Source organism: Candidatus Hinthialibacter antarcticus, from assembly GCA_030765645.1.
GTDB classification, from domain to species: domain Bacteria; phylum Hinthialibacterota; class Hinthialibacteria; order Hinthialibacterales; family Hinthialibacteraceae; genus Hinthialibacter; species Hinthialibacter antarcticus.
In genome coordinates this window covers 1-57671 of the sequence record JAVCCE010000008.1, presented here as the reverse complement: position 1 = coordinate 57671, position 57671 = coordinate 1, and the positions used below count along the sequence as shown (strand labels likewise).

Sequence of the window (57671 nt, the reverse complement as noted above, 5' to 3'; positions counted from 1 at the left end):
AACCAAGCGTCCAACAAATAATAAGGTAGGTTTCGCGTGCTCCGGCTGGGTTTCTGAAAAAGCGATAGCATTGCTCAGTTTGTTGTGACCGCAAGGCGGCAAACTCAATGGAATAGATACGCATCGGTCTTTCACTGGGCGCAATGCACGGGAAAATTCAATCAATCGCGGCGAAGTCGCAACGATCTGGTTGCAACGCTTTAGAAATCCTAATTCAAATGGACGCAGCAGCGGCATGATCGCTTTTTGCCGGACAATGTCGCTATGCCAAGTGCAGATGACGGGCGTTGATTTCGGGACACGCCTGACCATCAGCCACGCCAGCGGAAACGGCGTATGAGCATGGACGATATCCGGTTTCAGGCGCTTTAGCCAGTGCGCATACCGAGTCGTTAACGGCTGCGATAACACGCTTCCCCATCGCGGGACGCGAATGACCCGAACGCCGCCGCGCCATTCGCGGGTTTCAAACCGCGCGTCATTACAGACGAGCGCAGTTACGCGCCACCCGCGTTCAACCAACGCCTCGCTCACATCGCGAATATGCCGCTCCACGCCGCCCACCCACGGGGGATACGCTTTGTGAAGCATCACGATATGCGGCGCCGGTTCGCATTTAGTCATCATCATTCCAATATGCGTATTTTCATTATTCCTGCTTCAATTCGATCTTACTCAACTAATACAAGATAAATATGTATACGCAATATACCACTAAAAAAATAGCGCCTTCCCAGCGGCTGATTTTCCATCCGGTAAACATGAACGAACATAACAAAAGCGCGACGCTGAGCATCACCCAATTATCAAAGGTAGCAATTTGAGAAGAGACTGCAATAGGCGCTATGATGGACGCAACGCCGAGTATTCCCAATATATTGAAAATATTACTGCCGATGATGTTACCGACGGCGACATCGCTTTGACCGCGAAATGCAGCAAGAACTGATGTTGCAAGTTCAGGAAGCGAAGTTCCGACTGCGACCAGAGTAAGCCCGATGATCGCTTCGGGAACGCCCCACTGGCGCGACAAACCGACTGCGCCGCCGACAAAAAAACGTGAACCTGCAATTAACAACCCAAGGCCGATCACGATTAACGTCATGCTGAAAATGATGTTGTATTCTTGCGGCGCCAAATCAGCGGTTTGCGTTCGGAGTTCGGCTGAAGGGGCGTTCCACTTTGCTTCTGACCAATAGGTGTAAAAAATAAACGCCGCCAATGACGCCAACATGAATACGCCGGTCGCAGCCCCGATCGTTCCCCAAAACGATATGGTAACAAAGAAAATAGTGGCGGCAACCATGATGCTAGAGTCGCGGTACAACAAAGCAGGTTTGCATTTCAGAGGGGATATGATCGCAGTGACGCCCAGTATTAATAGAATATTGGCGATGTTGCTTCCAACCACGTTTCCGACGGAGATATCAGGTTGTTTTACAAGCGACGCCTGAACGCTCACCACCATTTCCGGCATTGACGTACCAAAGCCCACTACAGTTAAACCGATCACCAATGGAGAAACGCCGATGCGTTTTGCTAACGATGCGGCGCCGCGAATTAATGCTTCACCGCCAAAAAACAACATAAGAAATCCAGCAGCAAGCATAACGTAGAGCATCGTTAGATTTTCCGAATGACAATTCGCAAAATGGTTTGAGTGTTGTGGTCAACGCAAAATGATTGAGAGAGGCAACATCCCGGCGCCCAGGCCGTTTCATTGTTCATAAATACCAGCGGGAGGCGTTCACGTTCTTCTTGAGGAATTTGTTTTTCTTGCAATATTTTTTTGATCTTTTTGGTTCCACTCATGCCGAGCGGACGAATCACGTCGCCGTCCCTACGTGTACGGACCGTGATGGGGCGCATGACTTTGCCTGCGTCAAATTCTCCGACCCAGGCGCCCTGCGGGGGCAGGTGCTTCACCTCAGCGGGAAATTCCTGAACAACGGCTTCGATGCGCAAGTCAGAAATCACCGTCACACCCGGCGCCTTCAACACAATCTCAGTCATTGGCTCGGCTGGCAGAGATGGCCCCGCAAAATAGAAGCGGTCATAACGCCGATACAAGCGGACTTCGCTGCTGATATGAATTTCGCCTTGCGGTTTTTCTCCCATCAGCAATTCGATTGAATCGTCAACATTCACGAATGAGAGATCGACGTTATACGTTTGAATATATCGCCGCAGCAATCGGCGCTGCTCGGCCCGGCTTAGACGCAAAAAGCGCTCCCGGTCGGCCGGCGAGTCTTCTTCCGCCTCGCCAATCTGCTGATGTACGCCGTCTATCCACTGGTTCCAAAAGGTTTCTTCTTCTTGCGCGACGCACGCGAGCCGGCCAAGCGCTTCTTCAATGTTCGGGTTTAATGTATCTCGAATCAGCGGTAGTAATTCCTTACGAATTCGCACTCGCGTAAACGCCAGTTCCTCATTCATCTGGTCGCGGCAATATTCGAGTTTTTCTTCTTGAATATACTGCATGATCTCGTCGCGGGTATGCGAAATCAAAGGACGCACAACCGGAGGCTCGACATCATTTCGCATAGGAGCAATCGCGCTCAAACCGGTTATGCCGCTGGAACGAACAATCCGGTGTAATACGGTTTCCGCCTGGTCGCTCAAAGTATGGCCCGTCACGATGGGCGACAGGTTGAGTTCTTCTGCGGTATGGATGAGTTTTTGATAGCGCAAATTGCGCGCTTCTTCTTCCAGATTGCCTGCGCGGATTGTTTCAATTTCATCCGGCTCAAACCGGCGTACGGTGAGTGGAAGAATATAACGCCCCGTCAGTTGGACAACGAAGCGTTCGTCTTCAAAAGATGCTGAGCCGCGCAATCCATGATTGACATGGCAAACGTGAATATCCAGGTTGAGTTCATCTTGTAAGCGGGAGAACACATCCAGCAGCGCGACAGAATCAGGGCCGCCGGATACAGCCAACAGCGGACGCGCGCCTTTCTTCAACATGCCGTATCGTTGAATGGCGTTCAGCGCTCGTTCACGAAAGGTATAGGCGTAAGTCGTCATAAGCGCCTTGTGTTTGAATTATTCAAGCGAGAATCAATAACGCCGCCGAAAACAATATGACAACGCCCAGTGCGTCAACCAACGTCGCGACAAGCGGCGTTGAAGCCAACGCCGGATCAACGCCCCATGCGGATAAAAGAAATGGAAGCATAGAGCCAATCACCGCGCCCGCCGTCACCACGCCAACAACAGCGCAACTAATGGTGAATCCGAACATAATATAATTGGCGCCGAATAAGGTCTCCGCGCCGGGCCACAAAACAACGAGAAGCATCGCAATGATTCCCAAAAAAGCGCCAAGCAACAGACCTGTTAGTAGTTCGCGGCCAAACACAACCAGCCAATCTTTTAACTCAACATCCTGAACAGACAGTGCGCGGATAATCAGCGTCGCCGCTTGAGAGCCGGAGTTTCCGCCGCTGCTGATAATCATTGGAAGAAATAAAACTACCGCCGTACTGACATTGTCGATGGTGGTTTCAAACTGCTTCATAATTGCGACCGTAATCGTGCTGCCAAGAAACAGAATAAACAGCCAAGTACCCCGCTTGCGCGCCATCGTAAAAAACGACACGTCGTCATACGGCTCTTCCAACGCCTGCACGCCGCCCATGAGATGGATATCTTCGGTCGTCTCTTCAATCACGACGTCCAAAACATCATCAGCGGTCACGATGCCCACCAGAGTTCCATCTGAATCAATAACGGGAAGAATATTCAAGTCATAGTGCAACATGGCGTCAGAGGCGGTTTCCTGGTCGTCAAAAGCGCGCAACGCCACGATGTTCGGCAGCATGATGTCGCGAACCAATGAATCGGGGGCGACAAAAATTAACATCTTTAATGGAACATACGCAAGCAAATGGTCTTTTTGGTCGGTGACGTAAAGTGAGTTGACTGTTTCTTTTTCTTTGCCGATCTGGCGCAGTTTATTTAGCGTCTCTTGCACGGTCCATTCTTCATTGATGGACACATATTCCGGCGTCATCAATCGACCGACAGACTCTTCCGGGTAGCCTAACAGCTGCCTTGCGACAGAGCGTTCCTCTGGCGAAAGCGAGGCGATCAGACGTTTGGTAATCTGTCCCGGCAGTTCCTCTAACAGCGCCGTCCGGTCATCCGGCTCCATCTCATTCAAAATGCCCGTGACGTGTTCATTGCCAAGGCTATGAATCAGTTCTTCTTCTTCCGCAAACGGGAGATAGGCGAATACTTCAGCGCCTAGCTGGCGGGGGAGAATTCGAAAGACAATCGCGCGCTCATCCGGCGTTAGAACCAAAAGCGCTTCGGCAATATCCGGCGCTTCGAGTTCCGCTAACGCAGACCGGAGCGATTTGAAATCTTTCGCCTGAAGAAATTCCTTAATCTCAGGCTCAATTAATCGCCCCCAGTAATTGATTTCGCTTGCGCTTGTCGTCATACGTTTGCCTTCCAAATTTCATCCAACCATTGAAAAAAACGCCCCAGAGGAAAACAGTCCCCTGGGCGCGCATTATAATTCAATTGCAGAAAACTACAGTGTTTTGATTTTTAAATCTTTAAACTCGATCCACGGATCATGGCTGTGCATTTGCAGTGAAATATGGCCCTTGCGGACAGTGGGAAATTCATCTGTTTCAACCACGGTTTCACCGTTCACACGGACAACTAAACGCGAGCCGACAATTTTAATCTGGATGAGAAACCACTCTTCATTCTCATAATGGAACATCGGCGCACGGATGATATTGTACAGGCTTCCAGTGGGAAAATTTGAATCCGGCGTGTTTTCAACTTGAATTTCATTGCCCCGGTCGCCGCCTTCCAGTTGCTTCCATCGGACGAATATTCCCCCGTTGGCATTCGCACTGGTGCGAACATAAGACTGAAATTCAAAATTTTCATACTCGCCATTGGTGACCATATAACTGGTCCCGCCTGCGGTGTGCATCGCGCCGTCGATGACTTTCCATACGGCGCCCTTACCTTCTTGATACCAGCCGTCGAAGTTCTCGCCGTTAAATAAGGATTGCCATTTTTCTTTTGAAGGCAGTTCTTTGATGCGGATATTCTGATACCAGACTTTGTAGCCCATATCCTGCAAGCCAAGGTAGCCTTTGCGCAATCGGTGCTTGAGTTCAGGGTGCTCTTCAACATTCAGCTCTTGTACGACTCGGTCGTTGATCCAGCAGGTCAGGCGCGGCCAGTCCATCAAAATACGTCCCTGGTTCCAACTTTTATCCGGCCCAATCGCCATGACTTTCGGCGGGAGCACATCGAACAAGGCGCCCGCAGATTTTTTCAGTAATCCTTCTTCGCTTTTATGGTCGATCTGAAATTCAAAGCCGACTTTTGAATTGCGGCCATGCAGCGGCGCGTGGAAGAAGACGCCGCTGTTGCACCAGCCGTCCATACGAAACTCAAAGCGCAGATCAAAATTCTCGTATACTTTTTCGCTGCGAAGCCAGGCGGGATAGCCTGTCACGCCAGGACAATAGAGAACGTCTTTTTGAACGGAAAACGTCCCGGCTTCACCATGTTCGACAGTCCATCCGGTTAAATTTTTCCCGTTGAAGAGCGAGTCGAATCCCTCTTCAACCGCGCCAGCCAAGCCAGCGGTTCCCAGAAATACGCACAAGGCAAAAGCGATGCGAAGTCTCATGCTACTTTCCTCCATTAAATCAGCCGCATTCGATAAATTCTAAATCGACGGGATTTGGAATGATTCCTTCTTTATAACCGCGATCTAAAAACAATTTATAGGATTCCTTGCCTTGATCGCTCACATGCAAGGTCAATTCATTGACATACATCCCGACGAACTTGTCGGCTTGTTCTTGCTTCAAATCACGGGCGTATTGCATGGCGTGGGCCAAGGCGCCCTCGCGGTTGTCCAGGCTGTATTGAATGGTCTTGCGCATGAACGGCGCGATGCGCTGGATCATTTCTTCGCCGAGGTCTTTGCGAATCGCATTGGCGCCCAAAGGCAACGGCAGCCCGCCGGTTTCTTCGCTCCACCATTCGCCTAGTTCGACCAGTTTGTGCAAACCGTGATCGCCATACATCAACTGGCCTTCATGGATAATCAGGCCTGCGTCGACGCGCCCGTCTTCCACAGCGGGGATGATCTGGTCAAATGGGACGACGTCAAAATCAAATTCGCCAATGCAAAGCCGCAGGGCAAGATAGGCGGAGGTCATCTTACCGGGAATCGCGATTTTCTTGGTCTTGAGCGTTTTGATATCCCAGTTTTCTTTCGCGACCACCATCGGCCCATAACCCAGCCCTAAACTGCCGCCCGCCGTCAAGATGGCGTAGTTGTGGTTGACGTACGCATAGGCGTGGACGGAAATCGCGGTGATGTCGAGCTCGCCCACCGCCGCGCGATGGTTCAAGGTTTCAATGTCTTGCAAGATGTGCTTGAACTGCAAGTCGCCGGTATCAATTTTATCCTGGGCGAGGCCGTAAAACATAAATGCGTCATCGGAGTCTGGGCTATGCCCCAAAGTGATTACTCGTTTGGTCATTTCTTTTTCCTTCTTTAATAATTAAACGCCCGTTGGATTTGAAACGGGCTGGGACCGAACATATTCCGCAAATGCGACCCACTGTTCAACCGGCCACTGTTCGGCGCGGTCATCAAAGTTGAATTGGGCTTCTGCTTCACGTAAAAAATCAAGCGAGAAAATTTGCTTTTGTACAGTCGCGCCTTTTAGCGACGTACGCAATTTTTTACGGCGGTGCAAAAAACCGACATGCACAACCTTCTCTAAAAATTGCTGCGCAAACTCTGCGTCAACATCAGTCTTAGGCGCAAATTTTAACACCAGCGAATCGACCTTGGGCGCCGGGAAAAACGCATAAGGCGGAATCACCTCGCTGGCGGTAATGTCAAACAGATATTGTAGAACCACCGACAGCCGACCGTAGGCTTTGCAGCCCGATTTCGACATAATTCGCTCGCCGACTTCTTTCTGCACCATGGTGCATATACATTCCAGCGGCGCCTGAGAATACGCGAGATGAAATAGAATCGGCGTCGCGGCGTTGTATGGCAGGTTGCCGATGACGCATCTCGCGCCCGTTTCTTCTTGCAGCGCTTTGAAGTCCGTCTTCAGCGCGTCGCCTTCAATGATGCGCAAGCGGTCTTTGTAGGTAGGCTCTAACGCCGCCAGTTCTTGAATCATTCCGGCAAAGCGGCGGTCTTTTTCGATGGCGACGACGTTTAAACCGCGCTCCAACAGCAACCATGTGAGGTGCCCCACTCCCGGGCCAATTTCGATAACGCAACCTTCGCGGGGAATCTCAGACCGGTTGAGCACAGCCGCCATCCATTCGCGCTGGATCAAAAAATGCTGCCCCAGCGCCTTGGTCAAGCGCAAGCCGTAGCGCTTGGTATAGGCGATCAAACCTTGCTTGCTATAGAGTGATTCCAGTAATACGTTCATAAAGAATTTTGATCAATCTGTGCAGCTCAGGATAAACGGTTGCCGGACAAACGGTTCGATGCTACCGTTTCTCCCATTGCAAACCAATATGTAAGGATACAAGCCATGCCGTTCGATACCATAGCCGTCGTGGATGGACAAGTCAAAATCATCGACCAAACGCTGCTGCCCACGCAGACGTTATATATTACCATCGAGACCATTGAAGATATGTGGGAAGCCATCAAAATGCTGCGCGTACGCGGCGCCCCTGCGATTGGCGTTTCCGCTGCATTTGGCGTCTATATCGGCGTCAAGCACTCGACTGCCGCTGATTTTACCGCGTTCCAAGCCGATGTGGAGAAAGCCGCCGATTACCTGGCGACCTCGCGTCCGACGGCTGTAAACCTGTTTTGGGCGCTTGACCGCATTAAACGGGTCGCGAGCGAAAATAGCGGCAAATCTGTCGATGAATTAAAAACAATCGTTTTCGACGAAGCGCAACGAATGCTCGAAGAAGACGCCGCCGTCTGTCGCGCCATTGGTGAATTCGGAGCGACGCTTTTCAATGAAGGCGACGGCGTATTAACTCACTGCAACGCCGGCGGTCTCGCCACCGCCCGCTATGGCACCGCGCTGGCGCCGATGTTCATCGCCAAAGAAAATGGCGTCACGCTCAACGTGTTCGCCGACGAAACCCGCCCGCTGCTACAAGGCGCGCGCCTCACCGCCTGGGAACTGCAGCAAGCCGATATTCCCGTCACTGTGATTTGCGACAACATGGCAGCATCAGTGATGGCGAAGGGTTGGATCAAGGCCGTCATCGTTGGGACCGACCGCGTCGCCGCTAACGGAGACGTCGCCAATAAGATTGGAACCTACGGCGTCGCGGTTCTCGCCAAGCATCATGGCATCCCCTTTTACGTCGCGTTGCCGACCTCAACCATTGACATGAACCTTGCCGAAGGCGCGTTGATTCCGATTGAAGAACGCAACTCCGAAGAAATCACCCACGGCTTTGGCAAACAAACCGCGCCGGATGGAATCAAAGTCTACAACCCAGCTTTCGACGTAACTCCAAATGAATTGGTCACCGCCTTCGTCACCGAAAAAGGCATTATCTATCCACCGTATAAAGAGAATTTAGCGCAGTTATTTCAATAACGCTTATTTGGTATATAGACATCGGAATCAAGGCGTGGGTACATCTCTCTTCGCTTCAGTGCAGGCTTTCAGGCCTTTATGCACAGGCGCTCACAGAGTTGCACCCACGCCTTGAATTAAAGATTTCTAATCGGTGTTATCACGGGCGCGGCACGCTGCGCCCCTACTCCAGTACGTAAAAAACTTCTATCGCTTTTGCAGCCAAACAAAATCGACGCCGATCTCGCCAGCGGCGCCGTCGGGCGCACCCTCATATTTTAAAACCAGCGTTTGCTCTCCGGCTTTTAATTCAAACTCCGGCAGAAAGCGGTTTCTCAAATACTTCCGGTGCGCAACATTCAATTCAACGATTTCGTCGATGTCTTCTCCGTTAAATAGAATAGAAAACGTCCCCGAATTTTCTGTGTGGGCGCAGGTCATACGCAAGCCGTACTTGCCCGCTTCTTGTAACGACAGTTTTAACTCAACCGTTTCTCCGATTGCTTTTGGCTGCCAGACCCAACATGAGCCGTTTGAAAACAGATTGTCATTGTCCATACGGCTTGTTGCGCTCTTTGTCGCAACGGCTTCGGTTTCATAAAACGTCGAATTCTGAGCACCAAATTCCGCTACAGGGCTCCAAACCTGATCGCGAACGGGCTTACGCAAATCGTCCATGCTGATACGCGATACATCGTCGTAGATTCCCGGCGAGCCATAGTGGTAACTGATACGCGCATAGGTTAATTTGGGCGTCAACTGATGAGTGAAGAGTTCCATATAGAAGGCAATCTGTTCGTTAAACGGCAGCGCATCTATCACATGCCAGCGAAAATTGGTCACGAACCCGCGATTGCCGGGACCATCGTTGAGAGGTTGTCCGCAATAGGGAAACAAGAATATATCCGGCGCCGACCAGGCGTAGTTGTAGTAATCTTCTGAGCCAGTACCGAATGTCGTAGGAAATTCATCCTCATCGACAAATATTTTTTCGTCGCCTTCGCCCCACCAGTTGCCATACGGCGTAGGGATCAAATTCGGGTTCCATAAATAACTGGTGGTACCAACGTAAACGCCTTTTCCATTGGCGAGCAAAAACGGCAAGTCGCGTTCCGGTTTGCTAATCAGGTCATGTTCGACGCGCCAACGCGCCCGAAAATGCTGGAAGCGCTCCGGCTCGACTTCAAACGCGCACGGCAAAACGGAACCAATAATTTCAACCGTCTGTTCGCCCCGGTTTTCAAAGGTGATATTCACGCTCTCGCGAAACGGCATCACATAGCGGCAGGTCATTTCGCCCTCTGGCGTCACGGTAAATGGAAGCGAAGTATAGGGATTCACGCCCGGCGCCGCGCCAAAAAAATCACCGACGGGCGAAATGATCTGTTCAGTCTGGAAGCCGTCGAATGAAATTTTCATCACCGTCTGGCGCAGCGCCGCGTTGAGATCATCGGCTTTGAGTTGAAGCGTCAGCCGTTCAATCGCGCCTGAGCCTTTATGCTTAATCGAAGAAACCGTTTCACCCGCTTTCAACATAGCATTCAAAGGCAGCGCTTCTTTTTCGGATTTGTACTGCCATTCGCCGTCGATATCGCCCAGAATTTTTGCAACGGATTCAATCTTTTCCTGAAAGACTTTTACGTCGCTTGGCTCAAACGTCGCGACTTCGGCGTGTGGCTCATACAAGCGAATCTGCACTTCATAAAAATGTAGTTCCTTCAAATTGCCGCGCCATTCAATGCGACAGCGCCGCGCAAATGGAATCGGAAAGTAACACGCATTTCTTTGTTGAAACGTGCGGTCGATCAGTTTTGAATCAATGCCGCTATCCGCTAAAAAATGCTGCGCCGTATATTGAAAGAACTGCTGTGCGGAGCCTTCATACACCGCATCTTTCGAGCCGTCTAAATACACGCGAACATCGCCTTTGATCGCCGCCGTCCAGGTTCGCACAATCGCGCCGGGGCCTTTTACGTCGCAAACGAGATATTCACCAATGTTGTCCGCACCCGGCTCTTTCAATACTTCTTCAAAATTGGGAATGGGTTCGCTGCCAAAGCCGTCGGAATTTGCATACCAGTCCGGCCCGCCCGGCGTCTTGCTGCGCCGGTCATACGATGAAAACTGGACGGTCTTATACACAGGTTCAGGGAACTTCGCCAAGCGGTGCATGTCGGTCATCTCATCAACCAGCGAGCCGAAGGTAATCGTCTCGCATTGCGGAGACGGAAGGAGCAGCGTTAATACGCACAATGCCATACAAGCGCGTAGAATGTTCATTTTCATTTCTCCTCACTAATAAAAAGGGGACGGATCACCGCCCCCTTTTTCGCTTCATCGAATTGGAATTACTCCACTAAGCCCAATGGCTTGAGTTTGGCATCAATCGCATCATCGTTTCGTTCGATCGGGCCAGTTTTGAACAAGCGCCAGCGCTCCTGGTGCGACATACCTTCGCCCGGTTTCAAGTTAAACTCCGGGCCGAGCGACTCGATTTCCATGATGGCGTTGTTGGTAAACAATTCAACTGAACTTCCCATGTCAGGATAAGATTTCCCTGGAATGCGGTCCATATATTTGACGAACAATTCACCATTTAATGAATAACCCGCCCAACCTTGCGTATCGGAGAAGCCCAGTTTAAACGGCTTGGTTGCCTTCGGGTCCTGCTGCACAGTGAAATAGCGGTCGCCGAACTGGATGCGGTAATCATTCATGAAGGTATAACTCCACAACACCAATTGCCGTTCAGGAAGAAAATGGCCGGGGCCGTGGGGCGCATAAGGTTCATTGGGAATAATTGCAAGACCTTCTTTACTCATGACGGTCAATACCCAGGGCGAAATATCCAAGGTTTGAGTACCAACATTGGTCGCGGTATGATCGACAGTCACTTCGCCTTCTTCTGACATAGTGACTTTCATAACCTTTTGTACGGTCAACTTAGACTTAAACGCCGGGTCATTCACTTTTTCATACAACTCGTCATTGTCCATTGCTGCGCGGTTGCTGAAGTCAACCAATTCCGGCGATGAAGTAAACGTGATCGAATTGCCTTGAACCTCCGCTTTGACGGGGAAGTTATCAGGGTGATAGGTGTAATCCATTTCAGGAGCGATCCAGAAGCGGTGTCCGCCGTAGCCGTTCCATTCGTTGCCGCCAGTTTTTCCCTTACTGCCTTCACTTACGCTAAAGAAATTCTGCCCGCCGACAAACCCGACGCGCAGAATACGCGGGCCGATGTCCGCCACTGCGATTAATTCAACTTCACCGTTTGACATCCGGTAACAATCATTCCAGCCTTCGAAAGTCGTTTTCTCAATTTTCACAGCGCCTGCTCCTACATTCATTGTTGTTATTGCCATTGTTCCACACAGAATAAATAAGGCCAAGCAGCGCAATGTCCACGTCTTGTTATTTCGTTGCATTTCTATCCTCCCAAAAATAAATCAGGCCGGGCGCGAAGCCCAGCCTGTTATATCATATTTCGACAATATTGCAAAAGGCGCGCTTAACCGGGCAGCGCTTCTTCAGACAACCGGATGTAATGCTTCTTGATCGCCTCGCGATACTGCGGCGGGATATTGTCAAGCGGCGGTTGCTCCAGGCTTCGGCGTATTGAATCTTTCCAATCGGTTTTTACTTCGCCTTCCGGCGATTCAGTTTCGACCGCATCAGGCGTTTCTTCGCGGCGCTCGCGTCCGTATTCGTCTTCTTCCTGCATGGTGCCCGCTTCGAGCATCCGCGTCATGATGCGTTGTTGGCGTTCATCGACTTCGTCGCCGCTCTCGCCGGCTTCCAGCAGTTTTTCGACCTCGCGCATCTCGTCATAGATGCCCTGCAGCCGGTTTTTCAATTGGCGGGCGTGGCGGTTTTGCTGCATCATTTTTTCGATCTCTTTGCGAATACGCGATTGTTGCTGCGCCATGCGCTTGAGTTGTTCGGCCATCTTTTCGCCTTGTTCGCCTTGTTGCTTCAGCTGTTGCATCATCTGGTTGAGGCTTTGCTGTTGCTGCATCATCTGTTGCATCTGCTGTTGGAAATCCTGCATACTGCTTTGTTGCTGCTGCATTTGCTGCATCATGTCCTGATTGTCTTGCATCATCTGACGCAACGCCTGATTGAGCGCAATCAACGACTGGCGGGCTTCATGCAGCCCCAGCCATTTGACGCCCTGCCCTACCTCCACGGCTTCATAGAGGCGTTGTTCGCTCTGTTGCAGCAATTGGCCCGAACGTCGATTGAGATACGGGTTCTGCGCTGCGACGCCTTTCCATACGGTGCGTACGCGCTTGATTTCGCGTAAGTAGGCGTTCGCGATTCGCAACGCAGCCAAGGCCTCGCTCTGCCCCATGACGGACTCGGTCAGGCCTTCCATCTCATCCGAAAGAAACAATCCGCGATCAACCAGGCGCTTAATCTGGTTGGAATCTTCTTCCATATTTTGCATGCCCATATTGGCCATTTGGTCGTTCATTTGCTCTGACATTTGTTGCAGAGATTCCAGCGCTTTTTTCTGGTTCTGCTGCGCCATTTGCGGCTGGCCCGACTGTAATTGCTGGGCGGCTTTTTTCATTTGCTGCATGGTTTTATTTTCTTGCAGCTGCTCCAGCATTTGTTCCATCTTTTGAGCGAGCATGGGGTTGCTTTCGCTCATCTCTTCCTTCATCTTCTCCATCTGTTCCATCATCGCTTCAGCGTCTTCTTGCAAGCGCTCTTGACGCTGCGCCAACAGGTTTTCTTTCGCGCTTAGTTCTTCTTTTTTCTTATTGATTTCCTCTTGCAGGCGTTGCTGTTCTTCTGAGGCGGCGTCGCCTTGCTCGCCCTCCGATTGCTCGGAAGATTCGCTATTCTCGCCCGACGGGGTTTGCTCGCCTTGGTTCTGTTCACCCGATTGCGAATTCTCTGCTTGCGAATTTTCGCCTTGTTGTTCTTGCTCTTGCGCCAATTGCTGCGCTTGTTCTTCCATCTCCTGGATTTCTGATTCGAGACTCGAAACGTCCTGCTGTAATTGCTCCGTTTCGCGCATCAGATGGTCTTGGCGCTGGGCCAGTTCCTCCGCCGTTTGACGAAGGCCTTCTAACTGACGGAACTGAAAGGTCGATTCGAGCATCGACAGCGTCCGGTCGAGCTGCTCTTCAAAATTCTGGACGCTGAAATCGAGTTCCTGCATCTGCTCAGCATCCATATTTTGCGAAAGTTGTTCGATAGCCGATTCCATTTGCTCCATCAGTTGCTGGCTTTCCTGGTCGACCATCTCCTTCATCAATTCTTGAACGCGGCTCAGTTTTTCTAAGGTATCCGGCGTAAAGCCCTGCTCTTCTTTTTCCTCAGAACTGAGCTCTTCGTTAGCTGACTCTTGATACTGTTCGAGTTCTTCTTCAATGCGTTTGGCTTCTTCGATTAGTTCTTCCTGGCGGTCTTTGATGGTTTCGAGTTCTTGTTTTTCCATCCAGAATTGTTCTTCGCCCTGCTCCTCCTGCCCCTGCATTTCAGACTTTTCCGCAATGCGCTCCAAGGTATCGTCTAGATTGTTGCGGATATCGCGTTGTTCAGCGAGAATCTCATTCAAATCTTCAATGTGGGTATCTTCTTCCTGGTTCAGTTCATCCACCAAATCCAATAACGAGGGATACCGCACCGTATGTGTTTTTGAACGCGCCGCCTTCGGACCATGAAACGGGTCTTCGTCGAACGCTTCAAGATAGAACGTCAATTCATCGCCGGGATACATTTCAAACGGCGCGATGTTCCATTCAAAATTCACATAAAAATCTTTACCGCTGTTTATGTCCGCCGCTTGTTCTTCGGTGTATTTCCACACCAGTTCAGACTTGTTGGTCGATTCGTCATAGTTCAGTTGCGAATGCAGCAGCATAATACGGGCGCCGTAATCATCTTGAATATGGGCCGAAACGCCAATCGCCATCCCGCCGGGGATGTCTATATTCTCCGGCGGCGCCATGATCTCAACCTGCGGCGTCGCGTCTTCAACCATTTCAATTTGAATTGACTGCGACTGGCCGATCATGCCGTTTTCATCTTGCATCGAGACGGTAAATTCACTGTTCTGATGAATCTGTTCGATCTCAATCGCAAACTCGCCGCCGCCTAGCGTCAATGGATATGGATTACCCAACCACTGCGCCGTCGCAGCGGTCAAACTGGCGCTGGCAATGCCCGCAAACGTCACATGGCTGCCACGCGGCGCCGAGAACGCCCGCCAATGGTTGATGGTCTCTTGCGGCAAGTTGGTATAGGCTGGCGGCTGAATGACAATGCGCCCCTTCGCCAATGCAGGCGGATCGAGCGGCGTCGCCGTCCCCCGGTTGGACAATGCATCGCCCAGCGAAATGTAGTAGACCATTTCACGATTGAGGCTGGGCAACGAAAACTCGGCCCGCCCGTCTTGCGGCGCGACGCTTACGCTCTCCCAGCCGGATCGAAATTCCCGATGCAGCGTCGCGAATTGCCCTTTCGGGTCTCCCTGAATGGTCGCCGACAACGTGAGCGGATCGCCGCGTTTTACCGTCACCTGGGTTGGAACTTGCAACGATAGACTGTCGTCCGGCGCATCATACACGACCAGCGCCTGCGCGATGCGGCGCGACTCCGCTTGCAACGCGTCTCCTTTGACCAGCCACATCAATCCCGATGAAATAACCACCGCCGCGAGCAACGCCAGCGGCAACCGCAGCGGAGTAGGCGCGCTGTGTTGGGCTATTGCCTGCAATCGCTCAATCAATATTTCGTCTTCAGCGTGAATCAGTTCTTGCGAATAGCCCAAGCGTTGGATTTCATCCGGTTGACGTTCGCTATACACAACCAAGTCGGTGCGGTGCGCGACATCCTGGTGGTGCGATTCCCATTGATGAAAAAATCGGCGCGCAAACACTCCGTCCGCCAACCAGTCGTATATATATCGCCCAATGACGGCAGCGCCGCCCAATAACAAGACCGTAAAGAGCACGTTTAGGCTGAATTGTTCTAAGCGTAGCGCCATACCCGTGAACAACATGCCCTGAGCGCCCAGCATCAAACAGAGAAGGCATAGCGAAAGCAAGCCGATCAGGCGGCGGCGCTGGTAGCGCCAATACAACTGGCTGAGCAATTGAGAACTGCGTAATTTATTTGACATGAACAACGATTATCCTTGATTATCCTTTTGACTCATTGTACTCATAAACGGGCGCTTTCAAGCACGGTCACGCCACCCCGTTAGGATGCCGCTTCTTCATCATCCGGCGCCTGAGGCTCTCCACGGTATAAATAACGTCCAATCAAGTTTACATACCCGGTCCAAGGTTTGCTCTCGTTGCCGACTTTGTCCATTTCCCGTTGAAACGCAGCAATTTGCGCGTCCATATTTTCAACATGATGCAGCAGGCAGGCTTCCAAGGTCATTGGCAAAACGGGAGAACGCTCCGTTTCGCCGTGGTGAGATAGGATAATGTGCAACAAAAGGCGGCGTTTTTCTTCGGGGAACGCTTCCAGCCGTTCAATCAACTGCTCAGCCAGTTTTGTGCTCATATAGACGTGCGTCAGCAAACGCCCTTGGGTGCTATAGTCGATGCGAAAATCATATTCAAACTCATCCATCTTGCCTGAATCATGAAACACCGCGCCCGTTATCAACAAATCGCGATTGATATTTGGGTAATTGTCCGCCGCCGCCCGACACATCCGAATCACGGAAAGCGTGTGTTCCAGCAAGCCGTGAATGTAGGGGTGATGCCATAACTTTGCGCCGGGGGCAGTTGAGAATTTTTTCCAAACGGCCTCATCGTTTCGAAACGATTCCAACAACTCGCGAAAATCCGTATCCTGGATTTCTTCAATACGCTGGTCAAATTCAGCGGTCATTTCGTCCAGTTCATACGGCGACTTCGGCAAAAAATCGCCAGGGTCAACTTCTGAAAGGTCTTGCAGCGCTTCGATGCGGTCTAAGGTGATTTGTAATTCACCCTGATAACTATTGACCTTGCCCTCGATATGGACAATCTGCCCTTCTTCGAGGCGCTCGTTGACGCTGTCGGCATTGTTCCATAAAACCGCGTTGACTTTACCAGTGCGGTCGCCGAGCCGAACTTGTAAAAATTTGCCCTTATCGTACTCCCGCAGATTGAGGCGATGTACGACAAAGGCCGACTCGACCAAATCTCCGACGTTGAGTTCATCAACGTACGCCTTTTGCGGCGCGTCGTCAAACAATGAATCCATGTGCGTTTCCCCTAGCCTTTACAATGATTGATAGCAGTGTAGACGCACACGCGAGCCAACGCAAAAGGCCTCCGGTCTCTTTTATTTACCCGATATCCTTGGCTTGCATTTTTCGCAGTTCGACCTCCTGATAGCGCCTCAGCATGATTGGTATAAATACAACCGAGAGAACGATTCCGAGTCCAGCGGCAATGTAATATTGATTGATTATTGAGACAGAGATTCCTGTACTCATCTGCAATTGAACCGCGAGGATAAATATGGCGACGCTGAACAATCCCATACTGGCAATCAGCGTTAGCACCAGTTTTTTAAAACGTCCCTTAGGAACCATGATCCCGCCGAGGATCCCGATGGCCGCCCCCCAGCATCCATAGATGATTCCCAGCAATCGCGGCATAACCGATTGATAGAAATACAGCGAAGACCGCAGGGAGTTGTCCGCCTTCTTCAGCTCAATATTTCGAATATAAACAAAACCCGGTTCTTCAAAACGAAGCCCAACTGTTATGCGAGTGGGCCGTTGCCCCGCTTTCAGAAAAAACGGCGTCTGTTGCATTTCCCACGTTGTTGCTCCACTTAAAGATTGTGAAACGCCCCGGGAAAAATAGGTTTTTCCATCGGGAAACGTGCAGAGCATTTCGAGATAGGCCTTCAAATCAATCTTGTCGCTTTTGATTTCGGCTGAGTAAATGATGGTTTCCGCCTCAAAACCTGGGTCTTCATATATGAATAGAGGTACAGATATGGCGCCTTTATTATATTTGTTATTAACCAAGATTCCTTGATCGTTATAGAACACATCTATGAAATCTGTGTAAGACAGATCATGCCCCACAATGCGTTCCGAGGTGAATTTGCCCATTTCTTTTGGGAGAATTTGTTGCGGCTCTACACCAAAACAATCAGCAATAGCCCACGTTGCGAAAATTAGAAAAACTTGAATCCATTTTTTATATGTTTTCATGACTGTTCCTCCATGGATTTTACACTTTCGCGATGGACTTTGAGCAGTTGTTTCGCCGTGGATGCGCCCAGCGAACCCTCAGCCACCTTAATTTGAATGAGGCGATGGAACTCGTCTTCAAGCCCGCTCTGTTCTGCAACTTTCACTTTTTCGATGAGCCGGTCGAGCCGCGTCCTTACGGTTGGGTAAGAAATGCCGTACTCACTCGCCAGCGCTTTCAAAGACCCGGACGCCAGGATGAAGCGCTTCAGAAACTGCAGGTCTTCATCATTGAGCGCCCTAAGCCAAGATGGTTGTTCGTTTTGGAGATTCATAAGCCCTCCTGAATTCAACAAAGTTAAAAACAATATTAATATAATTGAACCGAGTTGTCAATATAATTAAACATAATTTTAACTTTATTCATATTTTTATTGAAGGTGAAAATAAGGAAAGGCGAATTCAGAAGAAAGACAGAGGTAGGATATTACACATAAATCACATGTTTTGAGTTACATACGGAGTTTTCCTTGAATTTTCAGTAAGACATACACGACTCCAGTCAGCATGGTTAAGCCAACGAGACGAAGCAGATTTATAAAATTCCGTGGATTATGCGCCATTCGTTTTTTCTCCAGAGATAATCATAAACCAATTTTGCACAATCCTGTAGTTGACTATAGTTAGTCGATAACATTAAGCCTGAAAAAACAGACTAAATCCAGTCGGATTAAATTCACCTAAGTCAAACTATTTTGACGAAAGAAAGTGGATATATCATTAACTTGACTTAGTGTAGTTTGATTAAAGAACACAAGATCAAGTTTAACTAAGTCGAGTCAATGATGCAACCGAATTGCGCCATAATGACACAGAATAGCACCTGCAAAAAAAGTAGACTCTAGTTAGTTCACAACGGCATAACATCCTAGAAAATTAAGATTTATAGAAAAAAATGCAATCATGGAACTTTTGTGCACGACATTTGCATTCATGGTAAAATAACCAACGCCGACTCAAGGAGGCGAATACGTATGGATATGAACCGTTTCACCCAAAAATCTCAAGAAGCCATCGCCGCCGCGCAACACATCGCGGTCGAAAATAATCATCTCGAAATCGACGTCGAGCATTTGATGTTGGCGTTGCTGCGTCAGCCGGAAGGGCTCGTTCCACGGCTGCTCAGCAAGATGGAGGTTCCGACGGGCGCAATCGAAAGCCAACTCGAAGACGAACTCAACCGCCGTCCCCGCGTCAGCGGCCCAGGCCGCGACAATGGGCAGAGTTATGCGTCCAGCCGCTTGAACCAGCTGATCGTCCAGGCTGAAGCCGAGGCCAAGCAACTGAAAGACGAATACATCAGCGTTGAGCACCTGGTTCTTGCGCTGCTATCGGGAAAGATCGCTGCACCCGCCGTGAAAATTTTTAAAGACGCCGGGCTTAGTCGCGATGCGTTTCTCAAGTCCCTGCTGTCGGTGCGCGGCAACCAGCGCGTCACCAGCGCTTCGCCCGAATCGACATACGACGCCTTGGAACGCTTTGGACGCGAGTTGGTCTCCGAAGCCTCGAAGGGAAAACTCGACCCCGTGATCGGGCGTGACGGCGAGATCCGCCGCGTCATTCGAATTCTGTCTCGTAAAACAAAGAACAACCCAGTCTTAATTGGCGAGCCGGGCGTAGGCAAGACCGCCATCGTCGAAGGCCTCGCCCATCGCATCGTACGGGGCGACGTACCGGAAGGTCTCAAAAACAAGCAAATCTTTTCGCTCGATATGGGATCGCTGGTTGCGGGCGCCAAGTATCGCGGCGAGTTTGAGGAACGCCTCAAAGCGGTGCTGACCGAGATCAAAAACAGCGACGGGCGCATCCTTCTCTTTATTGACGAACTGCACACCATCGTCGGCGCGGGTAAAACCGAAGGCTCTATGGACGCGGGCAACATGCTCAAACCCATGCTGGCGCGCGGCGAACTACATTGCATCGGCGCCACCACGCTAAACGAATACCGCCTGCATATCGAAAAAGACGCCGCGCTCGAACGCCGCTTTCAACCTGTACTGGTTGAGCAGCCCACGGTTGAAGACGCAATTTCGATCCTTCGCGGTTTGCGCGAGCGGTATGAAGTCCACCACGGCGTCAAGATTCAAGATAAATCGCTAGTCGCGGCGGCCGTGTTGTCGAACCGCTATATTTCTGACCGCTTTTTGCCGGACAAAGCCATCGACCTGATGGATGAAGCCTGCGCCAAAATTCGTACGGAAATCGACTCCATGCCGACGGAACTCGACGAGGTCACCCGCCGCGTCATGCAACTCGAAATCGAAGAACAGGCGCTCAGCAAAGAAAAAGACAGCGCCAGCAAGGAGCGCTTGATTGCGTTGCGGAAAGAACTGGCTGACCTGAAAGCGCGGGCGTCGAGTATGCGCGCCCAATGGGAAGCCGAAAAAGAAGGCATCCAATCCGTACGTCAACTTCGTGAGGAACTGGAGTCGATCAAGATCGAAATCGAGCAAGCCGAACGCGCGTACGATCTGTCAAAAGCAGCGGAGCTACGTCACGGGCGCTTGCCGCAATTGCAGAGTCAGATTGCTGAAAAAGAAGCCGCCTTGCTCAACAAACAAGGCGCGAACCAATTTTTGCGCGAAGAAGTCACCGAAGAGGAAATCGCCGAGATCGTCGCCCTCTGGACGGGGATTCCCGTATCAAAATTGATGGAAGGCGAACGCGAAAAATTGCTGCATCTTTCAGACGTGCTGCATGAGCGCGTCATCGGACAAGACGAGGCCGTCAGCGCCGTCGCAGACGCCGTGCTGCGCGCCCGCGCAGGCATCAAAGACCCGCGCCGCCCGATTGGTTCGTTTATTTTCCTGGGGCCGACCGGCGTCGGAAAGACGGAATTGGCCAAAGCGCTGGCGACTTCATTGTTTGATTCAGAAGACAACATCGTGCGCATCGACATGTCAGAATACATGGAGAAGCATAGCGTTTCACGCCTGATCGGAGCGCCTCCCGGCTATGTCGGGTTTGAAGAAGGCGGCCAATTGACCGAAGCAGTGCGCCGCAAGCCCTATTGCGTCATCCTGTTTGATGAATTTGAGAAAGCGCATCACGATGTGTTTAACATCCTGTTGCAGATTCTGGACGACGGGCGCCTGACCGACTCGCAAGGCCGCACCATCGACTTTAAGAATACGGTCATCATTATGACATCGAATATCGGCTCACATCATCTTTACGACACAACGGCGGCGGGCGATGAGGTTTCAAACGATGTGCGCCAAAAAGTCATGGATGAACTTCGCATCCATTGCCGCCCCGAATTTTTGAACCGCGTCGACGACATCGTCTTGTTCAAATCATTGAGCCTGGAAGAAATAGAGAAAATAGTTGACTTGATGCTGGACGAATTGCGCCATCGCTTACAGGAACGCCGACTGAGCATTGAAGTCAGCAACGCGGCGAAAGAACACATTGCGCTCAGCGGTTACGACCCGGTGTACGGTGCGCGTCCGTTGCGGCGTATGATTCAAAAGGAACTCGAAAACCGCCTGGCGCGTGAATTAATCGCAGGTGAAATTTTCGACGGCGCGCAAATTCACATTGACTTAGTCGACGGCGAGTTGAATGTTCAAATTGAAAATCCGGCGCCGCAGCCGTCGCCATCAGCAGAGGTTCACGTATAATTGGTTTGACTCACAACTGGGAGCGAACCGATGCAAGCGCCACTTGTTACCATCATAATGGCTGGCGGTTCCGGCGAGCGGTTTTGGCCGTTAAGTCGGCGCCGTCGGCCTAAGCAATTACTGCGTTTGGTGGATGACAGCGAAAGTATGTTAGAACGCTGCGTCCGGCAATGGCTACCGCTGTCTGGGCCCGAACACCTGTTTATCGCGACGAACGAATCGCTTGCAGAACCCATCCAGGCGCAACTTCCTGACTTTCCGACAGCCAACATTCTTTCAGAACCCACGCCGCGCAATACCGCTGGCTGCCTTGCGTTCGCCGCCGCGCACCTGCTCGCCCGCTGGGGCGATGAAGCGCTGAAACACCGCATCGCCATCATTAGCGCAGACATTTATATTGGCGACGATGACGCCTTACACCAAACCGTTCACACCGCGCTGCAAGCGGCAGTCGAACATGACGCAATCGCGGTACTGGGCATTGAGCCGGTTCGTGCCGAAACCGGGTTCGGTTACATCGAAATCAGCGACCGCGAACAGCCAGACGCCGTGATCGACGACATGCCTGTGTATTCGGTGCATTCATTCCGTGAAAAACCCGATCACAACACAGCAGTTGAATACATCCAATCCAATCGCTTTCTCTGGAACAGCGGCCTCTTTTTTTGGAAACTATCGACATTCATTGAGGAACTCGAAAACGTCGCGCCTGCCTACGCCCGCGCTATTGAAGAAATGCGGGACGCCTTGCAACAAACGCCGCCAGACGCGAAGGCGCTTAACGAAGCCTTTGAACGCATGCCCTCTCAATCTATTGATAAAGCATTACTGGAACATGCGCAGAGCGTTTATATGGTTCCTGCGAAGTTCTCCTGGAACGACATCGGTACCTGGTCATCCCTGGCGCAAGCCTTGGGCGTCGAGGAAGAAGGACTCAACAGCGGCGATCCGGTTTTGATTGATTGCAAGAACGTGACCGTCATCAATCAAGCGGGCGCCGAGCAAATGGCGGTTGGCGTCGTCGGGCTTGAGAACGTCATTGTGGTTGCAACCGAAGACGGCGTCCTGGTTTGCCGCAAAGACCGTGCACAGGACGTGCGCCGCGTGGTCGCAGAACTCAAACACCGCGACGCGCCGCAAGTGTAATTTTACGGACCATACTTAATAGTACGATTGCGTTTGGGGCGGGTATAACTCTCTTCGCTTCGGTGCGAGCTTTCAGGCCCTTTTGCACAGGCGCTCACAGAGTTGCACCCGCCCCAAGTTAAGCCGGTCTAAATTGATCGAAAGTGATTCTCACATGTATTCGGCTTGTATAAAAATTACGTGATAGAGATAAACCAAACTTCGCTCCGAAGGTATACTAACGAATACTATTTTGGGCTGATTGATGGAGAACTTCATGACGGACTATACGCCGCTTCCCTGCTTTAAAGCCTACGACGCGCGAGGCCGCGTTCCCGAAGAACTCAACCCCGATTTGGCTTACAACATTGGCCGCGCGACGGTGCAATTTCTTTCGGCGAAGAAGATCGTTGTCGGGCGCGACATCCGCTCTTCGGGAAATGAACTTTCGCAGGCATTGATACGCGGTCTAACGGAAGGCGGCGCCGATGTCGTTGATATTGGCTTGTGCGGGACGGAGATGGTCTACTTTGCGACTTCGCATCTTAACGCAGACGGCGGCATCATGATTACCGCCAGCCATAATCCGCCTGAATACAACGGCATGAAGTTCGTCCGCGAAGGGTCGCGCCCTATCAGCAGCGAAACCGGCCTGAAAGATATCGAGCGCCTCGCATCAATCGGCAAGTTTGAAGCCTCTTCGGAAACTGGAAGCATTGAGCAAATCGACGTTATGGCGCCATACATCGAACGCATTCTGAAAACGGTTGACATCAGCGTATTGAAGCCGCTTAGACTCGTCGTAAATGCGGGCAACGGATGCGCAGGGCCTGCGCTCGATCAGTTAGAAAAGCACTTACCCTTCGAGTTTATCAAAGTTCATCACAACCCAGATGAAACCTTCCCCAACGGCGTACCGAATCCCTTGCTGCCAGAAAATCGCGCATCAACGGCGGATGTGGTAATTCGTGAAAAAGCCGATGCGGGCATCGCCTGGGACGGTGACTTTGACCGTTGCTTCTTTTTTGATGAAAACGGCAACTTCATCGAAGGCTATTACATTGTCGGCTTTTTAGCGGAAGCCATGTTGCAGCGAGAGAAAGGCGCCAAGATCGTCTACGATCCGCGCCTGACCTGGAACACCATCGAAACGGTAAAACAGAACGGCGGCGAGGCGGTTCAATGCCGTTCCGGTCATGCGTTCATCAAAGAAAAAATGCGCGAAGTCAACGCCATCTATGGCGGTGAGATGTCGGCGCACCATTATTTCCGCGACTTTTTCTTTTGCGATAGTGGAATGGTCCCCTGGTTGTTAGTGGTTGAAATCATGTGCAAGACAGGCAAGTCGATCTCGCAATTAGTCAGCGAGCGCATTCAAGCGTTTCCATGTAGCGGAGAGATCAACCGCCGCATAGTAGACGCTGACGCAGCGATTCAACGCGTCGACGATAAATTCCGTGAGCAAAGCATCCATATCGACATGACTGACGGCATCAGCTTTGAGTTTGAGCAATGGCGGTTTAATTTACGCAAATCAAACACTGAGCCGATTCTTCGGCTTAATGTTGAAACCCGCAGTGACTCAAACTTACTTGAAGAAAAAACCAACGAATTACTGGCGTTGATTGATATCAAGTAAAAGACTTGTTTTCATAGCCTTAACCCTAGTGAAAGCGCCGGATTGATTTTTTTCTTGAAAAAGGATTGATTTTTTCATTGAAATCAGAGAAAATACCGTATAGTTATAAATGTTGTAATTTATTTATTCATTATCTGTCTTTTTTGCCACAAATTTTAACCATGGAAGCCTGAGGAGTAATTATGTCTACTCAGGCGCAAGGATGTGTTGCGAAGGTTTCATTCCACGAATTATTTGGGGATGAGAACGAGCATGCGTCGCTGGAAAAACTCAACCAGTTTTTAACGAGCGTCGTTGACCTCAGTTCCGAGACGCATGGAGTGAGTTCTGCCGCCTTGGTGAAAATTGTCCACAACAATGAATTAATCTGGCTCACCCAAGAACAAGCTGACCGCTACCTACAAAACCACCGCTTTCACGGACAAGAAGCCTCCCTGCGAAAAGCGGTCGAAAAAGCGCTCAAAGGCGAATCGAAATTCATTAAGCAAGAGTTGCAAGTATTGATGACCATGGCTGAACTAACCATGGAGCAATGCCGCAAAGACCCCGACATTGATCAAATCGAAGTCCGGCGCCTGGTTCCGCAGTTGAAACGTTCTCAAGTTGAAATAGACAACGCGCTTAAAGATATTGAAGAATTAGAAGCCAACATTGCCGAAGTCAGAAATCAACAACCTCAGATCGTAAATTATGAAAAAAAAGTCGGCGAATTGTTAGAGCATAAATCCAACGGCCAGTGGGACTCAGCCAGAAAAATTGCATGTGAACTCGAAAAGAAAAAAAACCAGTATCTCCTCAGTTGCCGGGCTATTGAGCCAGACCTGAATTCAGTATCTTTCCGTCGTCTTGATTTGCAGAAGGTCAAAAAACGCTTGTTGAGCATCCACCGTTATTTGTGCGCACAAAAAGTAGACGGTCTTGAAATGGAGATCAACGAACTACGCAGCCGAATGAAATCTCTTCAAGGCCAGCCTGGCGACGTTCAATCAGCGCCGCCCCCTGAACACATCTCACAAGATATTGAGATGAAAAAAATATCCGAGTTGCTTGAGTTCGACCAAACGCTGCTCACTTCAATCTCGCGACAAGACCGCCTTTTAAAGAGCCAAGAGTCAAACACGCAATCGGTAATCACCGAGATCGCATGCAACGTACTCAAAAAACCCGAACTTGATATATCCGATCAATTGTCAGAACTCGCGGCGAAACAAAAAATGCTCGGCAGCCCACGCGTAAAGCCGAAAGCCCCCATTACGCGGATGGCGTTTCTTGCGCGCAAAAAAGCATAGTAAACATTTGAAAGATGAATATGGACAGTCAATCAACATCGCCTCAATCATTGGAGCCAGACAATTCGGCGTCAACCGAACGCAGCCGCTCAATTCGCGGCGCGAACTCCATCATTGAGCGCGTCAATCAGCAATTGAGCGATTGCGAATCAATTGTTCACGACCTCGAACACAACTTCGCCGTCACAGGACAAGACGTCTATTCCTTTCTATCAGAAATGGCCCAAGTCGCCTCAGCAGCAGAACAATCAGTCGAGCCTCTCATTGAACTCGAGACTGATATCCAGGTATTGAAGGATGAATTTCCGGGATACGACGACTTGCTTGAAATTGACGACCGCATCGCGTTGCATCATCAAAAAGGCGAACAAACAACCGCCGCCCAAATCGAGAAAAACCACGCGCAAGATTTAAAACTCTTTCGTCGGCGCCGCAATGAAATTGAAAAGCGCGTGTTCATTGCGCGTGAATACCGTTTGGCGTTTCTTACCCAACAGCGTCGATTGAGTATGCTTCAACACTCGCTTTCACGTCATCAACTCATCTCAAAAGCCAGCAACATACTCACCCTTTTGCAAAACGACCCTCAATTGCAAGAGTTATGCAAAGAACACCTGACCTGGATTCGCACCTGTATCGAACTCCCTCCCTACGTTTCTCAGGCGGTTCACGAAAAAGAATCAATCGAAGACCAAATTCTCCTTTTGGAAAACGATATTCAGACGCTGGAAAACGGCCTCCAACTCTATCGTCAAGAGAGCCTCCTCTTGTTGTCGAAAATCGAAACCTTAGTCCGTCCAGTCAAGACGTGAATGCGCTGCGCCTTGAATGGCGACGCGTTCAAAGTTACCTTTTGTGTTTAGCGTTACAACGGGCTTTCTGACCGATGCCATCACCAAAAACGCTCATTCCAAAACGATGCAATTGCAAGAACAACCACGGCGGAAACTATGGACTACCGTAATACACTCAATTTACCCAACACCTCATTTCCCATGCGGGCGAACCTCCCCCAGCGCGAGCCGGAACAAGTAAAATCCTGGGAAAAAGCCGACTTATATCACAGCGTTCGCAAGGCGCGCGATGGAAAAGAAACCTTCTATCTCCACGACGGGCCTCCCTACGCCAACGGCAATATCCACATGGGAACGGCGCTCAATAAAATTCTCAAAGACCTGGTCGTTAAATCAAAATTATTGTTGGGAATGAACGTCCATTTCCGTCCCGGTTGGGATTGTCACGGACTGCCCATTGAAAACGCCGTCGTGCAAAACCTGACCGATGAAGAACGCGAAACGCTGCCTGCGGAGGAAATTCGCCGCCGCTGCCGAAACTACGCGCTCAAGTTCGTCGACAAACACCGCAAGAGTTTCAAGCGCTTGGGCGTCATGGGCGAGTGGGAACGCCCCTACTTGACCTTAAAACCCGAATTTGAAGGCGAAGAACTTCGCCAATTTTCACACTTAGTTCGCAAAGGTTATGTCTATCAGGGTTTGAAGCCCGTCCATTGGTGCCCGGTGTTTAAGACGGCGCTCGCCGAAGCGGAACTGGAATACGAAGACCATACATCGCCGTCGGTATTCGTCCGCTTTCCTTTTACCCAAGAGTCAACCGCCGCTTTACGCGATACATGTTCGGCGCTCGGCGATAAATCTATCAACGCGGTCATTTGGACTACGACGCCCTGGACGCTGCCCGCAAACCGCGCCGTCTGTCTGCATCCGAATTTTCTATATACCTTTGTGGATTGCGGCGGCGAATACCTCTTGATCGCAAAAGATTTGGTTGAAACTTTTTTAGAGAAAACATCGCTGGAGTCTAAAGCCGAAGCAATCGGCGATTTCAAAGGCAGCGATCTCGAAGCGCTCGGCCTCAAGATGAAGCCGCCTTTCTCAGACGAACCCGTCCCCATGATCTGCGGGATGCACGTCACCTTAGAGCAAGGCACCGGCGCCGTCCACACCGCGCCCGGTCACGGTCACGAAGATTATATGATTGGCCTCGAATATAAACTTCAAGTGTTCTCTCCCGTCGATGACAGCGGTTGTTTCTCAGACGAATCGCCGATTCTTCAAGGCGTGTTTGTCGAAAAAGCCAATCCGCAGATCGTCGAAATGCTTCGCGAACGCAGTTTGTTGATTCATCACGAAGCCTATAAGCATTCGTACCCCTACTGTTGGCGCAGCAAGAAGCCCATCATTTTCCGGGCGACGCGACAATGGTTCGTCTCACTGGAAACCGATAACTTACGTCAACGCTTATTGGACGCAATTGATACGAAAGTTCAATGGATCCCGAATTGGGGGCTGTCGCGTATTCGCGGCATGGTCGAGAACCGCCAGGAATGGTGCATCTCGCGCCAACGCTCCTGGGGCTGCCCGATTCCGGCGTTCTATATTGGCGACTCGGATGAAGCCATCCTGGACGCCGATTTTATTGATGAAGTGTCTCAAATTGTCCAGACAGAAGGGACTGACTTCTGGTTCCGCGCAAAGAATTCCACCGACGAACTCAAGCGCATCAAACGCCTGCAAGAACTGCTACCGGAAGGCAAGACGCTCGACGACGTCAGACTCGAAACCGACATTTTAGATGTCTGGTTTGATTCAGGCGTATCCCACCATTCCGTCATGGCGCAAGAAGAAGGCGTCTTTCCCGTCGACTTATATCTCGAAGGCAGTGACCAGCATCGCGGCTGGTTCCAGTCGTCACTTGTGACCTCTATCGGCGCGGGCCACGAGCCGCCTTACAAGACCGTCTTAACTCACGGTTTCACGGTTGATGAAAACGGTCGCAAGTTATCGAAAAGTTTAGGCAATTATGTTGAACTCGACGCTCTCTTAAAAGAAACCGGCGCTGACATCATCCGCCTTTGGGTGGCATCGGAAGATTTTCGCAATGACGTATCATTCTCAAAAGAAATTTTGAAGCGGACCAATGAATCGTATCGCCGCCTTCGCAATACGGTCCGCTTTATTTTAGGCAACCTTGACGGCTACGATCCAGCCAGCGCGATTGCAGAAAATGAACGCCATGAGCTCGACCGCTGGGCGCTGCAACGCTGGCGCGAATGCAAAGCGCGAATTCTAGCGGCGTATCAAAAATATGATTTCCACCGCATTGTGTATGATTTGAATAACTTTTGCAGCATCGATCTAAGTTCGCAGTATTTGGATATCATCAAAGACCGCCTGTATGTCAGCGGAGACGCCAGCAAAGAACGTCTTTCCGCCCAAACCACGCTGGCGGAAATCATCGTTGAATTAACGCTTTGCACCGCTCCGATCTTGTCATTCACATGCGAAGAGACCTGGGGCTATTTAAAAGAATTAGGCTTAGTCAATGAAGAAAGCGTCTTCTTTGGCGAAGTAAAAAAGAGCGAAGCCGACAGCGACGCCGCCCGAATCGAACGCTGGAGCCGCATCTTTAAACTGCGCGCCGAAGCGGTGCGCGTCATCGAACACGCCCGAAAGAAAGACATCATCGGCCACTCGCTGGATTGCATGGTGCGGTTTGAGACCTCCGACGAGGAATGGAAGCAAGCCATTGAAGCCGCAGTCCAGGCGCAGGCAGGCGACGAGCTCGCATCGGTCCTTATTGTTTCCTGCGTCGAAACCGGCGCCGTGGAAGGGATGCCGATTGTTGAGCAGGCGGAGGAACTCCCCATTCGGATCGGCGTCGATAAAGCGCCGGGCCATAAATGCCCGCGTTGCTGGCACTATGACAAAATCGTTACCGAAGATGGAATCAACGTATGTGCGCGCTGTCAGGTCGTGCTGGACAAATCAAAATAATAGAAACGCCGAAACTGCGCGGTGAATGAGTTTATGACTGAAAGCCAACCAACAATGATGCAAAATCAAGACCGCCGCCGGGACCTGATCTGGGTGGCGGTTATTGCTGTGGTCATATTCGCCCTTGACCAAATCAGCAAATATTGGGCGGTGATGCGCCTCAAAAACGCGCGCCCTATCGTCATCATTGAAGACGTCTTTCAATTTGCTTACGGCGAAAACACCGGCATCGCATTCGGCATGTTTCAAAATCACGGCGGCTGGCTGCATGTGGTTACGCCGATTGCCTTCGCTGTATTAATTTATTTGATCTACAAACAATTCGCCGAATCAACCATGGACGTGATGTACCGCCTGGTGTTCGCCTTGCTCATTGGCGGCGCACTCGGAAACATCATCGACCGCATCCGCATGGGTTACGTCGTTGACTTCATCGACGTGTTCATCGGGACGTATAATTTCCCGACGTTTAACATCGCCGATTCGGCGTTGACTTGCGGACAGATTCTCTTAATTCTAAAAATTCTGTTCTGGGAAACGCACCCGCAAGATGATACCGAACCGAATGTAGCGGCTTGCCCTAAGCCTCAAGACGACGCATCTCCGTCAGGACCGCCATGTACCCCATCTTAATCGAACCCTTTGGATTTCCAATTACGACCTACGGCCTGATGGCGGCGGTCGCCTTTGTCACGTTCTGGTTTTGCGCCGTCTCACGCGGCAGGAAATTAGGATACGACTCTGATTTTTTACAGAACTTAATGACCATCATCGTCATCAGCGCGATGGTCGGCGCCCGGCTGCTTCACATCGCCGTCAATGTCCCCTACTACGTCGCCAACCCGTCACAAATACTCGCCCGTGAAGGTTACGTCTTCCTGGGCGGCTTCGTGGTCGCCGTCAGTATTTCGATCTGGTATATCCGCCGTCATAAACAAAGCGTCTTGGGCGTCGCCGATTTGTTTGCGCCCTTCTTACCGCTTGCTCACGCCATTGGTCGCGTTGGCTGTTTTCTGTTCGGCTGTTGCTGGGGCGCACAGTGCTCCGCCAATGTCGGCGTCCGCTTCCCACAAGAATCTCCCGCATGGTTTGACCAGGTCAACCGTGGATTGTTAAGCCCGGAGGCACTTCATTCGCTTCCGGTTCATGCGACGCAGTTGTATTCGGTCGGGGCGAACCTGACAATATGCGGCCTGCTTCTCTTGTTGCGTACGAAGCAAACATTCAAAGGCCAACTGGCGATGTCGTACCTCATTCTTTACAGCATCGCCCGCACTGTCATCGAACATTTCCGCGACGATCCGCGCGGCCTTGCGGCAGGACTTTCAACATCGCAATGGCTGGGCATTTTATTATTGGCAACGGGAACCATTGGCTATTGGGTGCTTAGCAAGAAACATATAGCGCCAGACATGCCAAAGCAGGAACCATCACCTTCAGCTTAGATTCATAAAATTACGATCTATTTTTGAGGAGCGCATCATGCAGATTGCAGTGATTGGTACAGGCTATGTTGGGCTTGTGGCGGGAGCATGTTTTGCCGAGTCAGGCAACGACGTAACCTGCGTTGACATCAACCAATCAAAAATCGACGAGTTGAACAACGGCGGAATCCCCATCTACGAACCCGGCCTTGAAGAGATCGTCAAACGAAACATCCGCGAAGAACGCCTATTTTTTACATCGAACTTGGCGGAAGCAGTGGAGCGCTCTCTCATCATTTTCATCGCTGTTGGAACGCCGCCGAGCGAAGACGGCTCTGCGGATCTGAAGCATGTCCTGTCCGCCGCGCGCGATATAGGCCGCGCCATGGAGCAGTTCAAAATCATCGTACTCAAATCGACGGTTCCGGTCGGCTCCGCCGCGAAAGTACGAAAAGCCATTCAAGACGTGCTGCAAGAACGCAAACAGTCAATCGAATTTGACGTCGTGTCAAACCCTGAGTTCCTCAAAGAAGGCGCAGCCATCACCGATTTCATGAAGCCTGACCGCGTCGTCATCGGCGCAGACAACGTACGCACTGCGGAAATCATGAAAGAACTCTACGCGCCGTTCTTGCGAACGGGCAAACCGATCCACATCATGGACAATCCGTCCGCTGAAATGACCAAGTACGTCTCGAATGCCTTACTCGCAACCAAAATTTCATTCATGAACGAAATGGCTTGCTTATGCGAGCAGATCGGCGCCGACATTGATTCCGTCCGCATGGCGGTCGGTTCGGATTCACGCATTGGCTACCAATTCTTGTTTCCCGGCCTGGGTTACGGCGGCAGTTGCTTCCCCAAGGATGTAAAAGCATTGGTCGCGATGGGCGGCCTAGCCAATACGCCGATGGAAATCATCAATGCGGTCGAGTCGGTCAATCAACGACAAAAGCAATCGCTGCTCAAAAAAATCACCGCCCATTTTGGCGATTCTCTCAAGGGAAGAACCATCGCGGTTTGGGGGTTGGCCTTCAAACCCAAAACGGACGACATGCGCGAAGCGCCCTCGGTCGTACTCATCGAAGGTCTATTGGAACGCGGCGCAAAAGTTGCTGTCTATGACCCCGTTGCGATGGACAACGCCAGAAGTTTCTTTGGCGACCGCGTCGAATACGGCAAAAAAATGTATGATTGTCTCGAAGGCGCTGATGCGCTGGCGCTGGCGACCGAGTGGGACGAATTTCGCCGCCCCAATTGGGACGTGATTCTAGAAAAGATGACGGGCCGCGCCTTGTTTGATGGACGAAACATTTATGATCCGTCGCGAATGCGCGACCAGGGCTTCACCTATTTCAGCATTGGCCGCCAATAGAATGACACGATGAATGACGAACGCCGAACACTCTGCCTGAAATGCTTCGCCCTGTGGATCGGGCTAGCGGCGCTCTATGCGTGTCTGCGCTCATTTACCTATTTTAGCGCGTTGGTTCATGACGACGGCTTGTTTCTTTATACCGGACAGGCATGGGCGGCGGGTGAGTTGCCCTACCGCGACTTCAGCGACCATAAGCCGCCTGGGCTGTTCTTCTTGTTGTCGCTTCCCTGCCGCTTGTTTCCCTTTTCGTTGTTTGCGGTCAAAACATTTTTGATACTATGGGCGGCGGCGGGCGCAACGCTCTTATATATTCTCTGCCGCCGGATCACGGGACGGCTCGCATCCTCAATCGCGCTGCTTCTCTACGTATTTTATACCAGCCAGTACACCACCATCCGAACAGGCGGGCTGACCGAAGAAGGCGCTCTGCCGTTTGTGATTTTGAGTTTTCTGTTCTTTCTTCAAACGCGCGATTGGCGTTGGACGCTCGCCTCCGGCGTCGCTCTGGGCGCTGCGGTCCAGTTCCGCCAGACGTTTGCGTTGACGGCATTGTTCCATTTTGTTTGGATCGCCCAACAGACGCTCACAAAAAAGCAAGACATAAAAACCTCCGCCACACAAACCCTCGCCCTCTGCGCGGGGATGCTGCTTCCCGAATGTTTCGTCTCATTCTATTTTTGGATAAACGGCGCATGGTGGGCTTACTTTGAAAATAGCTACCTCTTTAATTTTGTTTACGTCTCCGCCAGCCCACAGAATACTTGGCAACAGATATTCGCTCACCATTGGAACTTTCTACTCTCAACCGGCCCCTTTCTGCTGGCCCCAATATTCGCGATACTCCTGACGCCTTGGGCGAACCAATCTCTCCGCCGATTTCTCATCCCTTTGCTTGCTTGTTTTGCTGGAGACCTGCTCGCCGTCTCGCTGAGCGGTGAATACTACACCCATTACTATGTTCAAGCCGCCGTCAGTATTCATTTGCTATTCGTCTATTGCATTTCATCTCTCGCACAACGAATTCCAGATAATGCGAGCCAACGTAAGAAGGCCGCCTATTGGCCTATCGCAATTATTGTATGTTTATCCACATTGCTCTTGCTGACGTCCGGCGTTCAAACCTATATTCAGAATTACCGCTCAATCCTCAATGACTATCAAAACCCCAATCGCGCCTACGCCTTTCAACGCGGCGTCGCCAGTGCAGTCAATCAAATTACCGGGCCGGACGATACAATCTTATTAATCGGTCAAGCGCCGAATTCGGTGTATTTCTTGTCTAAGCGTTATGCGGGATCGCGGTATTTTCATTATTCGCCTTTATGGAAAGAAAAATTCAATGACGAAAAAAACGTCCGTTTCTTCCAGCAATTGATCTTTGACATTCAGCAGCGAAAACCCGCCGTAATAATTATGGATTTGACGGTAATGAATTCAGACGCGCCCGATGTTTGGCTGCAATCCTTTAGCCCGGAAACAGCGGTTGCCTTACGGGGCCTTTATACGCCGCTTGAAGATGCGTTTGCGGATGACATTCCTGAAGACGAGTGGTTTTGGTATGACATTAATGTGGTGTTTTGGATTCGCAACGAGAAACTTGATATCGTCGGTAATAAGTTAAAAGCATCATCTGCGCTTTAATTCACGCAGACGCTCTTCGACGCCGGACGCAGATGTGTTTTGCGGCGGCTGCGTCAACGGCCCTTTGGATTTTCCGCTGATGTAACACTGAAGCGATTTCTTTTTCACATACCAATCTTGCACGGCAATGGTGCGGTAATCGATCACACGGCAAACGACCTTCGGCACGAAAATATAATTGTCATCATTATTCAAGTCTAAGCCATGCCGATCGGTGAAGAAGCAAATATGAAAAAAATCTCCGGCTTCTTCCTCCATCACGCCGTTCAATAAAAGTTCAGACATCGCCGCCTCTGAATTCTATCAATATAAGCCATTCCATTTTGCACTGCAACTTTATTTCTTCATAATAACGGCAAGGTTGTGGCCTTTTCCCTCGCCCTGGCGGCGGTATGAATAAAAGCGCTCATCGCCGACGGTGCATTCTTCCGACTCTTCAATGTTATCTTCAGGGACGCCTGCTTCAATCAGCTGATAGATGTTCAAGCCCTTTAAATCAATGCAGCGGCTCTTGGTATCAAAGCAATCATGATACTGGCACCAGCCGTCCATGAAGTACGCCCAGGTGTCTTCGCCGACTTCAAAATGATCGTAGGAGATGCCGGGGCCGATCCACACATTGATATCTTCCGGCTTGGTTCCGTATTCCTGCTGCATCCGCTCAATCGTTTTTTTGGCGATGGCCTTCAATGTGCCGCGCCATCCCGCGTGGGCCAGCGCAATCGCCTTGCCGTCCTTCGAAGCGAAAAACAACGGCAAACAATCAGCGACCAAAATCGAAAGAGGCGTTTCGGGATCAGCGGTCATCAAGCCGTCGCCTGTCCCGACCTGTCCGTCCGGCCCGTTGGCGCCCGCGCCGCGCTGCGCCTGAGTTACAGGAAACAACACATCGCTGTGTTCTTGATAGACATGGGTGAGATGGGCGCTCTCAACGCCGATCAAATCACACGCGCGTTTGCGCGCATTGCGGGCGTCTTCAACCGAACCGGTTTTAAAACTGACATTGTCGGTCAATTGGTTGCAGTCGTCCGGCCCGAAAAAGCCGTGAGTGATGGATGGGATGGAATTTAGTCGTTCCGATTGCAGTAAAAACATTAGGCGTCCTTTTTTTTGTCGCATTGACCTTACTCAAGCGCTTTCTCTGGCGCCAGCGCAGGGTCGAGGCTATGCTTGATTTCGACCAAATGATAGGATGACATTTTCGTATTGGGAACCGTTAGTGTATAGATATTTCAGGTTCTCTTCCTCCGTTCTGAAAGGACGAATACGAGCGTATGGCCCCGGACCAAACCAATCAGCCTTTTTTGAAATGGGCTGTGATCTTCAATATTCTACTCTTGCTGATTTGCGCATCATGCAGCCCGTCTCAGCAAAACGCTAGCGCGGTTGACGTTACCACGCTTGTGAAGGCTGGACAATATGATGAAGCCTCTGAAATTATCAGCAAAGCGTTAAGCGAAAACCCGCGCAATGTAGACTTACTCTATAACTTTGCGCTCATTCAACGCCTGACAGGCGACTATACGGAAGCGCGCCGCAACGCTGTACGCGCTTTGGAACTCTCACCCGGCGACGATGACGTATTGCTGCTGTTAGCCGAGTTGGGCATTCTCGAAAGCCAAGCCAAGCCCGCCTGGGACCGCCTCAACCAAATGTCGGCGTCGGCCCGTAACCGGCCCCGCGCTTTATACCTTTCCAGCATGATCCAAATGCAGATGAGTTCCCTGGATGAAGCCGAGGGTTCATTGCGAAAGGCCATATCGCTCGGGGACGTCAGTCCATTGACGAAAGCGATGCTGGCCTACATCAAAATTCAAAAAGGCCAGATTGAAGAAGGCAAAGCCTATTTAGCCGAATCCGAATCCGCCTCTGAAAAAAGCGACGACGCCATCCGCCAAATCGCTGAATGCCATTTGGAACTAGGCCAAGCGCAAAATGCGTTGACTATGGCGAAACAACTGTCGCCCGAAACCAAACGCGACGCCAATTTATGGGCGCTGATCGGTCGCGCTCAATTAACCGTACTCGATTTTGGTGAAGCGGAAAGCGCATTTACCCGCGCCCTGGTTTGCCCCAACACCAGCCCCTGGCATCGCGCGCAATATGCGGAGATGCTGTTCGCCGCCCAACGCGAAGACGAAGCGCTCACCCAAGCGCAGTCGGCGGAAGAAGGACTACTCACAAGCGGAACGCCCATCCAGGACCCATCGCTCTATAATTTGCTGGCAACGCTATATGCGCGAAAAGACCAAATGCTGCCAGCCCATAAATATTTGCAGCTATCTTTGAGCATCGCCCCGAACCAACCCAAGGTGAAAGAATTGCTCAAATACTTCATACAAGGCTCCGCACCAAGTCACGATGAAATCCCTTCTGTAACGCCGGAACCATGATCCCAAAAATCGAATCAATTGTTATATCCGAAGATCAGATACAACAAAAAGTCCGTGAATTGGCCCAACAGATTCAAGAGGATTTTGTCGGCGATCCTTTAATCGTGATTTCCGTATTAAAAGGTGGGTTTATATTTCACGCCGACTTGATCCGGGCGCTTTCTCTGGATATTGAAACCGGCTTTCTCTCGCTTTCCAGTTATCAGGGAGAAACGCAACCGCAAAGCAAAATTGTTGAAACAAGCCTGCCGTTGCCGAATTTAACGGGGAAAAATGTTTTGTTGCTCGAAGACATTTACGATACGGGCGCCAGCATGGCCTATGCGTATCAACGGTGTCTGCGTGAACAACCGAAAACGCTAAAAACGTGCGTATTCTTAATTAAAGAGGGGGTTGAACGTAAAGCCGAAGCGCCGATTGACTATTCCGGCTTTACCATTCCAAATCTATTTGTGGTCGGGTATGGGCTTGATTATCAGGAACGCTACCGCCAACTGCCCTACATTGCGGTTCCTTGCTTGAATGAAAACCAATAATTCAAACGCAAGTCGGTTGGTTTGAGAGCCAGGATAAAAAGCGCTGCGAACATCCGTGGCGCTTCGCCGCTTGGACCAACTGATGTAAATACCCATCATGCGGACGCAAGCCTTGCGCGGTTTTATCCGGCCAAGCCGCATACGTAAACGCCGAAACCCCGCAGCCATTTTGACGATGGACCCGCACCGGCTTTCGGTAATACTTCAAATCATCCACTCCCACATACGCATCAAGCGCATCAATGGCGTCGGTTGAAATTTCATACAATACGCCTTCGACCGATGCGCCCGGCGTCGGAACAATGTTCGCAAGCCCCCGACATTCAAAAATAAAATCGTGGTCTTCGAGAACATTGAACAACAGACAGTAATCAGGCAACGTCACCGTCTCGGATGAAATACAAGCCACATGACGCGGATCAAGCCGGATGGCATCCAGACGTACGCAATAGGCGAAATAAAACGCCCGCTCCTCACTGCTGCGAGTATCTCCCATTTTGTATCACTCAGTATCGCCGATTGATACCCGGCGGAATCACAAAAAGCGCGTCCTTATTTTTTGCGCTTCATGCGTACAACGCCTTCATCCATTTGCTCTTCAAGAGAAGGCGTTTTTTCTTTGGTTTGGGCTTTCCCCGATGGGACGTCGTCAATATTTTCTAATGCGTCCAAAATCGCTTGCTGCTCGTTGTCTTCCTCATTACTCCAGTCGATATAGGAATCATCAACATCGGTTTCAAGAAATCCGGTCGCGCCGCTGTTGCGAAGGTTTTTCAATCGCTCGACGTTATCCACTTGGGCAAAGTCGTATGGGTCGTCGATGTTCACCAGTCGCGGCGTGATGAATACCAGTAATTTTTGCTTTTCGCTTTGTTTGTTCTTATTGCTGAACAAACCGCCGATGATTGGAATACTGCTTAATATAGGTACGCCGGATCGCGACTCGGAACTGCTGCGGTTAATGATCCCGCCCAATACGACCGTACGACCTGACTTCACCGTCGCGCTGGTATCTATAAACGAACCGTCAACTGCGAGGCTGTCGCCTAAGTTGGCCAGTTCAACGCGACGGGCGCGCGTATCTTCAATATTGATGTACATTTCGATATAGCCCGCTTCGCTGGCGTAAACTTCCAAATTGATGGTCGTACCAACATTGCGAAACTGTTGCGTGTAAAAATCGTTCCCGCTTCCGCCAAAGAAGGAATTTTGTTGGCGAGTTGCAAAGGGTTCTTGTGAACCTAAATTAAAGGAACCAATGCCGCCGTCTTGAATTAATAAGCGCGGACTGGCAATCACTTCCGCCTTCTCACGGCTGACCATCATGTCAATTTGAAAACGATACGTCCCTTTGTTTACGTCAAGCAGCGTCAAACCGCCGCTTGAAGTCGATAAAAATGGATTAAAACTGGAAAAGACCGAATCGGTTGTGGATCCAACTCCTGGTGAACCGGGATCGCCGCCTGCGCCGATGTCGGTTCCAAAATCTGACTTGGTGCCGAAACTGAATGACTTATCGTTGCTGATCTGCACGATATCGGCTTCCACATAAACCTGTTGAGTCGCGATATCCAACTGTTCAATCAAGTCGGTTATCTGATCGAGAATGCTGGGGATGTCCTGCACAATCAATCGCGATGTGCGCGGGTCAAAATCAATGTAACCGTTCTCGCTTAATAATGTTTCGATAATCGGCAACACATCATCAGGCAACGCAAATGCCAACGGAATCACGCGGATATCCACCGCAACGTCGAGTTGCTCAATGATCGCCTGCGCCGCGTCAAGACGGTCGCGCGTGTCTTTGATGATGATAAGGTTGTTGCGAATATCAACGAACAATTCGCCTTCGATGGTGTTAATAACGCCCTGTAACTGATCGGCGATTTCTTGCGCATTGCCGTAACGGATTGGAAATACCCGCATCTCAGTCCGTACGTCAAGTTGCTGAATCATCTGTTCGATCGCTTCAACCACTTCCGGCGTATCGGTCACAATAATTTTTTGTGAATCAGGATCAATAATGATCTGGCCGCTTGCACTTTTCAGGTTGCCGATGGCGTCTTGCAGCTGCGTGACATCGACAAATCGCGGCGAAAATGTCCGACTCACCAATTCAACGAGAGGTTGAGTCGCTTGTTTAATTTTTTCTACCGTATCAACATACACAACGCCGGAATCATTAACGGTGTGATCTAGACCAATCGGCGGCAGCACCGTATCTAGCACCTGGCGAATGGTCGGGTTCATTAAATTAAAGGTGACGTTTTTCTTAATACTGTCGCCTTTCACAATCTGAACGCCGCTCTCGCTCTGCAATAGACCAATGAGAAAATCCAGGTCTTGATTGACCATCTGCACAGGGCCTTGGATTTGATAATCGAGGCCGGTCCCGCCTTGTTGTTCCGGGGCGGCGTTTTGGTTGCCGGCTGGCGCGGCGGGTTCTGCTGGTTTTGTATCTTGCGCAATTGCCAATGACGCCGTCATCAACAACGCGAGCCCCAACATCATCATTGCTCTCTGGTGAATGCCCTTCAATGGTCTGCTCCTTTGCCCCATAACAATCGTCTGATTTGTTTGATCGAGTCTTTGCTTACTTCTTCTTTGGCGCTTGTTCAGAAATCCAGCGAACCGTGCCGGAATCAACGTGCTGTACTTTCACGCTAAACGGCGCCGCTGTGTTTTGGTAGTCCGCTTTGCATTCTAAAATTTTAAAATTACCAATCACCTGGTCTTCAATAATATCGCCAGGGCGCACCATGCGCTGTTCTTTGTCGTAGCCCAGCAAGATGCACATGTTCCGCGCTGCGAACTCAACCATAAACCCGCGCCCGGGAACGATCGGCGTCGGCTCCGGCGGCGGCAAGGGCGTCGCGGTTGGAAACGGCACCGGCGTCGCGAGAGGCGTAAACGCGTTCGTCTGCCCAAAGGCAAACAAAATATCGTTGCGCTGCCGCTCTTTTTGTTGGTCTTCTTTATTTTTGATTTCTTCTTGATCCGGTTCGTTGCGTCTAATTTCTTCTAACGGGTCTGTTTGTTCATAGAGATAATGCTTCACTTCAAATCCCAACAAAAACGCCGTCCCGACCAACGTGAGAAAAAGAAGCGTGTATGACAAAACGGCTTTGGTTCCTTGCTTCATGATTAACTCCGTTTCTTTTTAGGCGCCTCGCCTTTTTTATATTCGACTAGCCGCGAGATTTGCAAATCGACGGTCAACAGTCCTTTGCTCATATCAAAGTTTAACGTTTCGCGACGGCGCGGCGGGTCGCCCCGGTCGGTAATTTGATTGGTAATACTGCATTCTTTGACTTCCATGACTTCGGATTGCTCTTCAAGCCGATACAACAATTGACCGAGTTGATCAGGCGTACACTCTAAGTTATCAATACTGATCGAAACGATTTTAAATTCGTCGTCGCGTTCGGGATCGCGGCTCTGAATGTTGTCATACGCGTCCTGCAATCCAAGTTGTTCAAAAATTTGCGTAACTTGCTGGCGAATCTGTAACTCTTGTTCGGAGTCTAACATTTCGTTGAATTGCGCTTCGTTTTCTTTGCCGTTCAAGCCGAGCGTTAATTCAGACATCATGGCGTTGTATCGCGACTCGATGCCAGGCTTGAGGGCCATAACGTCCTGCATCGCGGTAATGGCTTCTTTTTTTTCGTCTACGTCGCTTTGCAGCAAGACGGTGCTTAAATCAATATTTTGATAGAGATAGGGAGCGCCAAAAACAAGCCCCAAAAATATGACGGCAATTGCAAGAAATTTCTCTGATTTCGGTCGGGCCATTTCTGCCTTCCTTTAAACGGGGCGAACTAATTCACGCCCGTGTCAGTTTCGATCTTCTTCCCAGCGCAACATACAGTTGAACTGAAATTCGCGCACAGTCATTTTATTGCGCCCAAGTTCTAATTCTTTATTCTGAGTACGCGAGTTGTGAACGCTAATAAAAAAGCGCTCGCCGCCCGGGTTAGGGCGCAAATCTTGCAGCGCTTTTTGAATCTGCTGGACTTCGTTTTCGGTTTCGACCTGCCCGGTGATTTCTAACGTCCCGCGCTTTTTGAAAGTGACATTGTAAAGCCAAATTCGTTGAGGCAACGCCTCTAACATTTGTTGAAGAACCACCAGGCATGATTGTTCGATGTCAAGATAATGTTCAACGTCGCCAATTTTTTTACGCATCTTCTGGACAGCCGAAGTCTCTTTCACCAAATTGCCGTGGTAGCCATTCACTTCCGACATGACTTTATATTGCTCATGCCATTTCAAATATCCGGCAGAGCCCAACAGCATGAAAATCATAAAGAACATCACCGCGACGTTCTTACGGAACGAAGACGTCTGGCGTTGTTTTCTCGCTTGCACCATCGCCTCAGGCAGGATATTGAGCGGGTCGTCGCCTTTCCGCAATGCGCGCAACGCCAACCCGGCGGAGGTCGCCAATACGGTCGCGTGATATTCGTCGCTCGCCGGAATCGAACCATTTAAGGCGGGTTCAATCGCGGCGTTGGTTTTCATTTTTGTAGTCAGGCCCCGAGGAGGCCCGGCGGGAAAGTATCCCGCCCCGCCGCATAGAATCATCTTATCGACTTTGGCGGCGCCCTCTTCGCACATATACGCGCTCATGGAACGCATCAGTTCTAACGCCAGATGATCGACCCACTGCGTAAAGTGCTCTTTTTCACGAGGGTTCAACGCCCCCGCCGCCGTCACGCGCCCCTGCAGGTCTTTCCAGGTTCTTGCGCCAGCGAAACCGTCGAGTAAGCGCTGCTCCGTCACGGGCAAGCTGCGGCTGTAGAGCAACCGCTTGTTGTGTACCACGGCGAGCGTAACCGACGACCGCCCAAAGTTCACCAGCGCAGAGGTTTCCGTTTCCGGCATGGTGCGCCCGTAGGCTTCCGCATCCGCCACTACATTCAGATGAATCATGTCGATATCGATCTTTAATGCGTGGCACATTTCGACGTACGGTTCAATTTCCGAGGTCGGGGCGCACACCATCATCACGCGCGACTCATGCTCACTGCTCTGATCAATAATTTCAAACGCGAGTTCTAAATCATCAATGGGAAACGGCACATGCCGCTCCACATCGTAATACAACATTTCGCGCAATTCTTCCGTTCGGCTTGAAGGTAAAGTCACATAGCGAATCGAAGCCCGTTCGCGGGGAAACCCGAGCGCAATCCGGCCTTCGAGTTTTCCATGTTGTTTCAAGGCTTCTTTTAACGCTTCCTGTTGCCGGGCGTGCAGCTCTTCCGGGTACTCAGCGCCGTTCGCTTCAGGAACGTGCTCGACGGTCGCTTTGCGGAAATCAATCTTGCCTTCATCATCGCCGCCCAACGTGACAATTTTCACCGAAAAGCGTCCGATGTCGATGCCGGTTGCATAGCGTTTTCCGCGCCCCAATTTTTGCGTCGAGGTGCTGCGCGTTTTGGCTTTTTGTTTTGTACGTGAACTTCGCGGCGCTCTCGCCATGTCCTCTCCTATAATTCTATAGATACCGTTGAATTCGTTGTTTCGCGTCAAAGATCGGTTCAAACATGCGCACCTGTAATTGCACTTGCTCTAAATCTTCGATCTTGTCTGTATCAAGACCAAACACCGGCAATTGGTCCCACGGCACAAAGTCACGACCGATAATCGCCCGATACCCTTTTTCGATGCCTTCATATTCAGCGAGGCACTCCACTGAAAATGCTTTGGTCGCGATGGTGAATATCCCGGCGCCGAATTGCGTGACTAATTCTTCCGTCATGCCGTCGGCTTCGGTGTAATGAACGTCGTCCAAGTCGCTATTGTCAATCGTCTTCAACACATTATCGTCTTTGGTATAGAGCGTATTGTCGCGGCCGTTGCGATAATCGACCCACTCCTGCGCCACATGCTCGGCGTCTTCTCCAAGCGGCATGTACAACAATGATTCCAACACTTCCTGCTTGACGGTATTGAGGTTCACCGTATCGCTATAGATGGTGATGAAATGGATCAACCCCAAATATTCGCCGCGACGCAGACGTTGTCTCCGCCCGCGCCCCTGGCTTTTCTGTTCTTCCGGTTCAACTGTTCCATAAATAATTCCCGGCGTCATACCAGGGATCAACAAAAGTTCATCAATGCTATCAATCGGTGAATTCTTCATAATGACCGATGGAACGTCTTTATCTCTGGAACGGCGCCCGGTGTTATAGAAAGAGGTTTCATCCGCACCATCGCGACCATACCCCTGCTCACCGGTATCAGTCGGAATGGTATCAGCGTCGCGCCAATCCATAATCGCCGCCGCCAGGCTTTGCGACTGTTTTTCTTGAACGCCCGTCATCTCTAACAGATGGGCGATCATTTCGATTGTTGTTTTTTGATTATTAATGGGAAATTTAGCAGACTCGTCTTCAATCTTAACAAAATAATAACCCGCTTTGTCTCCGTTCTCATAGAACATTACGTCTTCTAATAATTCGGGGCTGTCCGCCCAAACTTCGGTTCCGCCGTCATATAAATAAATGTCATCATCCATAAAGCGAAACATGGTTTCTTGAATATTTTCGGCGCTATCTTTGATGCGGTCTTCACGCAATAGAATCACCGCCTGCTGCAATCCCGCTTTGGCGATTGAATCGACCACCGCCGCGTCGCGCTGAAAACCCGCCATCTTTAATTCTAAATTGACTTGACGTAAATACGACAACGATACGACCGATAGTACGAGGATGACCCATAACGTGATGACCAACACAATGCCGCGTTCGTTTCGTGATTTCGTATTCATATTTATATCCCCGCTGACGGCGTCTCAGGCCGTGGGAACGCGGTGGGCACAGGAAGCGACGGCGCCTTCGCGTTTTGTCCAGGAGCGCCCACGCCAGGAAGAGGCGCCCCGCGCTCAACGCTCATTGCGCCCTTACGACCACGCATGTTTCCTGACCCGATTTCAACCGAGCCGGTCACAGTATCGCCGTTTGCTAGTTCTAAAGTAATTTCAGTAATTAATGGAGGGCCTTTCTCGTTAAATTGCAAATCGCGGTTCGCATTAAAATTGGGGCTATTGGGTGAAATGCGAAAATTGGTTATGACCTCTTCCGAACTCCAAGAAGTCTTCCATCCCTCGCCATCGGTAAAACGAAGCCGCAATCCCGTCACGCCAGTCGCCAGCGTATAACGTCTGCCAATCAGCCCCGCTTCGCCAATAAACATTTCAAGCGGAGGCTCTTCATCAGAACGTATTTCACGGAAACGAAGATTCTGACCGCCGTACATACTCACATAGCCGCCAAGTTTCGTCTGGAACACTTGTTGAAAATACCAACTGGCCTGCTTCACAACCAATAATGAACGAACAACTTCAAGGTATAAAATTTGATTTTCTTGATCGACGGCAATACGGCATTCCTGTAAGTCAAACGGTGGATTTTGATTTAACTGATAAATTTTACGCACAAATAAAACATTTTGCCCTGCTCCGAGAAAGCGAATCTTCCCGGGGTCTCTTTCCCTGACCATGCGTGTGTTTTCCAACGCCATCAAAACTTCCGGCGACATCGTCCGATACTGATCGCCCGGCTGCCAGAATGAAGATTGCGATAAAGAAAACTGCAACTCCTCCATCACTTTTCGCAGCCCAATACGAGCGGACTGATACTGCTGCATACTTTTTTGTCCACGGTCATACGCATCGACGCCCACCCGCACGGCGGCGAATACGCTGCCCATCACGATGGTCATTAGCGTCATGCCCAGCATTAATTCAAGCAGGGTAAAACCATGCGTACGTATTCTGGCGCGACCTATCATCAGCGCCCTCCCCGTGAGCCGCGTTGCGACCCCCGCCCTGCTGAATCGCTCGACCGTCGGCTGCCAACGCTAGGAACGCCGCCTAAAATCAACTCGTCATTGATCCGCGCGCGCGGCACCATGGATTTCAACACAAAGCCGCCTTCGATATCGCGTGAGCGACGGCGGCGGCGCCGCGTAGCGCCATCACCCCAAGTCGTTGAAACGGTGATAACATAGGCGTCAAGTTTCCGGTCGTGTTCCACCCAAGCCGTCCAGGTAAATTTCGCCGAGCCGGGTTGGCTGTAATTGCCGCGAAACTCACCAAGTTCTGGATTAAACTTGCTGTTGTATATTGCTTTAAACTCATTTAATTTTGCTTCGGTCAGATAAATGGCTTTTGTGATGTCCTGTACGGATCGCGTGGCGCTCATGGCATTTTGCAACGAACGCATCAATACCGTCCCCGAAATGGCGAGTATGGTCATCGCCGCCAGGACTTCAATCAAAACGTATGCGCGTTCGTTTCTTTTCATCATGCCTTCTTAACGCTTACAAATACGGCCCGTCATATTCGCCTTGATAAAACGCCGAGCCGTCTTGCTCTGTATAACCGGAATGCGTTCTAATCGCTCCGGTGACAGGGTCGAGTTTAATAAACACCCGTTGCTCATCTTCGCGATGATTGCCCAAGCGCAATAACGTCACATACGACGCATCAGCCGAGCCGTCCGGGTAAAAATAAATTTCGCCTTCACCGCGCTTGACTTCATCATCCTCAGAGACCTTGTAGACAAATTCAAAGATGAAGCCTTCCGGCAACTTGGCTTCCGTCGCTTTTTCTTCCCGCACCCGGTCTCGACTGCTTCGAGTAGATGACCTGCGCCGCGAGTTGTTGCGGCGTGATTTTGAGCGGTAATGGCGCCGTTCTTCTTGTTGTTCAACCGGCACCCAAAACTTGTTCTCATCCACATCAAGCACAACACGGATGGGCGTACGTTCCAACACGGCGCGTTGCTGCGCATACCGCAATGTGTTGGTAAATTCACCCGACGCGCGTTGCAGTTCGGAGCGTTCATACAATTGACGAAAACTGGGGGCGCCGACCGCTGTAATCAATAACACCAGCGAAATGGCAACCACCAATTCAATTAACGTAAACCCAGCGTTCGTCGTTTTCATATTCATTTTGAAAGACTGGTTCCTTACTCGTCGTCTTCCCAGTTACCGAGATCGTCTTCGGTGCCCGATTGACCGTCGGGGCCAGTGGTAAACAGGTCAAAGTTGATGCCTTGATCGCCGGGGTAACTATATTGATAGTCGTTGCCCCACGGGTCGCGGAAATTCTTTTTTGAGAGAAACGGCTTCGTCCAACCATCGACGCCGCCGGGGTCTTCGACGAGAGCCTGCAATCCCTGGTCGGATGAGGGATATTGGCCAATAGTGATCTCATACATGTTTAGCGCAGTGCTCATCGTCTCGATATCTTGCCGGGCGCGGGTAATCTTCGCCTTTTGGGTCTGACCGCCGATATTGACCAAGACGGCGCCTGCCAGAATTCCGATGATGGTAACCACGAGCAAGAGTTCCACCAGGGTAAATGCGTTTTGTTTGTTCCTATTGTCTGCGTTCATTCCGATTCCTCCGAGATACAAATATGAGTTATGTTTCCCTATGCCGGTATCCGGCTTGACTTTTGTTTACAAGTTTTGGCTGATCGAAAAGATCGGCATAATCATCGCGAATACAATAAAACCAACAATCACCGCCATGATGACGATCATCATGGGTTCAATAATGGTTGTGATGGTTTTAATGACGCGGTCGGTTTCGTTTTCAAACGCATCCGCCACGCGCTGCAACGTAATTTCCATGCTGCCGGTTTCTTCTCCGACCGCAACCATGTTGACAGCAACCGGCGGAAACAAACCGCTCTCCGACATTCGCGATGATAATTTTTCACCTTCTTTGATGCGCTCTTTAAATTCGGCGATATCTTCTTTCAATACCTGATTGCTAATAACCCGTTCGGTGATATCCAGCGCTTTCAAAATCGCAACGCCGTTGCTCAACAGCGTGCCCAGCGTTCGACCAAACTTTGCGATTTCCCGCTTGCGAATCAAATCGCCCAACAGCGGGATGGCCAGTTTCACTTTGTCAAATTGCAAGCGCCCTGCGGACGTTTTTATATACTGGCGAAAGAGAATAATCGCCGGGATCAACGCAAAGGGCACCAACCACCAATAGGCGCTGATGAACCCGCTGAACCCAAGAAGCAATTGCGTTGACATGGGCAGGTCAATTTCCATGTCTTCAAACATCGTCTTAAAATTCGGGACAACCACCAAAAACAAAACGGTGATAACGCCGATGCAAACAAACACCATAAACGCCGGGTATGTCATCGCCGAGATAACGCGGCTGCGGGTTTCTAACTCGTTTTCTAAAAATTCGGCCAGACGCTCCATCACCTGATCGAGCATCCCGCCCGCCTCGCCGGCGCTAATCATGCTTGCGTAGAGCGTACTGAAGACTTTGGGATATTTATTTAACGCTTCCGAAAACGGCGTCCCCCCGGAGACATCTGATTCAACCGCTTTCAAAATTTCTAATAGTTTGGGATTCGACGTTTGTTGACGAATAACTCCCAGGCAGCGCACCAGTGGAAGCCCCGCATGTAACAAGTCGCTCATCTGGCGGCTGAAGGTGGTCACGTCGGCGGAAGAAACGCCCCACAAGGCGCTGAACGAAATTTCTTTATTCAGCCCTTTGCCGCCGCGTTGCTCAACGACAGTCAGCGGGAACACCTGCATTTTTTGCAGCTGACTAATGACCAGTTTGCGGTTGTCGGCTTCGAGCGTACCTTCGACCACTTCACCAGATAATTTCTTTGCTTTGTAACGATACTTCATGCTGTTTACGTCCTTTTATGAAATGCTCTTACCACTCTTGAGTCACGCGGATCAATTCTTCAACGGTTGATTCGCCTTGCTGCACTTTCTCTAACGCGCTCATGCGCAGCGTTTTCAGGCCTTCTTTTAACGCCATTTGCTTGATCTTGCTGGCGGGGACCCGCTCGACCGTCAATTCACGCAGGTCTTCCGTCATTTCAAAAATTTCATAGATCGCTGTCCGACCTCGGTAGCCCAGAAATTTGCAATCCTCGCAGCCGCGACCATGATAAAATTTCATGTCCTTATATTGTTCATCCAATAGCCCCAAACCGCGCAGCATATCGTGTTCAGGAAAACACTCTTCCTTACAACGCTGGCAAACGCGCCGCATCAAGCGTTGCGCGACGACGCCGATGACCGACGACGAAACCAGGTACGGTTCGACCTTCATATCAATCAGTCGCGTAATCGCGCCGGGTGCGTCGTTGGTGTGAAGCGTAGTAAAAACTAAGTGCCCGGTTAGCGCAGCCTGGATGGCGATTTCCGCCGTTTCGTGGTCGCGGGTTTCACCCACCAGGATGATGTCGGGATCCTGCCGCAAGAACGAGCGCAAGACGCTCGCAAAGGTCAACCCGATTTTCGACGTTACCTGGACTTGGACGATGCCCTTCAAGTGATATTCGATCGGTTCCTCAATGGTGAGGATTTTCACGTCCATTTTGTTGAGTTTGGACAAAGTCGCGTAGAGCGTGGTGGTTTTACCGCTTCCCGTCGGGCCTGTAACCAGGATAATTCCGTGCGGTTTGGTAATGAGGTTTTCAAAGCGCTCAAGGGAATATTCATCAAAGCCGAGTTGTTTCAAATCGAAGATGGTGCTGTCACGGTTCAAAATACGAATAACGATGCTCTCGCCGTACGGCGTCGGAATCGTCGACACGCGGAGGTCAAACTCCGTATTGCCCGTTCGAATGTTGATTCGCCCATCCTGCGGCAAGCGTTTTTCAGCGATGTTCATGTCCGACATAATTTTGATACGCGAGATGACCGCTGCCTGGTAGCGCCGGATCGAGGGAGGAACCACCGCTTCATAGAGCAAACCATCAATCCGGTAACGAATGCGGAGTTCTTCTTCAAACGGTTCGATGTGAATATCGGTTGCGCGGTCAGAAACCGCTTCCATCATAATCTGGTTCACAAACCGGATAATTGAGGCGTCTTCGCTGAGCTCTTCAATGTTGCCGTCGCCGAACTCTTCCTCTTCAACAGGGCGCCCGTCTTCTTCGAGCAGGCTGTCCATGGTATCGGCGCCGATGCCGTAATATTTTTTGATGGCGGCGATGATGTCGTCGCTGGGCGCGAGCAACGGCTCAATGTTGCATTTCAAAAGCAACCGTAAATCGTCTAGCGCGTTAAAATTGAGCGGGTCGCCGGTAGCGATGCGCAATGTGTCGCCGCGCCGCTCAACCGGGATAATATTAAACCGGTGGACAAAGCGGATTGGGACTTCCTGCAAAACCTCCGGGGGTAGTTCAATGTTTTTGATTTCGATTGATTCCATCCCCAGATGTTGCGATAACGCATCCAGCATCTGGGTTTCATCGACCATTCCATTATCGACCAACACGGTATCGAGGTTTTTGCCCGTCTTTTCTTGAATGGCAATCGCACGATTAATGTCGTCCGTTTCGATCATATTTAGTGACCGAAGCAACTCACCATACCGTCGTCCGATAGTACCGGGATTATTCGTCATCTCAGGAAAAGCCTCCTCAAACACGCTTCAACTATTTTCTACAGTGATTCTTATATGCAAACAGGCTGCCAAGATTCAGCGGCAGCAAAACAACTCACAAGAAAACCACTTAACACACTAATAACAAACCACTTAGGCAATGAAGCCTTGATGGATTATATATTATATCAAATAGAATATAACCTATAGGAACCGTGAAAATCCCAGGCGAACCCGGGTTTTCACGGTTGACCGCGACGGGAATGAGAGTGACATGTGAGCCTAAGAGGTTTGAAAAAAGACCTGTGGAAAGCAAAAAGTTGATTTCGCCAAAGTAGTATCTATAAAATACGGAGCGCGCGTGTCCACACGCGCATCATAAAGACGCCCCTGTAGACAGGGGCGCTCCAGTTCACAATTACATTTTAGTGCTTCACGCCGTCAATAATTTCCTTGATGATGTCATGTATGCTGACGCGGTCAGCCTCGGCGCGATAATTCGTCATGATGCGATGCCGCAATGTTGGGTCGGCGACAGCCCGTACGTCTTCGTGCGCGACGCTATAACGCCCGGCGAGAATGGCCCTCACCTTGCCTGCCAAAATCAGATATTGTGAAGCGCGAGGCCCCGCTCCCCATGAAATGTAACGGTCAACCGTTTCAACAGAATCCTGACCTTGTTGACGGGGACGGGTCGCTTTGACGATTTCGACGGCATAGCGGACCACATCATCCGAGGCGGGGGCGCGACGCACTAAATCTTGAATTTGTAGAATATCTTCGCCGCTCAACACTTTTTGAGGTTCAGCATGGTAAGCGGATGTTGTGTTCTTGACGATTTCAATTTCCTCGTCAGTGCTTGGATAGTCAATATTGATCTGGAACATAAAGCGGTCTAACTGCGCTTCGGGCAATGGATAGGTACCCTCTTGCTCGATGGGGTTCTGAGTGGCTAGAACAAAAAACGGCGGTTCAATCGGGTAATCAACGCCGCCGACCGTCACGCGCTTTTCTTGCATCGCCTCAAGCAGGGCGGCTTGCGTCTTGGGAGGCGTTCGGTTGATCTCATCCGCCAATATGATATTGGCAAAAAGCGGGCCTTTGATAAAACGAAACGCCCGCTCTCCCGTCGAGCGGTCTTCCTGCATGACCTCAGTACCCGTAATATCAGAGGGCATAAGATCGGGCGTAAATTGAATGCGCCTAAAATCTAAATCGAGAATATCAGAAAACGTACGGATCAAAGTCGTCTTGGCCAAGCCGGGGACGCCAACTAACAGCGCATGCCCCCCTGCGAAAAGACAGATCAACAATTCTTCAATGACGGCCTTTTGCCCAACGATTTCTTTCGCAATTTCATTTGAAATGCGCTCTTTGCTGTCATGGATGCGCTTGATTGCATCGACATCGCTTGGAGCGCTTACGGTTTGTGGTTCGGTTGTCATTCCAGATCCTTCACCGCAGTCGCGGCTGCATTGGAGAGTACTCGCCGCGTAACATAGGGTCAAGACAATGCCAGAGAAACGGGCCTTCAGTCAAATCGAATCTTATTCCATTTTGAAACAGTCGCGAATCGCAGCGGCGACTTGCTCAAACTGATACGGTTTTGATAAAAAAGAGACGGCGCCTGAACGTACCAGTTTTTCCACTCTCTTATTGTCAACATAACCGCTGCAAACCAATATCTTCATATCTGACCTTTTTGAGCGGATGTAATCCATAACCTCTAAGCCAGAGCGTTTCGGTAGAGATAAATCAAGAATGACTAAGTCAACTTCATCTATGTTCTTGTCAAAGAGTTCACAAGCAGCCAGTCCGTCTTTCGCAGCCAGCATTGTATGTCCGGCTTCACCTAATACCTCACAAACAGTTTCTCGGATAACGATTTCATCTTCAACAAACAGAATCGTTTTTAGTTCAGTCGGCAAGAAAGAATCAATCAAAGGAGGCTCGTCCTTTATCACTTATGACCGCTAGGGTTAAATTCAAATACGATTAATCAAAATTGTGCTATAAAAGCAACACGAATGAATTAGGTTTCAATCATTTCATAATTATACAGGTAATTTTATTTATACGCCGTGAAATGCTAAAAAAACGACTAAAAAAGAGTTGTCACTTGTTCTGTATAAATGATATAGTTTGAAAAGAAACAAGCGTCGTTCTACATAACATTTGCATTGCGTTTTAAATTGAGGAAGGCAAAAAAATGAGATGGATGAAGCAGTTAAAGATATTCCCGTCCAGTCAACTCTCCCAAACAGGCAACCCGTTTGGAATCCAAAGTGAATTGCCCGTCTTAGAAGTCCCACGTTCCATCCAAGTTCGATTGTCTCCTGTCACCAATGAGACAGGAAACCTATACATAACCCAAACCTCTATACGAAAAACACGACGACCTCTCTAGGCAAAACAACAAATCAAAAAATTATCCGAAACATTGAACCGCATCCGACTTGGCTCTCAATTTCTAACTTATATCCCAACAGGTTTGACAATGACTGGCAGATTGCCAACCCCAATCCTGTACCATTATATTTTCTTGCCGTGCCGGTTTCGCCCTGCTGAAATGCAGTGAAGATTGTCTCGAGGCGGCCCGCAGGGATTCCGACGCCGGTATCGCGGACTTCCAATTGAATGGGGTGTCCCGACAAAGGCGAGGTAGAAAGCATAATACTGACCCGCCCATTATTCGTAAACTTAAACGCATTGCTTACCAGGTTCTGCACAATTTGTATTAACTTCATTTCGTCCGTCTTTAAATACACAGGTTCATTTGGAACATCGAGAAAAAATTCAATATTTTTCTTTTGAAACTGATAGTCAAATTGCTGAGCGATATTTTTAAGAAGTTCAACAATATTCACAACACGAATATCCGTTCGGGCTTTTCCCGTTTGAATTTTCGAGAGATCAAGAACATCGTTGATTAATCCTAAAAGGTGAACGCCATTTTCTGAGATTCGTTCCAGGAACTCTGAACAATGCTCATTCCGACCGCATTGAGGCCGTTTGAGCAACAGGTTCGTAAATCCGATGATTGAATTCAGCGGCGTACGCAATTCGTGGCTCATCGCGGCTAAAAATTCACTCTTCGCGCAATCTGCCGCCTCTGCGTCTTCTTTCGCATTTCGCAGCAGCGTTTCGAGTTTCTTTCGCGCAGTCACATCTTGAGTGACGCCAATCATGCGTAATGGCTCGCCGTTCGTTCCCCATTCGGTCACCCGGCCTCGGGCAAAGACCCAGACCCATTGGCCATCTTTGCTCTTCATCCGGTATTCCGCTTCATACAATTCATTCGACCACGGTTGGTGATTGATAGACAAACGCCGATGGATTTCGGGTAAATCGTCAGGATGCACCCGCGAAGACCATTCACTTACATTGTTGGTCAGTTCATGTAACTCATATCCCAAAATTGACGCCCATTGGTCATTGAAGATAGATTGATCTGATTGAACGCTCCAATCCCACATCCCCAACTCGGCGCTTTTCAACACCAACTCAAGGCGCTCTTCTTTGTGGCGTAATTGCTCTTCTATAATTTTCTGGTCAGTGATGTCAATCAAAACACCGCTGTACACAATTTCATTTTCGCTCACTTGAATAGGCTTTGACACGCCTCTCCACCAGCGGATAATGCCGTCTTTGAGAATAAAACGACCTTCAAATGACCAGTCGGATTTATTTTCAGACGCCTCTTTCATGCTTTCCGCCCAACCAAGCATATCGTCAGGATGAATGGGCAAACGGCGCCAATCTTCAATCAGTTCTTCAGGTGTAACTCCATAATAATCAAAGCAATGAGGACTAACGAAGTAATAACCGCACTCCCCATTCGCGCGTTCATACCATTGGTAGAGAACACCGGGGAAATTTTCCGACATGGTCTGCATGACCGGTTCAATGCTTTTTTCTGGATGGACGATATGAAGTTTGGGTTGCGGAGGTTGTGATTCGAGCAAATGAATACGCTGGCGAAGAGCATGATTTTCGCTAAGTAACTCTTCGCGGCTTTTGCTTGTATCGGCGCTTGCTGGTTTCATCGCTGGAACCCACTTTGATATATAACCAGAATCATAGCAATGAACATACCAACACCAGAAACAAACTTTCAACAAAGAAACATTGCTTTTTCAGTAGGTTATGCAGCAGTAATTAGCAGGTTGAAAATTCTCATAATGTAAAAAAATAGAAAAATCTTATTTTGATAAAAGAATGTAAAATTCTGCAACAACGAAACACTATGTTATTGCAGTAAAAAACAAGTAGACTGTAGGCCTGAAACTATGGAGTGATGGGTAAATTTGAAGTGGAAAATCTCATCAGGTAAAATGAAAGGCGGTCATCGAAGGGGATGGTGCAACCCAAGATAGTGCATCTCAGGCCGTCCGCCTAACGTCCGAAACGTTCCTCGATCAACCGCCAGAGAATATTGTAGCAGGATTACACGGTTAAAAAACAGATTTATGGTTCTTCCGTTAATTGGATGCTTTTTTATACATTGAATTGGGATTTTGCTGCATGTGGCATGGGTACAACTCTGCTCGCTTCAGTGCGGGTTTTCAGGCCCTTATGCACAGGCGCTCCCAGAGTTCCACCCAAGCCTGGTTGGTTTATCAATTTTTGAAATGCCGGAGCCTGTTTCTGAATCAAAATTATGGCCATCCATCAATGTAAGTACTCACTTACCGGATGCCCCATTTTTTATTTGGTTTGGTTCATCCACACTTCTAGTTTTGTTCCATCGTGGGTTTGAAGGCGCACGATGTCATAATCGCCGTCGCCGTCGATGTCGCCTGCTTGTCCGTTATAGATTCCTTCATTTGTTAGCGTCTGTTTGGTCCAAGTTTTGTTGTCGCCTTGGTTAATCAACAAATAAACAGGGAACGAAGTCAGTTCGAGGGCTTTGGCGCGGTTCATGTTGATTCCCGTCAGCACGTCTTGGTCGCCGTCGTTGTCAAAATCGAAAATCTGTAAGGTATGTGCGGATGACAAATCTTTGACTAAAACGTGTTCGGTCCATGGGCCTTTTTTGGGGTCTTTCGCACTGTAATAGGCGACCGGATAACCGCTGCGTTCTGAATGGGAGATAAACACTTCGGCGCGTCCGTCGCCGTCGATGTCACGGCAGAAATTTTTGGTGGCGTTGCGCGACCAATCGCCGTCTTGGGTGTGCCAACGCGGATTGATCTCGTGGATCGTCCACTCGGCTTCGAGATTGCCGCCGGGGCTTTCGAGCCAATAGCCGTCGGCGGCAATGTCGTTGTCGCCGTCTCCGTCGATGTCGCCTGCGTCCATGCCTTCATGCAGATTTGCGACTTTAATTTTCTGCACCGTCGTCCATTTATCAGGAGAATCCTGGCGAAACACTGTCAGCGTGTTGGTGACGAACACAGTCGAGCAGAGATCGAGTTTGCCGTCTTGATTAAAGTCGATCAGGTTTAAATCTTTGATGAAGGCGGGGGCGCCGCCGATTTTGTGCGCTTTCCAGGAAGGGTTTTCATACCAATAGACTGTTGATGGGGCGCTGCCTTCATCCCACTCGCCGGGGTGCGCGACGCCGATAATATCAATGTCGCCGTCGCCGTCGATGTCGCCTGCTTCAAGGTCGCCGCTGGCGAACGTTCCGTCGTTGGGCGCGGTTTCTGCGATGATATGACGCTGCCATTGTTTGCCGCCGTCAGTGGCTTCGAGCCAACCCAGCCACCCGCCGCGTGCGTTGTTGTTCTGTAAAGCGATGTCGAGCAGCCCGTCATTGTTAATATCAGCGAATGCGCGCGCCCACCACATTTCGGCGTTATCGTCGATGGAGTGGACTTCAAATGAAACGGGTGGTTTGTCGGCTGCAAATGTGGTCAAGGCGAAAATCAGGCAGATGGGTATGAGGATTTGTTTCATGACGCTCTCCAAAAGTCGAATAAAAATAAAAATCAAATCGAGATATTAGTATTGAATATTGTAGCGGGGCGCGTCTAGTGGGGGACGAGGAAAACGAAAAAAGCCGAACCGAATCGTTAAACGGGTTCGGCTTTTTCATCAAATATGATTCGCAATCTATTCCGGTATTTCCGGCAGTTGGATGATGACGTTTTTGTTGGGCGCCTCCACTTGTTCCAGCGTGAATATTGGTTCGCTATGACCGGGAAGAAAGATGTTCAAATCAAATTTTTCGCCTTTGGTTCATGTATCTATACGGAGTTGCAGCCAACCTATCACAAAAAAACGTGCTTCCGTAACTTGGATACTTTTTTTATTTTGCTGCATTTGGCATGGGCGCAACTCTGCTCGCTTCAGTGCGGGCTTTCAGGCCCTTGTGCACAGGCGCTCACAGAGTTGCATCCATGCCTGAATTGGTTTGTCATTTATTGATAGGTCGGGATATATTTTCGGAATCAAAATCATGCTCATCCATCAATGTCGGTCCTTATTTACCGGATAAACGAAAAAAAATCAATTCACAATGGGCAAGCGTATTTTTCTGGCGAAGGATTCGTTATGATGGAGACGCAAAGCCGCTCCAACTAATCCCCTGCGGCTTTGTTTTGTTTGTGTTTATCTGATAGAGAAGAATCATAGTAAACTGAATTATCAAAAAAATGGATGATAAATGGAGCCAATTATGACCACTTATTCCCGACGCGCCTTTGTTGCTCACACTGCTGGAGCGGCGCTTGTATCCACGCTGCCTACGTTTGCCGTTGAGGAGAAAGCAATGAAATCTCTGCTCTTCGTTGGGATGTATACCTCAAACGACGCCAAGGGCGTGCATGTGTTTGGCGTGGATGAAGACTGTACGTCGTTTACGCAACTGGCGGTGGGCGAAGCGGTGAATCCATCCTATCTGGCGGTGCATCCCAATAAAAAATTTGTTTATGCCGTGAATGAAGTCGGCGAATTTGAAGGCGAAAAAGGCGGTGGGTTGACGGCGTTTTCGTTGGACGCAAAAAGCGGCGCGATGACGGCGCTCAATCATCAACCCACCCGGGGCGGTGCTCCTTGTTACGTCAGCATTGACACAACGGGCCAATGGGCGATGGTCGCGAATTATTCGGGCGGCAACATCTGTTCGTACCCGATTGAAGCCGATGGACGATTGGGCGAGCCGGTTTCGGCGATTCAACATGAAGGCTCCAGCGTGAATCCGGGGCGGCAAAAAGGCCCGCACGCGCATTGCATTTATATATCGCCAGACAACCAATTCGCTTATGTTTGCGACTTGGGCATCGACAAAGTGATGATCTATAAAATTGACCAGAAGACCGGCGCCTTAACGGCGAATGATCCGCCGTTTGCAAAATTAAAGCCCGGCGCCGGGCCGCGCCATATTGATTTTCATCCGAACGGCAAGGCGGCGTTTGTGATTAACGAGTTGGATTCGACGATCACGGTTTTTCATTTTGACGCCAAAAGCGGAGCGTTGCATCCGTTAAATTCTATATCCACTTTGCCGGATGACTTTAACGGCAACAATTCCTGCGCGGATATTCATGTCTCAAGCGACGGCAAGTTTGTGTATGGTTCTAACCGGGGACACAACAGCATCGCGGTCTATTCATACAATGAAGCAAAGAGTGAATTGACGCTGATTCAACACCAATCGACGATGGGCAAGACGCCGCGCAACTTTGTGATTGATCCTTCAGGGCGTTTCTTGTTAGCGGCGAACCAGGACAGCAACTCCGTGGTGGTATTTTCAATCGACCAACAAAGCGGCAAACTCAAGCCGACAGGCGCGACGTTTGAGGCGCATAAACCCGTTTGCCTGAAATTTATGACGCTGGGTTAAATGCTGGATTCAATAATGAAATACCGCAGGGGTTGGGTTTCGCTTGTCTTCGTCGCGGCTTATTGCCGCTGACTACGAAAGCCGCTGCACCCAATCCCCTGCGGCATTTATAGAATCGGCTTCTTATTCTGGTAGCGTCATTCCATATAATTGGAATGTATTGACAGGCTTGCCCTGCAATTTGAGATAGTAAAATAATTGGCCTTTGTGTTGGACTAAGTGGTTAATCATTGAAAGCAATTGCAGGCCGAGTTTGACTTCGGTCGGGTCCCAGGGGGCGGTGACGAGCCGGGTATCAATATCTTCTTCGCTGACCGAATTCAGCATGTCATACGCGAGCTGTTTGTCTTGCGCTAACAATTGCTTGGCTGCGGCGACGCTTTCGACGGTCGCCATTGTTTCTGCGGGCGGCAGCATATTCTCGCCGGACATTTTGCTTGGATCAAAATCTTCCGGCATGCCCCAGTCGCCTGTCACGAAGCCTTTCATACACATCCCGCATGATTCGGTGATATGTTTCAGCAGTTGCCCGGTGGTCATCCAATTTTCGCCTTGAGACGGCTTCCAGGATAAATCTTCATCGCCGACGATGTCGATGAGGACGTTTGCACATCGGTACGCGTTCTCAATTTCGTTTGTGAGTAGTTCTTTCCACGTCATCGTTTTCTCCTTCGATTTTAGAAGTGAACATAATTACACTTCAAGAAGAGGGGATTGTCAATGGAAAATATGGTTCTTCCGGTATTTGGATACTTTATCACAAATTGAATTGCGTTTTTTTGACGCTTTTTCGTAAATTCTTGATCTTTCGCTGTATCAGGCATGGGTCCAACTCTGCT

General features: G+C 50.0%; 46 protein-coding genes (1 of these 46 running past the window's edge). 14 read left to right on the top strand and 32 right to left on the bottom strand.

The features are described 5' to 3' along the window. The 7 genes from P9L94_02445 to rsmA all read right to left on the bottom strand — a co-directional run. Positions 1-630 carry the 5' portion of a glycosyltransferase gene (locus tag P9L94_02445; protein MDP8242913.1) on the bottom strand. It extends 507 nt beyond the left edge of the window, so only the first 630 of its 1137 coding nucleotides appear in the window; it begins with the start codon at positions 628-630; its stop codon lies off the left edge, out of view. A gap of 49 nt (positions 631-679) precedes the next feature. After that, the gene (locus P9L94_02440) at positions 680-1621 is read right to left on the bottom strand and encodes a calcium/sodium antiporter (protein ID MDP8242912.1); all 942 of its coding nucleotides are present in this window, start codon (positions 1619-1621) and stop codon (positions 680-682) included. A gap of 2 nt (positions 1622-1623) precedes the next feature. Further along, the gene (gene tilS, locus P9L94_02435) at positions 1624-3027 is read right to left on the bottom strand and encodes a tRNA lysidine(34) synthetase TilS (GenBank protein MDP8242911.1); all 1404 of its coding nucleotides are present in this window, start codon (positions 3025-3027) and stop codon (positions 1624-1626) included. A 22-nt stretch (positions 3028-3049) separates the two neighbouring features. Then, positions 3050-4447 carry a magnesium transporter gene (gene mgtE / locus P9L94_02430; protein ID MDP8242910.1) on the bottom strand — a complete coding sequence of 466 codons (1398 nt, stop codon included), beginning with the start codon at positions 4445-4447 and terminating at the stop codon, positions 3050-3052. Between the two features lie 93 nt (positions 4448-4540). Then, positions 4541-5668 (bottom strand): DUF1080 domain-containing protein, encoded by a 1128-nt coding sequence (locus P9L94_02425; GenBank protein ID MDP8242909.1) that lies wholly within the window; start codon positions 5666-5668, stop codon positions 4541-4543. 19 nt (positions 5669-5687) lie between these two features. Then, positions 5688-6533: an MqnA/MqnD/SBP family protein gene (locus P9L94_02420; GenBank protein MDP8242908.1), complete on the bottom strand. Its 846-nt coding sequence runs from the start codon at positions 6531-6533 to the stop codon at positions 5688-5690. A 21-nt stretch (positions 6534-6554) separates the two neighbouring features. Continuing rightward, positions 6555-7454 carry a 16S rRNA (adenine(1518)-N(6)/adenine(1519)-N(6))-dimethyltransferase RsmA gene (rsmA, locus tag P9L94_02415; protein ID MDP8242907.1) on the bottom strand — a complete coding sequence of 300 codons (900 nt, stop codon included), beginning with the start codon at positions 7452-7454 and terminating at the stop codon, positions 6555-6557. A gap of 105 nt (positions 7455-7559) precedes the next feature. Here rsmA and mtnA point away from each other — a divergent pair, with 105 nt between their 5' ends. Then, positions 7560-8597, top strand: coding sequence for an S-methyl-5-thioribose-1-phosphate isomerase (gene mtnA, locus P9L94_02410; protein MDP8242906.1), 1038 nt, complete (start codon positions 7560-7562; stop codon positions 8595-8597). A gap of 186 nt (positions 8598-8783) precedes the next feature. Here the strand turns inward: mtnA and P9L94_02405 are convergent, their stop codons facing one another. The 6 genes from P9L94_02405 to P9L94_02380 form a co-directional block, all read right to left on the bottom strand. Beyond that, complete coding sequence (locus tag P9L94_02405) at positions 8784-10856, bottom strand: DUF2961 domain-containing protein (protein ID MDP8242905.1); 2073 nt, start codon at positions 10854-10856, stop codon at positions 8784-8786. Between the two features lie 68 nt (positions 10857-10924). Then, on the bottom strand, positions 10925-12004 hold the full coding sequence (locus P9L94_02400; protein ID MDP8242904.1) for a DUF4380 domain-containing protein: 1080 nt from the start codon (positions 12002-12004) through the stop codon (positions 10925-10927). An 83-nt stretch (positions 12005-12087) separates the two neighbouring features. Beyond that, complete coding sequence (locus tag P9L94_02395; GenBank protein MDP8242903.1) at positions 12088-15714, bottom strand: hypothetical protein; 3627 nt, start codon at positions 15712-15714, stop codon at positions 12088-12090. A gap of 80 nt (positions 15715-15794) precedes the next feature. Further along, positions 15795-16796, bottom strand: a complete 1002-nt coding sequence (locus P9L94_02390; protein ID MDP8242902.1) for an OB-fold nucleic acid binding domain-containing protein — start codon at positions 16794-16796, stop codon at positions 15795-15797. 85 nt (positions 16797-16881) lie between these two features. Then, positions 16882-17763 carry a hypothetical protein gene (locus P9L94_02385; protein MDP8242901.1) on the bottom strand — a complete coding sequence of 294 codons (882 nt, stop codon included), beginning with the start codon at positions 17761-17763 and terminating at the stop codon, positions 16882-16884. Continuing rightward, positions 17760-18077 carry a DUF2089 family protein gene (locus P9L94_02380; GenBank protein MDP8242900.1) on the bottom strand — a complete coding sequence of 106 codons (318 nt, stop codon included), beginning with the start codon at positions 18075-18077 and terminating at the stop codon, positions 17760-17762. The genes P9L94_02385 and P9L94_02380 overlap by 4 nt, the downstream gene beginning before the upstream one ends. Before the next feature lie 699 nt (positions 18078-18776). On the opposite strand from P9L94_02380, the gene clpB reads away from it, so the two are divergent. From clpB to P9L94_02330, 10 genes are all read left to right on the top strand, one after another. Further along, on the top strand, positions 18777-21425 hold the full coding sequence (clpB, locus tag P9L94_02375; protein MDP8242899.1) for an ATP-dependent chaperone ClpB: 2649 nt from the start codon (positions 18777-18779) through the stop codon (positions 21423-21425). Between the two features lie 30 nt (positions 21426-21455). Continuing rightward, complete coding sequence (locus P9L94_02370; protein MDP8242898.1) at positions 21456-22571, top strand: sugar phosphate nucleotidyltransferase; 1116 nt, start codon at positions 21456-21458, stop codon at positions 22569-22571. Between the two features lie 256 nt (positions 22572-22827). After that, complete coding sequence (locus P9L94_02365; protein ID MDP8242897.1) at positions 22828-24189, top strand: phosphomannomutase CpsG; 1362 nt, start codon at positions 22828-22830, stop codon at positions 24187-24189. Between the two features lie 182 nt (positions 24190-24371). After that, complete coding sequence (locus P9L94_02360) at positions 24372-25478, top strand: hypothetical protein (protein MDP8242896.1); 1107 nt, start codon at positions 24372-24374, stop codon at positions 25476-25478. A gap of 20 nt (positions 25479-25498) precedes the next feature. Next, complete coding sequence (locus P9L94_02355; protein ID MDP8242895.1) at positions 25499-26290, top strand: hypothetical protein; 792 nt, start codon at positions 25499-25501, stop codon at positions 26288-26290. Between the two features lie 138 nt (positions 26291-26428). Then, positions 26429-29272 carry an isoleucine--tRNA ligase gene (gene ileS, locus P9L94_02350; GenBank protein ID MDP8242894.1) on the top strand — a complete coding sequence of 948 codons (2844 nt, stop codon included), beginning with the start codon at positions 26429-26431 and terminating at the stop codon, positions 29270-29272. Positions 29273-29305: 33 nt separating this feature from the next. After that, on the top strand, positions 29306-29905 hold the full coding sequence (gene lspA, locus P9L94_02345; protein MDP8242893.1) for a signal peptidase II: 600 nt from the start codon (positions 29306-29308) through the stop codon (positions 29903-29905). Continuing rightward, on the top strand, positions 29890-30717 hold the full coding sequence (gene lgt / locus P9L94_02340) for a prolipoprotein diacylglyceryl transferase (GenBank protein ID MDP8242892.1): 828 nt from the start codon (positions 29890-29892) through the stop codon (positions 30715-30717). Before lspA ends, lgt begins: the two co-directional genes overlap by 16 nt. A gap of 37 nt (positions 30718-30754) precedes the next feature. Next, entirely contained in the window at positions 30755-32071 is a 1317-nt protein-coding gene (locus P9L94_02335; GenBank protein ID MDP8242891.1) for a UDP-glucose/GDP-mannose dehydrogenase family protein, read from the top strand. A gap of 9 nt (positions 32072-32080) precedes the next feature. Further along, positions 32081-33715: a glycosyltransferase family 39 protein gene (locus P9L94_02330; protein ID MDP8242890.1), complete on the top strand. Its 1635-nt coding sequence runs from the start codon at positions 32081-32083 to the stop codon at positions 33713-33715. On the opposite strand, the gene P9L94_02325 is transcribed toward P9L94_02330, so the two are convergent. After that, entirely contained in the window at positions 33701-34000 is a 300-nt protein-coding gene (locus P9L94_02325; GenBank protein MDP8242889.1) for a hypothetical protein, read from the bottom strand. The two genes, P9L94_02330 and P9L94_02325, sit on opposite strands and share 15 nt — an antisense overlap. Before the next feature lie 51 nt (positions 34001-34051). Beyond that, entirely contained in the window at positions 34052-34834 is a 783-nt protein-coding gene (locus P9L94_02320) for a polyphenol oxidase family protein (protein ID MDP8242888.1), read from the bottom strand. 155 nt (positions 34835-34989) lie between these two features. On the opposite strand from P9L94_02320, the gene P9L94_02315 reads away from it, so the two are divergent. Further along, on the top strand, positions 34990-36108 hold the full coding sequence (locus P9L94_02315) for a tetratricopeptide repeat protein (protein ID MDP8242887.1): 1119 nt from the start codon (positions 34990-34992) through the stop codon (positions 36106-36108). Further along, a complete protein-coding gene (gene hpt / locus P9L94_02310; GenBank protein MDP8242886.1) occupies positions 36105-36644 on the top strand; it encodes a hypoxanthine phosphoribosyltransferase in 540 nt (179 codons plus the stop codon). Before P9L94_02315 ends, hpt begins: the two co-directional genes overlap by 4 nt. A gap of 1 nt (position 36645) precedes the next feature. Here the strand turns inward: hpt and P9L94_02305 are convergent, their stop codons facing one another. The 16 genes from P9L94_02305 to P9L94_02230 all read right to left on the bottom strand — a co-directional run bounded on the left by P9L94_02305 (position 36646) and on the right by P9L94_02230 (position 54944). Further along, on the bottom strand, positions 36646-37140 hold the full coding sequence (locus P9L94_02305; protein ID MDP8242885.1) for a gamma-glutamylcyclotransferase family protein: 495 nt from the start codon (positions 37138-37140) through the stop codon (positions 36646-36648). Positions 37141-37196: 56 nt separating this feature from the next. Next, complete coding sequence (locus tag P9L94_02300; GenBank protein MDP8242884.1) at positions 37197-39182, bottom strand: secretin N-terminal domain-containing protein; 1986 nt, start codon at positions 39180-39182, stop codon at positions 37197-37199. A 55-nt stretch (positions 39183-39237) separates the two neighbouring features. Then, positions 39238-39786, bottom strand: coding sequence for a hypothetical protein (locus P9L94_02295; GenBank protein MDP8242883.1), 549 nt, complete (start codon positions 39784-39786; stop codon positions 39238-39240). Positions 39787-39788: 2 nt separating this feature from the next. Then, positions 39789-40436, bottom strand: coding sequence for a hypothetical protein (locus tag P9L94_02290; protein ID MDP8242882.1), 648 nt, complete (start codon positions 40434-40436; stop codon positions 39789-39791). Between the two features lie 42 nt (positions 40437-40478). Beyond that, the gene (gene pilM, locus P9L94_02285; GenBank protein ID MDP8242881.1) at positions 40479-42125 is read right to left on the bottom strand and encodes a pilus assembly protein PilM; all 1647 of its coding nucleotides are present in this window, start codon (positions 42123-42125) and stop codon (positions 40479-40481) included. Between the two features lie 16 nt (positions 42126-42141). After that, positions 42142-43416, bottom strand: coding sequence for a type II secretion system protein GspK (locus tag P9L94_02280; GenBank protein ID MDP8242880.1), 1275 nt, complete (start codon positions 43414-43416; stop codon positions 42142-42144). 2 nt (positions 43417-43418) lie between these two features. Beyond that, positions 43419-44438: a prepilin-type N-terminal cleavage/methylation domain-containing protein gene (locus P9L94_02275; protein MDP8242879.1), complete on the bottom strand. Its 1020-nt coding sequence runs from the start codon at positions 44436-44438 to the stop codon at positions 43419-43421. Beyond that, positions 44438-44956 carry a type II secretion system protein gene (locus tag P9L94_02270; protein ID MDP8242878.1) on the bottom strand — a complete coding sequence of 173 codons (519 nt, stop codon included), beginning with the start codon at positions 44954-44956 and terminating at the stop codon, positions 44438-44440. Before P9L94_02270 ends, P9L94_02275 begins: the two co-directional genes overlap by 1 nt. Positions 44957-44969: 13 nt before the next feature. Then, complete coding sequence (locus P9L94_02265) at positions 44970-45605, bottom strand: prepilin-type N-terminal cleavage/methylation domain-containing protein (GenBank protein MDP8242877.1); 636 nt, start codon at positions 45603-45605, stop codon at positions 44970-44972. A 17-nt stretch (positions 45606-45622) separates the two neighbouring features. Continuing rightward, positions 45623-46051, bottom strand: a complete 429-nt coding sequence (gene gspG / locus P9L94_02260; protein MDP8242876.1) for a type II secretion system major pseudopilin GspG — start codon at positions 46049-46051, stop codon at positions 45623-45625. A gap of 66 nt (positions 46052-46117) precedes the next feature. After that, positions 46118-47329, bottom strand: coding sequence for a type II secretion system F family protein (locus P9L94_02255; GenBank protein ID MDP8242875.1), 1212 nt, complete (start codon positions 47327-47329; stop codon positions 46118-46120). Between the two features lie 28 nt (positions 47330-47357). Then, complete coding sequence (locus P9L94_02250; protein MDP8242874.1) at positions 47358-49064, bottom strand: GspE/PulE family protein; 1707 nt, start codon at positions 49062-49064, stop codon at positions 47358-47360. A 404-nt stretch (positions 49065-49468) separates the two neighbouring features. Further along, a complete protein-coding gene (locus P9L94_02245) occupies positions 49469-50488 on the bottom strand; it encodes a MoxR family ATPase (protein MDP8242873.1) in 1020 nt (339 codons plus the stop codon). Between the two features lie 102 nt (positions 50489-50590). After that, a complete protein-coding gene (locus tag P9L94_02240; GenBank protein ID MDP8242872.1) occupies positions 50591-50986 on the bottom strand; it encodes a response regulator in 396 nt (131 codons plus the stop codon). 477 nt (positions 50987-51463) lie between these two features. Continuing rightward, positions 51464-53089: a PAS domain-containing sensor histidine kinase gene (locus P9L94_02235; GenBank protein MDP8242871.1), complete on the bottom strand. Its 1626-nt coding sequence runs from the start codon at positions 53087-53089 to the stop codon at positions 51464-51466. 661 nt (positions 53090-53750) lie between these two features. After that, entirely contained in the window at positions 53751-54944 is a 1194-nt protein-coding gene (locus P9L94_02230) for a VCBS repeat-containing protein (protein MDP8242870.1), read from the bottom strand. 814 nt (positions 54945-55758) lie between these two features. On the opposite strand from P9L94_02230, the gene P9L94_02225 reads away from it, so the two are divergent. Beyond that, positions 55759-56832 carry a lactonase family protein gene (locus tag P9L94_02225; protein MDP8242869.1) on the top strand — a complete coding sequence of 358 codons (1074 nt, stop codon included), beginning with the start codon at positions 55759-55761 and terminating at the stop codon, positions 56830-56832. Positions 56833-56955: 123 nt separating this feature from the next. On the opposite strand, the gene P9L94_02220 is transcribed toward P9L94_02225, so the two are convergent. Then, positions 56956-57492, bottom strand: coding sequence for a DinB family protein (locus tag P9L94_02220; GenBank protein ID MDP8242868.1), 537 nt, complete (start codon positions 57490-57492; stop codon positions 56956-56958). Positions 57493-57671 lie beyond the last annotated feature (179 nt).

What these genes read in the sequence shown, in the direction of transcription:
- P9L94_02305 (MDP8242885.1), bottom strand. Translation starts at nt 37,140, where the DNA reads ATGGGAGATACTCGCAGCAGTGAGGAGCGGGCGTTTTATTTCGCCTAT.
- P9L94_02390 (MDP8242902.1), bottom strand. Translation starts at nt 16,796, where the DNA reads ATGGATTCATTGTTTGACGACGCGCCGCAAAAGGCGTACGTTGATGAA.
- P9L94_02325 (MDP8242889.1), bottom strand. Translation starts at nt 34,000, where the DNA reads ATGTCTGAACTTTTATTGAACGGCGTGATGGAGGAAGAAGCCGGAGAT.
- P9L94_02265 (MDP8242877.1), bottom strand. Translation starts at nt 45,605, where the DNA reads ATGAATATGAAAACGACGAACGCTGGGTTTACGTTAATTGAATTGGTG.
- P9L94_02355 (MDP8242895.1), top strand. Translation starts at nt 25,499, where the DNA reads ATGGACAGTCAATCAACATCGCCTCAATCATTGGAGCCAGACAATTCG.
- P9L94_02330 (MDP8242890.1), top strand. Translation starts at nt 32,081, where the DNA reads ATGAATGACGAACGCCGAACACTCTGCCTGAAATGCTTCGCCCTGTGG.
- P9L94_02380 (MDP8242900.1), bottom strand. Translation starts at nt 18,077, where the DNA reads ATGAATCTCCAAAACGAACAACCATCTTGGCTTAGGGCGCTCAATGAT.
- mtnA (MDP8242906.1), top strand. Translation starts at nt 7,560, where the DNA reads ATGCCGTTCGATACCATAGCCGTCGTGGATGGACAAGTCAAAATCATC.
- P9L94_02370 (MDP8242898.1), top strand. Translation starts at nt 21,456, where the DNA reads ATGCAAGCGCCACTTGTTACCATCATAATGGCTGGCGGTTCCGGCGAG.
- P9L94_02290 (MDP8242882.1), bottom strand. Translation starts at nt 40,436, where the DNA reads ATGGCCCGACCGAAATCAGAGAAATTTCTTGCAATTGCCGTCATATTT.
- P9L94_02420 (MDP8242908.1), bottom strand. Translation starts at nt 6,533, where the DNA reads ATGACCAAACGAGTAATCACTTTGGGGCATAGCCCAGACTCCGATGAC.
- pilM (MDP8242881.1), bottom strand. Translation starts at nt 42,125, where the DNA reads ATGGCGAGAGCGCCGCGAAGTTCACGTACAAAACAAAAAGCCAAAACG.
- P9L94_02440 (MDP8242912.1), bottom strand. Translation starts at nt 1,621, where the DNA reads ATGCTCTACGTTATGCTTGCTGCTGGATTTCTTATGTTGTTTTTTGGC.
- P9L94_02235 (MDP8242871.1), bottom strand. Translation starts at nt 53,089, where the DNA reads ATGAAACCAGCAAGCGCCGATACAAGCAAAAGCCGCGAAGAGTTACTT.
- mgtE (MDP8242910.1), bottom strand. Translation starts at nt 4,447, where the DNA reads ATGACGACAAGCGCAAGCGAAATCAATTACTGGGGGCGATTAATTGAG.
- P9L94_02280 (MDP8242880.1), bottom strand. Translation starts at nt 43,416, where the DNA reads ATGAATACGAAATCACGAAACGAACGCGGCATTGTGTTGGTCATCACG.
- P9L94_02395 (MDP8242903.1), bottom strand. Translation starts at nt 15,714, where the DNA reads ATGTCAAATAAATTACGCAGTTCTCAATTGCTCAGCCAGTTGTATTGG.
- P9L94_02270 (MDP8242878.1), bottom strand. Translation starts at nt 44,956, where the DNA reads ATGATGAAAAGAAACGAACGCGCATACGTTTTGATTGAAGTCCTGGCG.
- P9L94_02360 (MDP8242896.1), top strand. Translation starts at nt 24,372, where the DNA reads ATGTCTACTCAGGCGCAAGGATGTGTTGCGAAGGTTTCATTCCACGAA.
- lgt (MDP8242892.1), top strand. Translation starts at nt 29,890, where the DNA reads ATGTACCCCATCTTAATCGAACCCTTTGGATTTCCAATTACGACCTAC.
- P9L94_02315 (MDP8242887.1), top strand. Translation starts at nt 34,990, where the DNA reads ATGGCCCCGGACCAAACCAATCAGCCTTTTTTGAAATGGGCTGTGATC.
- P9L94_02275 (MDP8242879.1), bottom strand. Translation starts at nt 44,438, where the DNA reads ATGATAGGTCGCGCCAGAATACGTACGCATGGTTTTACCCTGCTTGAA.
- P9L94_02295 (MDP8242883.1), bottom strand. Translation starts at nt 39,786, where the DNA reads ATGAAGCAAGGAACCAAAGCCGTTTTGTCATACACGCTTCTTTTTCTC.
- P9L94_02425 (MDP8242909.1), bottom strand. Translation starts at nt 5,668, where the DNA reads ATGAGACTTCGCATCGCTTTTGCCTTGTGCGTATTTCTGGGAACCGCT.
- P9L94_02400 (MDP8242904.1), bottom strand. Translation starts at nt 12,004, where the DNA reads ATGCAACGAAATAACAAGACGTGGACATTGCGCTGCTTGGCCTTATTT.
- tilS (MDP8242911.1), bottom strand. Translation starts at nt 3,027, where the DNA reads ATGACGACTTACGCCTATACCTTTCGTGAACGAGCGCTGAACGCCATT.
- P9L94_02250 (MDP8242874.1), bottom strand. Translation starts at nt 49,064, where the DNA reads ATGACGAATAATCCCGGTACTATCGGACGACGGTATGGTGAGTTGCTT.
- P9L94_02220 (MDP8242868.1), bottom strand. Translation starts at nt 57,492, where the DNA reads ATGACGTGGAAAGAACTACTCACAAACGAAATTGAGAACGCGTACCGA.
- P9L94_02365 (MDP8242897.1), top strand. Translation starts at nt 22,828, where the DNA reads ATGACGGACTATACGCCGCTTCCCTGCTTTAAAGCCTACGACGCGCGA.
- P9L94_02230 (MDP8242870.1), bottom strand. Translation starts at nt 54,944, where the DNA reads ATGAAACAAATCCTCATACCCATCTGCCTGATTTTCGCCTTGACCACA.
- P9L94_02405 (MDP8242905.1), bottom strand. Translation starts at nt 10,856, where the DNA reads ATGAACATTCTACGCGCTTGTATGGCATTGTGCGTATTAACGCTGCTC.
- P9L94_02245 (MDP8242873.1), bottom strand. Translation starts at nt 50,488, where the DNA reads ATGACAACCGAACCACAAACCGTAAGCGCTCCAAGCGATGTCGATGCA.
- P9L94_02255 (MDP8242875.1), bottom strand. Translation starts at nt 47,329, where the DNA reads ATGAAGTATCGTTACAAAGCAAAGAAATTATCTGGTGAAGTGGTCGAA.
- P9L94_02320 (MDP8242888.1), bottom strand. Translation starts at nt 34,834, where the DNA reads ATGCGACAAAAAAAAGGACGCCTAATGTTTTTACTGCAATCGGAACGA.
- ileS (MDP8242894.1), top strand. Translation starts at nt 26,429, where the DNA reads ATGGACTACCGTAATACACTCAATTTACCCAACACCTCATTTCCCATG.
- lspA (MDP8242893.1), top strand. Translation starts at nt 29,306, where the DNA reads ATGACTGAAAGCCAACCAACAATGATGCAAAATCAAGACCGCCGCCGG.
- rsmA (MDP8242907.1), bottom strand. Translation starts at nt 7,454, where the DNA reads ATGAACGTATTACTGGAATCACTCTATAGCAAGCAAGGTTTGATCGCC.
- P9L94_02335 (MDP8242891.1), top strand. Translation starts at nt 30,755, where the DNA reads ATGCAGATTGCAGTGATTGGTACAGGCTATGTTGGGCTTGTGGCGGGA.
- P9L94_02225 (MDP8242869.1), top strand. Translation starts at nt 55,759, where the DNA reads ATGAAATCTCTGCTCTTCGTTGGGATGTATACCTCAAACGACGCCAAG.
- gspG (MDP8242876.1), bottom strand. Translation starts at nt 46,051, where the DNA reads ATGAACGCAGACAATAGGAACAAACAAAACGCATTTACCCTGGTGGAA.
- P9L94_02385 (MDP8242901.1), bottom strand. Translation starts at nt 17,763, where the DNA reads ATGAAAACATATAAAAAATGGATTCAAGTTTTTCTAATTTTCGCAACG.
- clpB (MDP8242899.1), top strand. Translation starts at nt 18,777, where the DNA reads ATGGATATGAACCGTTTCACCCAAAAATCTCAAGAAGCCATCGCCGCC.
- hpt (MDP8242886.1), top strand. Translation starts at nt 36,105, where the DNA reads ATGATCCCAAAAATCGAATCAATTGTTATATCCGAAGATCAGATACAA.